The organism is Kineosporia rhizophila (genome assembly GCF_021277265.1).
GTDB classification, from domain to species: Bacteria; Actinomycetota; Actinomycetes; order Actinomycetales; family Kineosporiaceae; genus Kineosporia; species Kineosporia rhizophila.
The window spans coordinates 1-56585 of record NZ_JAJSOH010000038.1; the positions used below are offsets into that span (position 1 = coordinate 1).

Sequence of the window (56585 nt, forward strand, 5' to 3'; positions counted from 1 at the left end):
GGGGGCTTGGGCAGAGCAGGTGGAGGGCCGGGGGCGGTGCCGGGTGGGTCGTCTTCTGTCTTGGTGGGGGTAGGCGTGTCGGGGCGGGGGTTGGGCACTGCCTGGGGCTCGCCGGTTGCGTAGGCGGTGGCCAGCGAGAGCACCAGCGACACGTAGCTGTTGCTGCGGTTGTACCGGTACACCGCTGCTTCCTGGCCGGAGCGGGTGCTCAGGTCGGAACTGCCGGCGCAGAGGTAAGTGCCGGCGGCCAGAGCGGCATCGTTGATGTTCTGGGGGTTGCCCTTGCCGTAGGACTTCCAGGTGCCGGGCAGGAACTGCATCGGGCCCACCGCGCGGTCGTGCGCCGTGTCCCCGTCGTAGCGGCCGCCGTCCGAGTCCGAGATCGTCGCCGTGCCCGGGGTCGAGCCGTCCAGGCGGATTCCCAGGATCGGCGGGCTGACCAGGCCGGTCGCCGTGATCCCGGCCCCGCCGTGGCGGCCGTGATTGCTTTCCACCCGGCCGATTGCGGCGATCAGCGACCAGTGGATCCGGCAGGACGGGTCGGTGCGGGCGAGCTGGTCGGCGGCGGCCTGGTAGGCGCGCTGCGCCCCGACCGGGATGCCGGAGGAGGTCAGGGCGTCTGTGCGAGTGATCCCGTAGGCGCCGCCCGACGACGAATCGCCCGAAGCCGTTGACTTTTCCCCCGACGAGGGGATCGATGGCACGGTGGACGAGGTGGGCAGGGCGCTGGTGTCGGCCTCACTGCCGTACAACTCCAACGGGCTTTCACTGGACGAGGGCGTGCCGGTGGGTTGGGCGGGCGTGGCGCCGGCGGCCGTTCTGGGTTGTGCCGCAGTGGATCCGGACACCATGAAGACCACTGTGACAGCGAGAAGGAAGGCCGCGACGGCGGCGGCACGGCGCAGCGCCGTGGCACCGCCCGAGACCAACCGGGCCGAACCGGTCCATCGCACCCCACGACCTTAAGCAGAAATAGAAGAAATGGCAGCCCCGGTTCCTACTGGAGCCAGCATTCACTTCGAAGACCGGCTCACCGGCCTCCGTACGGAAGGGAACGGCCATGCGTGCCATCTGGAACGACACTGTGATCGCGGAGTCCGACGACATCGTGGAGGTGGAGGGGAACGCGTACTTCCCCGTCTCCTCGGTGCGGCAGGAACTGATCACGGCGACCGACACCCGCACGGTCTGCCCGTGGAAGGGCACCGCCTCGTACTACTCGATCACCGTGGACGGCGCCGAGAACACGGACGCGGCCTGGTTCTACCCCGAACCGAAAGAGGCTGCGGCGCAGATCAAGGACAGGGTGGCGTTCTGGCGAGGGGTCACCGTGACCCCCTGATCTCAGCGGGCCTCCGGAGCCGGGCTGACCAGCCCGCTCTGGTAGGCCGCGACCACCAGCTGCGCCCGGTCCCGCGCGCCGACCTTCGTCATCGCCCGGTTGACATGGGTTTTCGCGGTGAGTGGGCTGACGAAGAGACGTTCGGCGATCTCGTCGTTGGACAGGCCGAGCGCGACCAGGGTGGCCACCTCCCGCTCGCGCTCGGTCAACGCCGAGAACACCTCCGGGGTGACCGTGCCCACGCTGCTCGGCTGGGCCAGGAACTCGGTGATCAGGCCGCGCGTGGCGCGGGGCGAGAGCAGTGCGTCGCCGCTGGCCACGGTGCGGATCGCGGCCAGCAGCTCCTCCGCCTCCACCCCCTTGCCGACGAACCCGCTGGCCCCGGCCCGCAGCGCCGCCAGCACGTACTCGTCGATCTCGAAAGTGGTCACCACCAGCACCTTCACGCCGGCCAGGTCGTCGTCGGCGCAGATCATCCGGGTGGCCTCGAGACCGTCCAGGTCGGGCATCCGGATGTCCATCACGACCACGTCGGCCCGGGCGGTGCGGACCATCTCGACCGCCTGGCGCCCGGTGCCGGCCTCGCCCACCACCTCCAGGTCGGGGGCGGAGTCGATCAGCACCCGGAAGCCGGCCCGGATCAGCGCCTGGTCGTCGGCCAGCAGGACACGGGTGGTCGGTCTCGTCATCACACACTCTCTTGGGGACGGCTACGGGCTTCGCTGGTCAGCCGGGCGGACAGGCCACTCAGACCGGACAGGTCCACGCAGCCCGCCGCCCGGGCGGGCGGCTCGGTCACGACCGGCTCGGCGGCCGGGGCGGCCGGGGTCGGCGACGCGTCGGGCAGCGGGCGCACCGGCAGTTTGGCCCGCACCCGCCAGGTGCCGTCCGCCTCCGGGGCCGCCCGCAGGCTGCCGCCGACCGCCAGGGCCCTCTCGCGCATGCCGATCAGGCCGTAGCCACCCAGCAGCGCGTCCGGCTGATCGGCCCCGGGCACCGCCACTACCCCGTTCTGGTTGACGATGTCGATCAGGACGGCGTCACCGGCGAACCGCACGTCGAGGCCGGCCGAGCCGGAGCCGTGCTTGTGGGCGTTGGTCAGGCCCTCCTGCACGAGGCGGTAGGCGACCAGGTCGACCGCGGGCGGCAGGGGACGGCGCTCGCCGCGCACGGTCCAGCTCACCCGCAGCCCCGAGCTCTCGAACGAGCGGATCAGCTCGGGCAGGTCACCGACCCCGGCGGCGGGCTCGATCGGGGTCTTCGGATCACCCGGCCGGCGCAGCACGTTGAGCAGGCCGGTCAGCTCGTCGAGCACCGTGCGGCTGGAGCGCCGCACGTGGGTCAGGGCCTCCTTGGCCTCGGCCGGGTTGTCGGTGACCAGGTGCTCGGCCACCGAGGCCTGCACGTGGATCACGGCGATGTGGTGGGCGACCACGTCGTGCAGTTCCTGGGCGATCCGCAGACGCTCCTCGGCCACCCGGCGCCCGGCCTCCTCCTCCCGGGTGTGCTCGGCCCGCCGGGCCCGCTCCTCGACCTCTGCCACGTAAGCCTTCTTGCTCTGTACGGCCTCACCGGCCGAGGCGAAGAAACCGACCCACAGCAGGGTGCCGATGTGCGCACCGATCTGCAGGCCCCCATGGGCCACGGCCTGGGCCAGAATGATCACGGCGCTGGCACAGCAGGCGCAGGTCAGCGTGCGTCGGCGGTTGCCCAGGCCGGCCACGGTGACCATGGCCGCCCCGGCCGCCATCACCAGGGGTGAGGCGGCCTCGCCCCCGAGGTGCCAGATCAGGCCGGCCGTGCCCAGCGTGGTCAGGGCCAGGACCGTGACCGGCGCGGCGGTCCGGAAGACCAGCAGGGAGAACAGCGCGGCCTGCACCGCCAGGACCGTGGGCGTGCTCGCCCCGGCGTGTTGCTCGCTCGACTTGAGGGAGATCAGCGTGGCCACGCCGAGGAGCAGCAGGGCCAGAAGGCCGTCCCTCACCCACGGGTGGTGGACGGCCTTCAGCCGGATCCGCTCGGACATCCGCATCACAGCACTGTAAGCGCGGGCCTAGCGCCGGGAAACCAGTTCGGCCGGGGGCTCCTCGACCTCGGCGGTGGGCAGCGGCTCGTCGGCCGGGTCGACCGACAGGTGCGGCAGGATCCGGTCCAGCCAGCCCGGCAGCCACCAGTTGGAGTTACCCAGGCTGTGCATCACGGCCGGCACCAGCACGGTCCGGATCAGGAAGGCGTCGATCGCCACGGCGGCGGCCAGGCCGACCCCGAACTCGGCGATCACCCGCTGGCCCTCCAGGATGAAGGCGGCGAAGACGAAGATCATGATCAGCGCGGCCGCGGTGATCACCCGGCCGGTCTCGGCCTGGCCCACGGTCACCGCCCGGGCGTTGTCCCGGGTGTGGTGCCACTCCTCGTGCATCCGGCTGACCAGGAACACCTGGTAGTCCATGGAGAGGCCGAACAGGATGGCCAGCATGATCACCGGCAGGAAGGCCTCCACCGGCCCGCCCGGCCCGGCGCCGATCAGCTCCGAGCCCCAACCCCACTGGAACACCGCCACCAGCACCCCGAACGAGGCGGCCGCGGCGACCAGGTTCATCACCGCCGCGGTGAGCGGCACCACCACGCTGCGGAAGGCGATCAGCAGCAGCAGGAAGCCGAGCCCGATGATCACCCCGATGAACAGGGGCAGCTTGCCGGTGAGGACGTCGGCGAAGTCGTCGAAGATGGCGGTGGCCCCACCCACGTGCACCTGCATCGAGGTGCCGCTCTCGGCCTGCGGGATGACGTCGTCACGCAGCCGCTCGATCAGCTCGCTGGTCTCGACGTCCTGCGGCGAACTGGCCGGGATGACCTGGATCATGCCCAGCGGCGAGCCGGGCTCGACCGGTGCGGCGGAGACCGCGGCGACCCCGGGCGTCTGTTCCACCGTGGTGGCCAGGGCCTGCAGCGCCTGGGCGTCGGAGTCGGCGCCCAGCTCGGCGACCAGCAGCAGCGGGCCGTTGGAGCCCGGGCCGAAGCCCTCGGCCAGCAGGTCGTACGCCTGACGGGTGGTGCTGCTCTCCGGGTCGTTGCCGGCGTCGGACGAGCCCAGTCGCAGCGACAGGGCCGGCAGGGCCAGGAGCACGATCATCGCGGTCGCGACGAAACCGAAAAGTGCCTTGCGCCGGGCGATCAGGTGGGACCAACGGCCCCAGAAGCCTTCCTGGGCGTGGCTGGCGGACGGGCCCTGCTCGGCCAGCAGACGCCGTTCCCGGCGGCTGAGCAACCGCGTGCCGAGAACACCGAGCGCGGCGGGCAGCAGGGTGATCGCGGCCGCCACGGTGGCCAGAACCGTCACCGCAGCGCCGATCCCCATGCCGGCCAGGAAACTGACGCCCAGGACGAGCAGCCCGAGCAGAGCGATGACCACCGTGCCACCGGCGAAAAGTACTGCCCGACCGGAGGTGTTGAGCGCCCGGACGGCGGCCTCTTCGGGGGCGATGCCGGACTTCAGGTTGTTGCGGTATCGCGTGACGATGAAGAGCGCGTAGTCGATCCCGACCCCCAGGCCGATCAGCGCGGCCAGGGTGGGGGCGATGGTGGACAGCGACATCAGGTGCGAGAGCTGCCCGATCGCGGTGATGCCGACCCCGACGCCGAACAGCGCCACCAGGATGGGCATCAGGCTGGCGAACAGCGAGCCGAAGACCAGGAACAGGATCACCGCGGCGGCCGCGACGCCGATCAGCTCGGCGGTGCCGCCGATCTCGGACGAGGCCTGCTGGATGACCTGGCCACCGAGCTCGATCTGCAGACCGTCCCCGTCGATCTCCTGGGCGGTGTCGATCACCTTCTCGATGTCCGGGATCGGGACGTCCTGGGCCAGGCCGTCGAACTGGACGGTGGCGAAGGCGATCGTGCCGTCCGGGGCGATCTGCGCGGCGCCGGCCTCGTCGTAGGGACCGGTCACCGAGAGCACGTGCGGAAGCTCCGCCACCTCGGCCAGCATCGGCTTCACCCGCTGCTCGACGGCGGCGTCGGTGACCGGGCCGTTCTCGGAGTGGATGACGATCTGGCCGGTGTCACCGGCCTGGTCCGGGCTGGCCTGCTCGAGCAGTTCGAGGGCCCGGGCCGACTCGGTGCCGGAGAGGTTGAAGTCGTCGGCGTAGGCGGTACCCCGGGCCGCGGTGGCGGCCCCCAGGCCGACGAGTAACGCCAGCCAGAGTGCGATCACGACGTAACGATGCTGGTAGCACCAGCGAGCGAGTGCGGACATGACGAATCTGCCCCTCCAGATGGGTTGTCGGACACCGGTTTCGCTGGACCCGAGCGGCGAGCGCGGTGATTGCACGCGTCGTCGCCTGCATCACACATCATGGTGATCTTCGGCGCCGGTCACATCGTCCAGGCATTGACATCTGGGCCTACTACGTCTGCGGTACGACCCCCGGCCGGGCACCAGGGGTCACAAGGTGGACCTGTGACGAGCCAGGGGCGGAACCCGTTCCGGGTGAACGGGAACCGAACCACACTGGCGGTTGTGACCGTGACCCATGCCCCCACCCAGCGGCGTACCACCCCCGCTCACCCGACCCCGAGCGTCCCTCAGGGTCTGGCTCCCTCAGTGGCACCGAACTGGTTCGCGGCCGTGATGGGCACCGGCATCGTCGCAACGTCCGCAGCAGCTCTGCCTTCCGGGCTCCAGACGCGCGAATTCGCCGTCGGGGCCTGGCTCCTGGCCACCGCACTCCTGATTCTGTTCGCTGGAGCAACCGTTGCCCAGTGGGCCGGCCACCGGGAGCGGGCCCGGTCCCATCACCGCCATCCGGTGATCGCGCACTTCTACGGGGCTCCACCGATGGCCGTGCTTACCGTGGGCGCAGGCACGCTGCTGCTCGGCCCCGGCCTGATCGGCCCACAGGCGGCCGTGACCATCACCTGGGCGCTCTGGGGCCTGGGCACCGTGGCCGGTCTGATCAGCGCCTTCGCGGTTCCGTACCAGCACTTCACCGGCGCCCTGGGCGATGCCTCCCGGCAGCCGGACGCGGCTTTCGGCGGCTGGCTGATGTCGGTGGTGCCGCCCATGGTGTCGGCCTCGACCGGCGCCGCCCTGCTGCCGCACACCCCGGCCGGACAACCGCGACTCACCCTGCTGCTGGCCCTGTACGGCCTGTTCGGGATCAGCCTCATCGCCTCGTTCGTCCTGATCACCCAGCTCTGGACCCGACTCGTGCAGCACGGCCTGCCCCCGGCCCGGCTGGTGCCGACGCTGTGGATCGTGCTCGGCCCCTTGGGGCAGTCGGTCACCGCCGCCAACCTGATCGGCCGGCAGGCGGGCACCGCGATCGAAGACCCGTACGCCACCGCCCTACGCGCCTTCGGCGTGGTCTACGGGCTGCCGGTGCTGGGCTTCGCCCTGCTGTGGGCCGCGTGGGCACTGGCCCTGACCCTGCGTACCGCCCGCTCGGCCGAAGGTTTGCCGTTCGCCCCCACCTGGTGGGCCTTCACCTTCCCCCTCGGCACCTGCGTCACCGCAGCCGCCGCCCTGGGCCAGGCCACCGGCGCCGACGCGCTGGCCGGACTGGCTGTGATCCTCTTCACCGGCCTGCTCAGCGGCTGGCTGGTCGCCGCCGTCGGCAGCCTGAACTCGCTCCGCCCGAGCACCCGCCGCCCCGAGCCGCCCACCTGGGCGTACACCATCTGACCGGAGACCCCGCCCGGCCTGAACAGAAGGCAACCGCGGTGAAATCCACGGCGGAGTGCCGTAACGCGGTGTTCATCGCCGACCCTTACCGTCGGAACTTCGGCGAGAGATCCGGCGCGACGGAGGGGAAGATCAACCGCATGAACACAGCCCGCACGCGCGACGGTCAGCTGACCATCCCGACGATCGACCTGTCCGCGTTCCGCGAAGGCTCACCCACCGACCGCGCCCGGGTGGCCGCCGAACTGGACCACGCCGCGTCCACCATCGGTCTCCTGCAGGTGACCGGGCACGGCGTGAGCGAAGAGGTGCTGGCCGGGCTCACCGGCGCGATGGACGCCTTCTTCGGCCTGCCGATGTGGCAGAAGAAGGCGCTGCGCCCGGCCTCGCCGGAGTACAACCGCGGTTACACCCCGCCCCGGGCCGAGCGGCTCAGCCTGAGCCCGGGGGCGAACTCCCCGGCCGACCTGTTCGAGGCCTTCGACGTGGGCCGCAGCACGGAGGACTTCCCCGGTCTGGGGCTGGACGAGCTGCAGTACGCACCCAACCTCTGGCCCCTGCGGCCGGAGAGCTTCGAGCCCGCGGTGATGGCCTGGTTCGCCGAGGCCGCCCGGGTGGCCCGCGAGGTCACCGCGGTGATGGCGGTGGCTCTCGGCCTGGACGAGAAGTTCTTCGCCGGCTACCAGGACCACGCTCTGGAAGTGCTGCGGCTGAACAACTATCTGGTGCCGGCCGACGAGACGGTCCCCGACGAGGACCAGGTCGGGACGGGCGCCCACACCGACAACGGCATCCTCACCGTGCTCTGGGCCGACCCCCAGGTCCGGGGCCTGCAGATCCTGCCGGGAGCGGGCGAGTGGCACGACGTGATCCCCACCGAGGGAACGCTTCTGGTCAATCTGGGCGATCTGCTGGCGCGCTGGACGAACGACCGCTGGATCTCCGTGCCGCACCGCGTCCTGCCGCCCACCGATGCCGAAGGTGCTCTGGTGCGCCGACGTTCGGCCGTCTTCTTCCATGAGGGCAACGCCGACGCGGTGATCTCGGTGCTTCCGGGGTGCGCCGACGAGGACGAGCCGGTCCGCTACGAATCCGTCACCGTGGCCGACCATCTCGCCGAGAAGCAGGCCCCCGGCCGCCCGAACGAGCAGCTGCAGCCGGCCGGTCTCTGAACTAGGACGCGACCGGGGTGGGCTGGGTGTTCAGCAGCAGCACGAACATCTCGTCCCGCCACTCCCGCGCCCCGGCCGGATAGGTGCGCATCTGCTCCCAGTACTGCTCGATCGCCTCACGGGCGGACGCCGAGAGGCGGGGCCCGGCCGGTTCGTCGATCTGGTCACCGAAAGCGGCCACCCCCTCGGCGATTCCGAGGAGGCGTTCGAGCAGGGCAGCAGAGGGGGTCATGCCTCACGCATCGGCAAACGGGTGAAGCTGCTTGACTCTTCGTGAGCGACTTTCCGGTAATCCACACAGACCGACACAGAACAGTGGGTGAGCCGGCCCTACTTCACGGTGATCTTGTCCTGCACCCGCCGGCCGATCTCGGTGAGCTGCTCCAGCTGCTCGGGAGTGAGCTGGTCGATCAGCATCTCGCGCACGGCCTGCACATGACCCGGCGCACTGGCCATCAGCTTGGCCCGCCCGGCCTCGGTCAGCTCGGCGTTCATCCCGCGCCGGTCCTCCTCGCACTCCACCCGGCGCACCCAGCCGGCCTGCTCGGCCCGGGTGACCGCGCGGGTCACGCCGCTGCGGGTGGACAGGGTCAGGTCGGCCAGCTCACGCATCCGCAGCCGCCCACCCGGCGCCTCGGAGAGGCGGACCAGGATGTCGTAGTCGGTCAGCGTCAGGTCGGACTCGGAGGCGAGCTGCCGGTCCAGGGCGGCGAACAGCATGCGGGTGCTGTCCAGCAGCGCCCGCCAGGCCGCCTGCTCGCTGCTGCTCAGCCAGTTCGCGCCGTCGGGGCGGCCCTCTTCGTCACGCACCCGAGCCAGTTTAGCTTCAATAGTTGACGGCGCAATGACATTGATGGCACCATAGTGCTTGCCGGAGCAACGACTACGCGCGTTCACGTCTTCCCCCCAGGACGGAGCGCCGCGACTGCCCCGGTTCAGCAAGTACCGCTTGCCGTCCTGCCTAACCCCCCTCCGAGGCAGGACGGCAAGCGACTTTTGGCACTCAGCCGCAAAACGTCCATTCGCAAAACGACCGGTCCCCCGTGCCGGAAGACACAGGGGACCGGGACCTCGGCGAGCGAGCGGGACGTCAGCGCTTGAAGGCGTCCTTGACGTTCTCGCCGGCCTGCTTCACGTCGGCCGACGCCTGGTCGGCGCGGCCCTCGTTCTCGAGGCGCTCGTTGTCCGTGCCCTTGCCGACGGCTTCCTTCGCCTTGCCGGCCACGTTCTGGGCAGAGTTCTTGATCTTGTCGGTGGCACTCATCGACAGGCCTCCCAACCACTAGGCAACTTGCTGTTCCGGGACGCCCGAAGCGTCCCGCCGAGGTTCACTCTGCCCCCTCTGGGCCAAACCGCATCCCGACCCTGATCACGTCCGGCCCACCTCAGGGAGAACCCGTACGCCGTGAAAGTGGAAAGTCAGGGTTCCCAATCTCGGAAGTTCGGGTTTCACTATTGCCTATGAGTGACGAACTGGAAGCGATTCTCAGGAGCGTCGCCTCGGGGGAGATGAGTCCCGATGCGGCCATGAAGGCGATCGACGAGCAGAAGGCCCGTGAGGCGAGCGCCACATCCGCGCCCTCCGCGCCCGCTCCCGAACAGCCCACCCCGGCCTCCCCGGCCTTCGGCTCCCCCGGCTCCGGCAGCTCCCGCAGCTCCGGCACCCCCACCTTCCGGGCCGGTGGCACTCCGCCGGTCAACGGCACCATCACTGCGGTGCGGGTGCTCGGTTCCTACCGCTCGGTGCAGGTCACGGCCGACCCGTCGGTGGCCCAGCTGTACGTGACCGGCACGCACCGGGTCAGCCAGGAGGGCACCACGCTGATCGTGTCCGGCACCGGCCCGCTGGACGAGCCCACCGGCCCCCGTCCGGCCAACGGTGGCAACCTCTTCGGCAACTTCAGCTTCAGCGACCTGCCCCGCACGCTGACCTGGGCCAAGTCGTGGAAGGAGCACCAGCTCGAGATCCGGGTGAACCCGGAGCTGCTGCTGGAGCTGGAGACCACCGGCGCCGAGGTGAAGCTCAACGGCCTGGTCGGCGGTCTGAAGGCCCGGGTGGTGGCCAGCTCGCTGAAGGCGGACCGGCTGCGTGGGCGGCTCGACGTGGAGGCGGTCTCCTCGTCGGTGAAGATCAGCGCGGTGCCGCTGGGCGAGTCCCGGCTGACGGCCGAGTCCTCCTCGGCCCGGCTGACCCTGCTGAACGGCAGTGACCTGCGGATCTCGGGCACCAACCGGATGGGCCGGCTGCAGCTGCCCGACCGCCCGGCCAGCACCATGCCGCTGGACGACCAGGTCACCGAGAGCGTCGTGGGCTCGGGGCGGGACCTCCTGCGGGTGGAGGCGGTCATGAGCTCGGTCACGGTCGGCGCCCAGGTCTGGGACGAGGCGCCGCTTTGAGCCGCCGGCACCCGGGCGAGCACGGCTACCGGGCCCCCCAGCAGTGCCCGGTCTGCGCCGACGACCTGCACGTCACCCAGCTCGGCTGCGACTCCTGCGGCACCGGGATCAGCGGGCACTTCCAGCACTGCGACTACTGCGCCCTGGACCAGGCCGAACTGGACGTGCTGCGGGTCTTCCTGGTCTCGCGGGGAAACATGAAGGAGCTGGAACGGCACCTGGGGGTCAGCTACCCCACCGCCCGGGCCCGGTTCGACGATCTGCTGGCCAAGCTCGGTCTGCGGCCCACCGCCCCGGCGACTCCCACGGCGCCGGCTGCGGAGCCGGCGCGGAACGAGGCGGACGAGCAGACCCGGCTGAACACGCTGCAGGCGCTGGCCACGGGTGAGCTGGACGTGGAGGCGGCCCGGAAGCTCCTGGGCCAGTGATCCGCCGCTGACCAGGGGGCGGGTGGTTGCCCCAAGTGCGGGGGTACACCAGCCACCTGCCCTTTCAGGCGGCAGAATGCTCCTTCGATGTCACCGGTCCGCCCGGCAACATCTACGCGTCGGCTCCTCCGGCGCGCCGACAACCCTCGGGCGAGTACACGGCCGGTGCCTTCGGGCCACCGGAGGGGATGTCCCGCCGGCGCCAGGCCGGGTACTCGCCCGTGGGGTTCGGTCCGGAGGTCACGCCCGGTCTCACTGGGTCTGCGAGAGGTCCGTGCTGTCCTGGGTCGTGGCGCCCCCCTGGGTGGTGCCGTCCTGAGTGGTCCCGTCCTGCGTGGTCCCGTCCTGGCTCTGTCCCTGACCGAACGGCGACGTACCGGAACCGCTCTGGCCCTGACCGGTCTGACCCTGCCCGGTCTGACCGCCCGGCATCTGACCGCCGCCGGGGAACTGCCCACCGCCGGGCATCTGGCCACCCCCGAAACCGGTCTGGCCGTCGGTGGTGCCGGAGACCGAGGCGGAACCACGGTCGTGGCCGACCACGTAACCGGTCGCGAAACCCACCCCGAGCAACAGGGCACCGGCGATGACCGCGGCGGCCACCGGCGTCTTCAGTTTCTGCACGAAACCACCCTGGGAGCCGGTGGTCGGCGCGGGAGCCGGCACCGACGTCCCCAGGTGCTCCTGCGGGACCTCGAAGGTCAGGTGCGGCGGCGGCCCGGCGGGGCCGGGGTACTGCACGTTCGGGTAGGACTGCGGGTTCTGGGCGGGGGCCGGGTGGGTGTTCACCGGCGCCACGACGGTCTGCCCCTGATTTTCTGCCATGCGTCCCAGAGTTCGGCCCCCTGATGAGGAGAGGCCGGATCCGGGCTGTGAACCGGCTATGAAGACCAGAAGCCGGTGGCCACCCTCCAATGGCCACCGGCTTCCCTCAGAGAAGGTCCTGGGTCACTTCACCTCGCGGCGCAGGGTGCGCACCGTGCCGATCACCAGCGGTGCGACCACCCACAGCAGCGCCGAGGTGAAGATCCGCAGCCACTCGTCCCCGCTGGTCTCCCCTCCGCCCAGCACGCCGGTGGTGGAGTTGAAGTCCAGCCACTCGCCCACCGACTCCATCGCCGAGAACTGCGAGAGCAGCTGGAAGGCGACGGGCAGGACGAAGAAGCTGACGATCGCGACCGGGGTGTTGGCGAAGAGCAGGCCGAACCCGACCCCGCAGGCGTAGTTGAGCCACAGGAACGCCAGCAGCTCGATCACCACCATCGCGGACATGTCCCAGGGGTCGGCCGCCCCGGAGACCAGGGTGGCGATGCCGGCGATCGGCAGGATCAGCGCCAGCGTCGCCGTGGCCAGGACCATCGCGGCGAGGAACTTGGCGGCGACGATCCGGCCACGCTGCGGGACCAGGGTGAAGGTGGTCAGGGCGGTGCGCTGCGACCACTCGCTGGTCACGGTCAGCACCCCGAGCACCGGGCCGAGGATGGCGATCGGCAGGAAGGCCAGCTGCGCGTAGGTCTGCCAGGTACGGTCACCGTCGCCCCAGATCGCCATCGCCCCGATCACCAGGACGACCAGCAGGGCGACGATGCCGAGCAGCCAGCGCCCGGCCCGGGTGTCGGCCATCTTGCGCAGCTCGAGCCAGGTCAGCGTGCCCAGCCCGGGACGGCTGATCTTGGTGTCCTGGGTGGCGCCGGGGGCGGCCCAGGCAGGCAGCGTGGTCGGGGCGCTCATCGCGCGACCTCCATCGGGGGGTTGACCGCACCGGCCGGTGCGGAGGCGTTCGCAGTGGCGGTGAGCTGGAGGAACAGGGCCTCCAGGCCGGCACCGTCGGCGGTGCGCAGTTCGGTCAGGACAGCGCCGGCCGCAGCCGCGGCGCGACCGACCTGGAGCGGTTCGGCGTCGACCAGCAGGGCGCCGTCGGCGGCCGGGGTGAAGGTCAGGCCGGAGCGCTGCAGCGCGTCGGCCAGGGCGGCCGGTGCCTCGGCGCGGACCAGGGTGCCCGCCCCGGCGAGCAGTTCCTGCTTGCTGCCGTTGGCCGCGATCCGGCCGTTGCCGATCACCACCAGACGGTCGGCGACCGCCTCGACCTCGTGCAGCAGGTGCGACGAGAGCAGCACCGTGCCGCCCCGGTCGGCGTACTCGCGCAGCAGACCGCGCATCCAGAAGATGCCCTCCGGGTCCAGCCCGTTGGCCGGCTCGTCGAGCACCAGCGTGGAGGGGTTGCCGAGCAGGGCGTGGGCCAGGCCGAGGCGCTGGCGCATGCCCAGGGAGTAGTTGCCGACCCGCTTGTCGGCGGCCTTCTTGTCCAGGCCGACCAGGTCGAGCATCTGGGTGACCCGCTCGCGGGGCAGGCCCAGGACGATGGTGCCGAGGGTGAGCACCTCGCGGCCGGTGCGGCCGGCGTGCTGCGCCGAGGCGTCCAGGAGCACACCCACCGAGCGGCCCGGGTTGGGCAGGCTGCGGTAGGGCACGCCGTCGATCAGCGCGGTCCCGCTGCTCGCCGGGGTCAGACCGCACAGGATCCGCATCGTGGTGGACTTGCCGGCGCCGTTCGGGCCGAGGAACCCCGTGACAGTGCCGGTCTCGCACCGGAAGGAGACGGCATCGACGGCCGTCTGGGTGCCGTATCTCTTCGTCAGGTTCTCGATCTCGATCACGAGGACAACCATTCCGGACCGGCCACCACCCGCGCGTCCGTCCTGGGAACCATCTGGGCGCGCCCCAGGGTGATCTCGGGTTAGACGAAAGTAGGGGGCCCGCGCATCCCAGGACCGTGGTGGCCGCCCGATCGGGATGCCTACGGTGAGCAGGTGCGCACTCACCACCGCTCGGGCTGGCTGCCCGGTGACCTGGACGACCCGGTCGCGGCCCGGCCGGAACGACGCTCCGCGCGGGACTGGCTGGTGGACGTCAGCCTGTTCCTGATCTGCACCGGCCTGGGGGTCCTGCTCTGGATCGACCAGGCCGACCTGGAACGCGGCACGATGCCGGGCGCGCTGGCCGTGGCCGACCTGGTGGCCGGGGTGCCCTGCCTGGTCCTGCTCTGGTGGCGGCGGCGTTGGCCGACCCGGATCGCCGTGTTCATGGCCGCGGTCGGGTTCTTCTCGGTGGTCTCCGCCCTGCCCGCCATGGTGCTGGTCTACACCGTCGCGGTGCGCCGGCCGCCCCGGAACGTGGCCGTGGTCTTCGTCCTGCACGTGCTGGCCGGGATCGCCTTCGCCTGGGTGCGGCCCAATCCGAGCGACAGCTGGGCCGACCTCGTCGCCGGCCTGATCGCGGTGTGCGCGGTGCTGGCCTGGGGGCTGTTCGCCCGCGCCCGGCGGCAGCTGATCCTCTCGCTGCGCGACCGGGCCGAACGGGCCGAGTCCGAGCGCAACCTGCTGCTCGAGCAGGCCCGGCAGTCCGAGCGCACCCGGATCGCCCGGGAGATGCACGACGTGCTGGGCCACCGGATCTCGCTGATCAGCCTGCACGCCGGGGCCCTGGAGTTCCGCGCCGACAAGGCCGGGCCGGAGGTGGCCGAGTCGGCGGCGGTGATCCGGGCCAGCGCCCGGCAGGCCCTGCAGGACCTGCGCGAGGTGATCGGGGTGCTGCGGGCCGGCGGGGCGGAGGACTCGCCGGACCGCCCGCAGCCCACGCTGGCCGACATCCCGAGCCTGGTCGAGGAGTCCCGCCAGGCCGGCATGAAGGTGACGCTCAACTGCGAGCACGCCGAAGGGCAGGGGGTTCCCGAGGTGATCGGCCGCACCGTCTACCGGATCGTGCAGGAAGGGCTGACCAACGCCCGAAAACACGCACCAGGCACGGCAGTGCAGGTCTCGGTGAACGGAACCCCTGGGCAGGGGCTGGAAGTGACGGTGCTGAACCGGGCGCCGCTGGCTCCCCCCGATGCCATTCCTGGGGCCGGACAGGGGTTGGTGGGGTTGACCGAGCGGGTGAATTTGGCCGAGGGGAGCCTGGAACACGGGCGGACGGCGGCGGGGGACTTCCGGCTCGCGGCCCGGCTTCCCTGGCCCACCAACGACGAAGAATTGAAGACGTCGGTGAGCACCACGGTGGAGCCGTCCGCCTGAGTGGTGGGTCGGGATGGGAGGGTTGAGAACGTGGCAGATGTCGAAGCACCGGTGCGGGTGCTGATCGTGGACGACGACGCGCTGGTGCGGGCGGCGCTGCGGATGATGCTGTCCGGCAGCGAGCACGTGGACGTGGCCGGTGAGGCGGAGGACGGCTCGCAGGTGCTCGGGGCGGTGCAGCGGCTACGGCCGGACGTGGTGCTGATGGACATCCGGATGCCCCGGGTGGACGGTCTGGCGGCCACGGAACAGCTGGCCCAGCAGCCCTCGCCGCCCCAGGTGATCGTGCTGACCACGTTCGACGCCGACGAGTACGTGCTGCGGGCGCTGCGGGCCGGCGCCAGCGGGTTCCTGCTCAAGGACACGCCCCCGGCCGACCTGGTGCGGGCCATCCGTACGGTGGCGCAGGGCGAGGCCATGCTCTCGCCCGCGGTGACCCGGCGCCTGATCGACCACGTCGGGGCACCCTCGGCGGCCGGGCAGTCGCGGCGCCGGGAAGCGGCCCGTGACCGGCTGGACCTGCTCAGCCCGCGCGAACGGGAAGTGGCGGTGGCGGTAGGGCTGGGCAAGTCGAACGCGGAGATCGCCGACGACCTGTACATGAGCGTGGCCACGGTGAAGGCGCACGTGTCCCGGGTGATGACCAAGCTGGACGCGACCAACCGGGTGCAGATCGCGATCCTCGCCCACGACGCCGAACTGGCCTGAACAGCCTGACTTTCAGAGCCGGTTTCAGGGCCCGGCGAAGGTGGTGACCACGTTGCGGGTGACCAGCGCGGCGATCTCCTGCGCCTGGGCGTCGGCCTTGACCCGCTTTCCCTGGCCGTCCAGGCAGAACCCGGTGACCGTGCACCCCCAGGCCGCCGTGCCGGCGTTGAACACCGTGGCGCCGGAGGGGCGTTCGACGTAACTCGTGGCCTGGACGTCGCCGCAGGCCAGGTCGGCCGAGCCGACCACCTGGGCCGGGCCGGGGGCCTGGACCTGGTCGAGGCGGCCCGAGACCAGGCCCTTGAGCACCTGACCGGAGCTGACCTGGGCGCCGCCGAAGCCCCACCACGAGGGGTCGGTGATGGTGAGGCCGGTGCTGCCGACGGCCTCGCAGGTGGCGACCGAACCGGTGAGCTTGGCCCCCGATCCGGCGGCGACGGTGAAGCTGCGCCCGTCGGCCTGATCGGGCAGGGCGGTGACGCCGGCGGAGCCGGCCCCGAAGAAGGCGAGGTCGGTACCGTCGGCCACCGCCGCGCGTACTGAGCCGCGCAGCTTGGGTGTCCAGTAACGGCTTTGACCGGCCACCAGCACTGCCGTGGCGCCCTCGAGCAGCTTCGGCGAGGCCGTCAGGTCGGTGTCGGTGAGGTAGACGACGTCGGTGCCGGTGCGCTCGATCTGCGCGATCAGCCCGGCCTCGGTGGCCAGGGCCCCGGCGCCCGCCCCGGTGAGCAGCGGCCGGTTCAGCGTGACCTCGCGTCCCTCCCCCACCGACCCGTTGCGGTTGGTCGCCGCCCAGGTCATCGGGGAGGTCAGCACCACCACGCGATCGGACGCCGAGCCCTGGGAAGGCACCGAGGTCACCGTCAGCGGCAGGTAGCGGCTGGCCTTGCCCAGGTCGAGGCGGACGAGATAGGTGCCCTCGGGCCAGTTCGTGGTGTCGAGCGAACCGGTCGACTGCCAGCCGGCCGGCGGTCCCGACTGAGCCTGGGCCTGCAGCGTGCCCTGCCAGACCTGCCGGGCGCCGTCGCCGCCGTACCAGCCCAGCCGGAACGCCCGCACCTGCGCGGCGCCGGCACCGCGCAGGAACACCGGAACCAGTTCACCAGGAGCTACCGAGGAGGCGCCGGCGTAGGCCGCCAACCCCTTGGCCGCGGCGCGGGCCGGGGCGATGCGCCACTCCTCGGCACCGGCCTGCGCGTTCTCGCGCACGATCGGCCCGGCCTCGCTGCCCGGGTTGCTGACCAGGCCACCGCGTACGTCCGAGGCCGGCTTCCGGGCCTCGGGGGCGGCCTCGGAACCGGCACCACCAGCACTGATCAGCCCCGCCAGGCCGCCCAGGGCAACGAGGGCGGTCACGGCGAGCAGACGCGGGGACGGCACGAAAAGGATTGTGTCGGGCGAGGGGTGCCCGGTGCCAATCCGGACGGGTTTCCGGCGAGTCACTTGCTTCACTCCAGCCAGAGGCTAGCGAACCTACGGATTCGTAGGTTACGGTTACGTAGGTAAATCCGGACTGATCAGACAGGGGCACGGAATGACTGCATCGACCAGCGCCGCCGGCGCCGGCGACCTCGACCCGACCCCTGCCCAGGGGGCTGCCGAAACTCCGCGCCGGCCCCGACGTCCTCAGTTGCCGCTGACCTACGGCCGCAAGAGCAACGTCGAGATCGTGTTCCTCTGGTTCTTCGTGGTCGCGCCCCTGGTGGCGGTGGCCGCGGCCGTGCCGGTGGCCTGGACGGGCGGCTGGCTGGGCTGGACCGACGTGATCCTGTTCGCGGTGATGTACCTGTTCACCGGGCTGGGCGTGACCGTCGGCTTCCACCGCTACCTGACCCACGGCGCGTTCAAGGCCAAGCGGCCGATGCGGATCCTGCTCACCGTGGCCGGCACGATGGCGATCGAGGGCGCCCCGATCCGCTGGGTCGCCGATCACCGCCGCCACCACCAGTTCTCCGACGACGAGAACGACCCGCACTCCCCCTGGCGCTTCGGCGAGACCGTGCCGGCCCTGGCCAAGGGCATGATCTGGGCGCACATGGGCTGGCTGTTCACCCGGGAGAACTCGAACTCGCGCCGGTTCGCCCCGGACCTGGTGGCCGACCGCGACATCCGGTTCATCCAGAAGAACTTCGTCTGGTTCCTGCTGCTCAGCCTGTTCGGCCCGGCGATCGTGGGCGGCCTGGTCAGCCAGTCCTGGCACGGCTTCGTCACCGCCTACTTCTGGGCCGGCCTGGTCCGGATCGCGCTGATCCACCACGTCACCTGGGCGGTCAACTCGGTCTGCCACGTGATGGGTGAGCGGCCCTTCAAGACCTCCCAGAAGGACCGGGCCTCGAACGTCTGGTTGCTGGCGGTCCCGAGCTTCGGCGAGAGCTGGCACAACCTGCACCACGCCGACCCGACCTGTGCGCGGCACGGCGTGGACCCGGGGCAGATCGACATCTCGGCCCGGGTGATCTGGCTGTTCGAGAAGGCCGGCTGGGTCTGGAACGTGAAGTGGCCCAAGGAGAACCGGATCGACGCGAAGCGGGTCGAACAGGCCGCCTGAGGCGACCACGAACAAATGGTGGACGGGCCGGCGCGAGGTGCGTTGGCCCGTCCACCATTTGTTGTGAGGATGTCGGGATGGACATTCAGGAAGCACTCGCGTTCTGCAAGGCGAACCACCACGCCGTCCTGACCACGCTGAAGAAGGACGGCAGCCCACAGATGTCCCCGGTGACCGTCGGTGTCTCCACCGACGGCACCCAGGTGGTGATCAGCAGCCGGGAGACCGCGATCAAGGTGAAGCACCTGCGCCGCGACCCGCGGGCCTGGCTGGCGGTGTTCACCGACGGCTTCTACGGCGAGTGGGTGCAGGTCGCCGGGCCGGTCGAGATCGTCGGCCTGCCCGCCGCGATGCCCCTGCTGGTGGACTACTACAAGGACATCAGCGGCGAGCACCCCGACTGGGACGAGTACCGGGCCGTGATGGAGAAGGACCAGCGGGTGATCATCCGGATCACGCCCACCGAGGTGGGCCCGAACGTCTCCGGTTGATCAGTCGGTCTTGCCGTCGGCGTGGATCGTGCTGAACCCGGTGTACCCGGCCAGCGCCGCGGGGATCACGATCGAGCCGTCGGCCTGCTGCCCGTTCTCGAGGATCGCGGCCATGGTGCGGCCGATCGGCAGGCCCGAGCCGTTGAGGGTGGCCACCAGCTCGCGCTTGCCGTCCTCGGTGCGGGTGCGGATGTTGGCCCGCCGGGCCTGGAACTGGCCGCAGTCCGAGCAGGACGAGATCTCCCGGAAGGCGTTCTGCCCGGGCAGCCAGACCTCCACGTCGTAGGTCATCTGGGCGCCGAAACCGGTGTCGCCCGCGGCCAGCAGGATCACCCGGTGGGCCAGGCCGAGCTTCTGCAGCAGCGACTCGGCGTGGCCGACCAGCTTCTCCAGCTCGTTCTGCGACTGCTCGGGCGCGCAGATGCGCACCATCTCGACCTTCTCGAACTCGTGCAGCCGGATCAGCCCACGGGTGTCGCGGCCGTACGAGCCGGCCTCCGAGCGGAAGCACGGCGTCCACGCGGTGTAGGCCAGCGGCAGCTCACCGGGCTCGACGATCTCGTCGGCGTGCAGGTTGGTCAGCGGCACCTCGGCGGTCGGGATCAGGTACAGGTCCCGGCTGCCGGCCGAGGTGCGGAACAGGTCCTCCTCGAACTTCGGCAGCTGCCCGGTGCCCTCGAGCGCGCTCGGCGCCACCAGGTGCGGCACCGCGAACTCGGTGTAGCCGTGCTCGCGGGTGTGCGTGTCGAGGAAGAACGAGATCAGGCCGCGCTCCAGCGCCGCCCCGGCGCCGCGGGAGACCCGGAACCGCGGGCCCGACAGCTTGGTGGCCCGGGCGAAGTCGAGGATGCCGGTGCGCTCGCCCAGCTCGACGTGGTCGAGCGGGGTGAAGGCGAACTCCGGCGGGGTGCCCCAGGTGCGGACCTCGGTGGCGTCGGCGTCGCTGAAGCCGTCGGGCAGCGAGTCGAGCGGCAGGTTGGGGATGGTGAGCATCCAGGCGCGCAGGTCGGCGGCGGCCTGGTCGGCGCCCTCCTCGGCCTGCCGGATCTGCTCCTTCAGGCTGCGGGCGCGCTCTTTCAGCTCGCTCACGTCCCCACCGGCCTTGGCGGTCCGGCCCACCTCGGCGGCGACCTTCTTGGACTCGGCGCGCAGGTCGTCGGCCGCCTTGATGCCGGCGTTCCGGCTGGACAGCAACTCCTCCAGGGCTGCGGTGTCCAGGGTGTAGCCACGGCGGGCGAGCCGGCGAACCGCCTCTGTGCCCGGGTCGAGCAGGGCGCGCGGGTCGTGCATCGAAGGACCTTTCACCAGGAAGGGTTTTGCCGCGTCGATGCTATCGGGGTGTACCCGATTAGTAATCCGGGTTAACGGCGGCGCGCTGGCCGCCGGCCCGGCGCGGCGACCGGCCAGAATGCCGCCATGGCGATCGATCCCTGCTCCTCGCAGACCCTGACCGCACCGGACGGCGCCGAGCTCGTGGTGTGCGCGCACGGCGGGCACGTGACCGGCTGGACCCCGGCCGGTGGCCGGCCCCGGCTGTGGCTGAGCCCGACCGCGGAGTGCGGGCCGGGCAAGGCCATCCGCGGCGGCGTCCCGGTGATCTTCCCTCAGTTCGCCGGGCGCGGGCCGCTGCCCAAGCACGGCGTGGCCCGTAACCGGGCCTGGACGGAGGTGGAGTCCGGGCCGGGCACCTGGACCGCGAAACTCGTTGACGACACGGACACCCGGGCGATCTGGCCGCACTCGTTCGAACTGGTGCTGAGCGCCCGGGCCGAGGGCCAGACCTTGGACCTGGAGCTGACCGCCCGCAACACCGGCGACGCGCCGTGGAGCTTCACCGCCGCTCTGCACAGCTACTTCACAGTCGGTGACCCCGACACGGTGATCTCCGGGCTCGGCGGCCGGGCGGCGGCGGACAACGCCGGCGGCCCGGCCTACACCTTCGCCCCTGCGGGGGGCTCGGTGCCCGCCCTGACCTCCCGCGACGTGTCGATCGAAGGAGCCTCCGGCCCGGTGGCCCTGGAGGACCCCGAGCTGGGCCGACTGCTGGTCACCGCCAACGGCTTTCCTGACCGGGTGGTCTGGAACCCCGGAGCGGGTCACGGCCTGGGCGACGTGCCGGACGGATCCGAGACCGGCTGGGTCTGTATCGAGCCGGCTCTGCTGCAGCCGGTCGAGCTGACGCCCGGGTCTGCCTGGACGGGCAGTGTGCGGTTCGATACGGGCCGCGCGCCGACCGACGACTGATCTCGCTATACGTATCAGTCACTTCCGGACGACCTGCTCATATCCGTAGGCCGATTACGTGGAGTCATAGCACTTTGCTAAATCAGCATCGGTGTGGCAGGCTCTTCGACGCACCGGCGCCGAGAGCGCCGGTGCACCAGAATCTTCTCGTTCGCCCGGGTTCGGCTCCACGCGGCCCGGGCGGCGTCGTCCCACCGCAGTTGCTCCCCCGGCCGGCTCCCGCAGCGGCCAGTACCTTGGATCTCCCGGTTTGAGCCAGGGGTTGGAGGGACTTCCTGGCCCAGACCGTGGCAGTCACAGATCGCCCTGGCGGAAACTTCGGTTTCCGCCAGGGCGATCTGTGCTTTGGCCGGCACCGCTGATCAGGCGGCCGAGCCCAGGTACTCCTCCCAGGAGGGCTCACGCACGTCGGCCCCGCGAACCACCCAGGCCGGACCGCGCGGTGGCCGCGGCCGGACCGACAGCGTCCAGCCCATCTCCTCCGGGGTGCGGCTGCCCTTGACGTTGTTGCACCGCATGCAGCAGGCCACCAGGTTCTCCCAGGTGTCCTGACCGCCCCGGCTGCGCGGCAGCACGTGGTCGATCGTGGTGGCGTGGCTGTCGCAGTAACCGCACCGGTGCTCGTCCCGCCGCAGCACACCGCGCCGGCTGACCGGGATCACCCGGCCGTGCGGCACCTTCACGTAGCGCTGGAGCACGATCACCGACGGCCGGGGGACGGTCAGCATCTCGCTGACCACTGGGTGCGGACCGCTCTCGACCACTGCGGCTTTACCCGCGAGGACGAGCACGACGGCCCGGCGGAAGGAGACGACGGCCAACGGCTCGTAGCCGGCGTTCAGAACGAGGGTGCGCATGAGCGGCCACCTCCTGGGTCCCGGGACGACAAAAGGCGCCGTTCCGAGTGGAACGACGCCTTGGCTGGGCGGCACACGGCCGCAGGTATTTCGGGTTGTATCTCGAACGCGTGGGTGGTGCGGGCCTGGGCAGGATGCCCTGGTAACCCCGTATGGGACCGCGCCCTGGCGGCCAGGAAGTCGCGTATGTGACCAGCCACTACGACCTCCTCACCGGAATGCCAGCTTGTCGGACCCTGGATGACAGGGTAAGCGGGAACCCCTGACCAGATCACTCCCTTTCTCTCAGTGATCTGCGCCGCGTACGTCACCACCGGATGAAGGAATGGCAAACAGCGGAAGCCCCGCCACCCGGGCGGGGCTTCCGTGCAGGCTCGGGCGGGTGACCGCCCGGATCAGCCGATCCGGCCGAAGCTGACCGCGCTGGTCCAGATCGCCCGCTTGCTGAACGACGTCCCGGTGCGGCCCGCGTCGTACATCATGTTGCCGCCGGCGTAGAGACCCACGTGGTAGGCGGCCCCGCCGTTGCTGAAGAACACCAGGTCACCGGGCTGTGCCTCGGACCGCGAGATCCGGGTGGCGGCCAGCATCTGCTGGTTCGCCGTGCGCGGCAGCGCGACGCCGACCTGGTTGAAGATGTACTGCATGGCCCCCGAGCAGTCCCAGGCGATCGGCGTGGTGCCGCCGTACCGGTAGGGGACCCCGAGGTAGCGCGAGGCAACGGCCAGCACCGAGGTGCCGCGCGCACTGCCGTAAGAACTGGACACGTTCGAACCCGTCGACAACTCCCCGCTTGCGACGGGGACAACGACCTTCTTCGGAATTGCGGTGAAATCACTGCTTTCGAAGGATACCGTCGCCGCGACCGGGGCGGTGAGGGGTGCCGCCGAAGTCTGCGCGCCACCCGGGGCGGCGATCAGGCCGCCGGCGAACGCGACGGCCGGCTGGACCGCGATCGGGGCCGTGGCCGGAGCCGCGGCGACCTCGGGCGAGGTCCGGGTGGAGGCCTGGGAGGACATGCCCATCGAGGCGACCAGACCGCCGGACATGGCGATCACGGCCCCGCCTCGACCGATCACCGACATCTGACCGGTGACGGCCGTCCCGAGGGACTTCAGGGGTGTTGCAGCACGAACGGGCGCGCGATGGCGCGCCGTGGCGCGAGTGGTCACGGTTTACCTCTCCGGACGCCTACGAGGTCAGCTGTCGGGTTCGGGTGGGAGAAGTCACCCGGCCGGACTCCGTCCCTGACCTCGCGGGTCGTGGACGGCTTCGCGGCTTCACCCCAAGGAGCGCCCGGATCGGACACCCCGGAAATGGGTCCCCCGCCTCTGCCATGCGGTGTTCAGGTTGCCCCGGGGTGGTGGCAGAGCTCGGCGTCCGCCTCGGGGGCTTCTCGGAGGGAGAGAAGCGAACGCGAAGCTACCTGACGCGACGAAGCGATGTCACGTCTGGGTCACGGAGCTGGGGGAAAACTTTACGTTCGGTGACCGAGTTCACGCCTTCGGGTGAGCATCTGTCCCTCGATCGGAGCAGACCTACCCGCCATTGGGGTGACTCACAGAAGCCCCACAAGTACCTGTTACCTCTTGTTCAGCTCGACACGCTGCGGAAGGCCCGGAACCGGCCATCTGCTTTTGACCGGCGTGGGACCGGCTGGTAATGAGGGCTTCCGGGTGGAAAGCGGTGCAGTGAGAGGGCTATTTGGAAGGCTGTTCTGGTCTGCGGGTTCGTGCTGCGGCCCGGCCCGGAACGCCGACGAGCCCTCGTCCGGGCGGACGAGGGCTCGCGGAGGTGGTGTGAGCTGTGCGCAGGACCCGGTCAGACCGCCTCGACGAAGACATGACGGGCCACGTCGGCCAGCAGCGCCACGCCGACGTCGGACCCGGGCGCCGAGCGCATCTCGGGCACCTTCACCACGTTGACCAGGTAGCCGGTGGGGGTGCGCTGGGCCTGGACCCGGCAGCCGGGGACCATGCCGGCCCCCTGCAGCTGCTTCATCAGCTCGGTGTCGATCTGCAGGCGCTCGCCGAGACGACGGATCATCAGCTCGCTGCTCTGCGGGGCGGCGGAGTCGGCCGCGACCGCGTCGGGCAGGCTCACCACCCCTTCCCGGAAGGCACCCGGGGCAGCCTGCGGGCCACCGAGTTCCTCCAGGCCCGGGATCGGGTTGCCGTAGGGGCTCTCCAGCGGACCGGCCAGCATCTTGAGCAGCTTCTGCTCGACGTGGTCGCTCATCACGTGTTCCCAGCGGCAGGCCTCGTCGTGGACGAGTTCCCACTCCAGGCCGATCACGTCGAGCAGCAGCCGCTCGGCGAGGCGGTGCTTGCGCATCACCCGGGTGGCCTTGGCCCGGCCGATCTCGGTCAGCTCGAGGTGCCGGTCACCGGTGACGTGCAGAAGACCGTCACGTTCCATCCGGGCCACGGTCTGGGACACGGTCGGCCCGGAGTGGCCGAGGCGCTCTGCGATCCGGGCCCGCAGCGGGACGACGCCCTCTTCCTCGAGCTCGAAGATCGTTCTCAGATACATCTCGGTGGTGTCGATGAGGTCGCTCACGGGGCCCATTGTCCGCCACCGGGCAACCCGGCACCATCCACCGGGGGTTCGACGGCCTGCCCTTCACCGAACGTACGCCGACCGGAACGCTCCGGGGCGGTTTCGGTGTCCGGCCTGTGTTCGACCTGTGCCCGGGCAGGCAACAGCCCGCAGGCTCGCCGGATTCTCCGGCGGTGTCCGCTGGACGATACGGACCCCTGCGGGCTGCGGTGACTGCCTGGGATTTCGCCGGCCGCTGACGGCCGTGGAATCACTCTCGGGTATCGAGAGCAGTCCGTCCGGAACTGCAGCGGCTAGGCGGCCGCCACCTCACGCGTCCGATGTGAAATCACTGTTCGGACCACCTCCCTTCCCGTGTGCCTCGAAGGTACGTAGACGCCCCGGAGGAGTGCAACGGATTTTCACCTTCGGCGTACAGCACCCCTTCGATCACCCGGTCGGCCGACAGGAAGGGGTGGGAGAAGGCATGATCGGTCGGGTGAGCACGGCGTCCGAGGAGATTCACACGGCACTGGCCGCTGCCGCGACCCTTCCGGCGGGCCCGGGGCAGATCCGTGCCCTGGACGGTCTGCTGCCCTCGGTGACCCGCGCGGGCGGGGCCCACGAGGTCGGCCGGCTGGGCACCGAGATCCGCAGCACCCTGCTGACGGCCTGTCTGATCGGCGGGCGGCACTGGCGGGTGCCGGAACTGCTGGGCTGGCTGACCGCCCGCTACGACGAGGCCCCTGGCTGGATGGGCGAGGACCTGCGGCGCCGGGTGCTGGCCAACCTGGCCGAGGCAGCGGCCGGGCTGCTGCCCTACCCCGACGTCTCGCGCTCCCTGATCAACCACATCGTCACCGGCGCCGAGCAGCGCTACGCCGAGGCCGGGGAGCATCCGGGGCCGGTGCTGCGCGCCCGGTTCCTGTTCACCCAGCACGTGCAGGGTTCGCTGGCTGCCGGCGACCTGCTCGAGGCCTGGCTGGCCGCCGGGCCCGCTCCCGCCGGGGTCGGCTGCGCCGAGTGCGAGCAGGCCGAACAGGTGCGGCACCTGGTGGCGGTGGGCGCCTACCAGCGGGCGATCGAGCACGCCGCGCCGGTGCTGCGGGCGCCGATGACCGAGTGCGAGGCGCAGCCGGCCGGAGTGATCGGTGCGGTGCTGCCCGCACTGCTGCGTACCGGGGCGGTCGGCGCGGCGGCTTCCGAGCACGTTCGGGCGGTGAGGCTGATCCGGGCCCGGCTGGCCACGGCGGCCGCCACCGCCGGGATCGCCGGCGACGCGGGCGGCGACGTGCTGGCCGCAAGTGCCCTGCGCGGCATGGGGGCCGCCGACCAGATCCTGGCCTGCGCCCGGGCCGGGCGGTTGCGGCACGGGCTGGACCTGCTGCGGGAGTGGCTGCCCGCGCTGGCGGTCACCCCCGAACCGCTGGAGCAGCTGGGCACCGCCTCGGCGATCGCCCGGCTGGTCTGGGGGCTGAGCGAGGCCGGGCGGGCCAACGAGGTGGTGCTGCCAGCCGCCCGGGCGAGCACGCTGCCCCCGGCCCTGGCCCACACCGAAGACCTCACGGTCGGTGCCCTCGGCGAGCGCGTGCTGGCGGTGAGCAACCGGCTGGCAACGCTTTTCGACGGGCGCAACGAGACCTCGGCGATCGGCGACGGGCTGCGCGAGACCCTGGGTTCCGGCCCGCTGCCGGACATGCCGCTGGATGCGTTCGACCGGGCCGGGCTCCCGGAGTGGGCCCCGCCGGTGCGCGGTGGCCGCCGGGCCCAGGGCGACGGGGTGCCGGCCGACATCACCGTGCTGGCCAAGGAGTTCGAGGACGCGCTGCGGATCGACGCGATCGAGGCGATGCAGGCGGTGCTGACCGCCTGGCGGGCGACCCGGCCCACCGCCCAGACGCGGGGCCAGACCGACGCCGAGCGGGCCGCGGCCCGGCTGGACGGCTGGCTCACTCTCGAGGAAATCGCCTCGCACCCGGCGGATCTCGCCCCTGACCGGCCACTGATGACCGCCGCTCAGGAGGCCACCGAGCGGCTCCAGCGGGCCGGACTGCACCTCGAGGCGCTGCTGCACGAGCAGGCCTGTGTGCTCGCCGCGGCCGGGAATCGGCTGATCGACCCGGGCCCGGCGATGGACCGGATCGAGGAGCTGACCGCGGAGGTGGCCGGGCTGAGCCCGGGCCCCGACCTCGGCGAGGCGCTGTCCCGGCTGGTGCTGGCCCGGGAGATCGCGGCGATGGCCGGGGTGCCCGTGCCCGAGCAGATCTCCCAGCTGGTGCCGGTGCACGGCTCGGTCCCGGTCGAGGCCACCGCCCTGCTCCCGGTCTCCCCCGATCCGGAAGAACCCGAAGCTGAGCCCGACGCCGAGGAGGAAGAGGACACCGAGGTCCAGCCGATCCACGACCCGGCGGTGGCCGAGCCGTTCGGCCCGGCCTCCATGCCGACGTCGCTGATCGGCCCGTTCATGACCACCCCGATCCCGGTGACCCCCTCGAACTCCCCCGGCCAGCGGCCCTTCTCCAGCGGTGAGGACACCCAGCAGCCCCGGCGCCGGCTGGACGCGATCGAGCGGATCCGGGCGCAGATGTCACCGGAAGAGGTGCGCGAACTGGCGCAGACCCTCGACCTGGTGAACTTCGACCCGCTGGAGACGTCGGTGGCCCAGCTGCGTTCGGTGCCACCGGAACGGCTGGAGCACCGGCACCTGCGCGCCCTCACCCGGATGCTGCGCCTGCGGGCCCGCGACGAACCACGGCACAACGCGGTGAGCACGCTGATGCAGGCGGTCGCCACGCTGCCGGTGGGAGTGCGGCCGCTGGAGCGTGCGCAGGCCGGGGCCGACCTGGCCACGCTGCTGGCCGAGACCGATCCCGGTGCGGCCCTGTCGGTCTGGAACACCGCTGTCGGGGATGCCGAAAGGGCGGGCGAGGGGCCGGTTCTGGGTACCCTGCTGGCCGCTTCGGCCATGCTGCGGCACCGCACCGGAGAGACCTCCCTGGCCGCCGCCGACCTGGCCCGGGCCGTGCCCCTGCTGGACAAGTACGCGCCCCCGGCCCTGGCCGGGCAGTGCCGGGTCGACCTGTCCCGGGTGCTGCTGGCGCTCGACCGGCCGTTCGCCGCGGCCGCCGCGGCCGAGGCGGCGCTGGCCGACGTGGCCGAGGTGCTGCGGGCCGAAGGACTGGAGACGGCGCCGCTGAAGACGCCGGGGGCCGCACCGGACGACGTGGAGCCGGTGCCGGGGCAGATCCCGGCCGAGGTGGCGTCCCGGATGCACCTGGCCGGGGCCGCGGCGTTCGCTGCGGCCGAGGCGAACTCGACGGCCGGAACGCCGGTCGGCCCGGCCCGGCGCCTGGCCATCCGCAGCGCCCAGTGGCACGCCCGCAACGGCAATCCGATCGGCCAGGCCGAGGCCTGGCAACTGGCGGCCCGGCTGGCCGGCCGGCCCGGGCGGGTGGCGGCCGACCTGCTCCGGGCGGCCGAGCTGTCCGAGGCCGGGGGCGACTGGGCCCGGGCCGCGACCTGCCGCCGGGAACGGGTCACCGCGGTGCGGGCCGCCTCCGGTGACGGGGCGGCCCTGGACGCGCTCGACGAGGCCGACGAGACGCTCGACGCCTGGGCCCGGGCCCTGGCCGGGCGCCGGCTGCAGCCCGCGGAGCGGGCCGCGGGCGAGCACCAGCTGCGCTGGCACCGGGTGGCGGTGGCCGAGCAGCGGGCCCGGCTGCTGGCTCTGGCCGGGCGTTTCGAGGAGGCGATGGCGGTAGCCGACCCGCTGGTGCAGGAGTACCACGAGCTCGACGACGCCTGGTCGGCCCGCGACCTGCAGGGACTGCGCGGACAGTTGCGCGCCGAACTGGGCGATCTCGAGGGAGCGGTGGCCGACCTGCGGGAGGCGGCCGAGGGTGCGGCCGCCGCCGCCGAGCAGGAACAGACCCATGGGCTGGGCGCCCGGCTGGCCGCGGTGCTCGGCGGCGCCGGCCGGGACGACGAGGCCGAGGCGGCCTGGAACCGCTACTGCGAACCCGGGTGATGGTGAGTGGCCCACCCGGGCCGCTCACCATCGTCCTCAATGGGGTTCTTCAGGGCTCCCGGCGCACGATCTGCCAGCCCGAAGCATCGTCGAGCAGAGGCAGGCCGGCGTCGGCGGTGATCCGCACGTCCTGCGGATCGGCGGCGGCCGGCAGGAAGACCAGCCGGTCGTGCATCCGCGACGGCTGGCCCTGCCAGAACTCGACCTCCACCGGTCGCACCAGGAAACCGCCCCAGTTCGGCGGCACCGGCACGTCCTCGGCCTGACCGGTGTCCGGCCACTGTTCGCTGAAATCCCGCCAACGGTCGACGAAGTCGGCCCGGGAGGCGGCCACCCGCGACTGGTGGCTGGCCCAGGCCCCGATGCGTGAGCCCCACGGCCGGGAGCGGAAGTACTCGGCGGTGGCCCGTTCGTCCACCCGTTCCACCACCCCACGCACCGTGACCTGCCGGTGCAGCGGCATCCAGACCAGGTCGAGCGCGGCGAGCGGGTTCGCGGTCAGTTCGAGGCCCTTGCGGGAGCCGTAGTTGGTGAAGAACACGAACCCCAGGCGCTCGGCGTGCTTGAGCAGCACCGTGCGCACCGTCGGGGCTCCGTGCGGGTCGACCGTGGCCAGCGCCATCGCGTTCGGCTCGCTCACCTCCGGGTGCGCCAGCGCGTCGTCGTACCAGTGCCGGAACTGGGCCAGCGGGGTGTCGGCCAGCGCGGTCTCGGCCAGACCGGGCACTTGGTAGGACAGCCGCTGGGTGCTGAACGCCGGGTCGACGGGCTCGATGCTCATGGGCCCAGTCTGCACTGGGGCAAGGAATGTGGCGTTGGACATGCCGGACGCCCTACCCCCGCCGATCAGGCTGCGCTGCACTGGTTGTCAGGTTGTCTCCCAGCAGAAAAGGATTCCGTGATGGGCGAATTCGTTCCGGGGCTCGAGGGCGTGGTCGCTTTCGAGACCGTCATCGCCGAACCCGACCGGGACGGCGGGGCGCTGCGCTACCGCGGCGTCGATCTGGTCGACCTGGCCGGGCGGGTCGACTTCGGCCAGGTCTGGGGTCTGCTGGTGGACAACGCCTTCGCCCCCGGGCTGCCGCCGGCCGAACCGTTCCCACTGCCGGTGCGCACCGGCGACGTCCGGGTCGACCTGCAGAGCGCTCTGGCCCAGCTGGCTGCGCAATGGGGGCTGCGGCCGTTGCTCGACATCGACGTCACCCAGGCCCGCGCCGACCTGGCCCGGGTCTCGGCGACCGGTCTCTCGTTCGTGGCCCAGTCGGCGCGTGGGCAGGATCTGCCGGTGGTGCCGCCGGAGCTGGTGGACCGGGGCCGGACCAGCACCGAGCGTTTCATGATCCAGTGGCGGGGCGAGCCGGACCCGAAGCACGTGGAGGCGGTCGACGCCTACTGGGTCTCGGCCGCCGAGCACGGGATGAACGCGTCCACCTTCACCGCCCGGGTGATCGCCTCGACCGGGGCCGACGTGGCCGCAGCACTGTCCGGTGCGGTCGGCGCGATGTCCGGCCCGCTGCACGGGGGCGCGCCCTCGCGGGTGCTGCACATGCTGGAAGGGGTGGAGCAGCGCGGTGACGCCGAGGCCTACGTGAAGGACCTGCTCGACCGGGGTGAGCGACTGATGGGCTTCGGGCACCGGGTCTACCGGGCCGAGGACCCGCGGGCCCAGGTGCTGCGGGCGACCGCCGAGCGGCTCAAGGCACCCCGGTTCGAGGTGGCCCGGGCCCTGGAGCAGGCCGCCCTGGCCGAGCTGCAGGCCCGGCGCCCGGATCGGGTGCTGGCCACCAACGTGGAGTTCTGGGCGGCCGTGATGCTGGACTTCGCCGAGGTACCGGCCCGGATGTTCACGCCCCTGTTCAGTTGTGCCCGCACCGCCGGGTGGTCGGCGCACATCCTGGAACAGAAGGCCACCGGCCGGCTGGTGCGCCCCTCCGCCCGTTATGTCGGGGAGGGCTCACGGGCCCTCGAGAGCGTCACGGGGTATTGACGGGCGGGGCGGCGGCCGGGCCTGCGACACTTGCCCGCGTGAGTGAGCCGACCGCCGCCGAGTCCATCGTCATCCCGGCGAACCTGCTGCCCGCCGACGGCCGTTTCGGCTCCGGGCCCAGCAAGATCCGCCCCGAGCAGGTCGCCTACCTGGCCTCCATCGAGCGCACCGTGCTCGGCACCTCGCACCGCCAGGCCCCGGTGAAGGACCTGGTGGGCCGGGTCCGGGCCGGGCTGGGCGAACTGTTCTCGCTCCCCGAGGGCTACGAGGTGGTGCTCGGCAACGGCGGGTCCAACGCGTTCTGGGACATCGCGGCCCACAACCTGGTGCGCCACCGCGCCCAGCACGTGACCTTCGGCGAGTTCTCGGCCAAGTTCGCCTCGATCACCGCCAAGGCCCCGTTCCTGGGTGCCGGCACGGTGATCGAGGCACCGGCCGGAGACCTGGCGCAGCCGCACGCCGAGGAGGGGGTGGACGTCTACGCCTGGCCCCAGAACGAGACCTCGACCGGAGTCATGGCCCCCGTCCTGCGGGTTCCCGGCGCCGATGCGGACTCCCTGATGCTGATCGACGCCACCTCCGGCGCGGGCGGCCTCCCGGTGGACATCGCGCAGACCGACGCCTACTACTTCGCTCCCCAGAAGAGCTTCGCCTCCGACGGTGGCCTCTGGTTCGCCGTGCTGTCGCCGGCCGCCCTGGAGCGCAGTGCGCGGATCGCCGCGTCCGGCCGCTACATCCCCGACTTCCTCGACCTCGAGACCGCGATCGCCAACTCCCGTAAGAACCAGACGCTCAACACCCCGGCCGTGGCCACGGTGGCACTGATGGCCTCGCAGATCGACTGGATGCTGGCCAACGGCGGGCTCGACTGGGTGGTCGCCCGCACCGCCGACTCCAGTGAGCGGATCTACACCTGGGCCGAGAAGATGCCCTACACCAGCCCGTTCGTGGCTACCCCGGCCGCTCGCAGCCAGGTGGTCTGCACCGTCGACTTCGACGGGGTGGATGCCGCGACGGTGGCCCGGGTGCTGCGGGCGAACGGGATCGTCGACACCGAGCCCTACCGCAAGCTGGGCCGCAACCAGCTCCGCCTCGCGGTCTACCCCGCGGTCGCCCCGGACGACGTAAGTGCGCTGCTCAGCTGCATCGACTACGTGGTGGAGCAGCTGGGTTAGCCCTCTTCCTAACCCAACCACTGCTTGAGGACGTCCGTGAGCCCTACGGCTCGCGGACGTCCTTTGGTTTGTGGGGGCTTTGAGAAGGCACTGACCACTTCGGGCGCCGTCCGGTAACGGCACATCGACGAACTTCACCGAACCGTCACGGAGGTTCGTTCCACAAACCCTGTTTTTCCTCTATTCTCTAGTAGAGCGATAGAGTTAATGTATGGTTACCGCCACCGAGTCGCCCGACCGGCCCGGCGAACTGCCCCAGCACCTCCCCGTACTGCCCAGCACCGCCATTTCTCGTCCGCTTCCCGGGCCCACGGACGGCCCGTACAGACTTGGAGTCCCCTCGAGATGAACGTTCTGCGTGGACGCGGCCGCACGGTCTCCGTGCTCGCCCTGCTGGCAGCCTCCGCGGTCGGGCTGAGCGCCTGCGGTTCGAACGACGGCACGAGCTCGAGCTCCGGCGGCGGCGGAGGCGCCGAGAACGAGATCGACATCGTCGGCTTCTCGGTGATCAAGTCCGCCTACGACGACCTCGGCGAGCAGTTCTCCGCGACGCCGGACGGCGAGGGCGTCACCTTCAAGAGCTCCTACGGCGCCAGCGGGGCCCAGTCCCGGGCCGTGATCGCCGGGCAGAAGGCCGACCTGGTCGCCTTCTCGCTGGAGCCGGACATGACCAAGGTCGTCGACGCCGGCAAGGTCGGCGAGGACTGGCAGAGCGCCGGCTCGACCAAGGGCATCGCCTCCAGCTCGGTCGTGGTGATCGTGACCCGCAAGGGCAACCCCAAGGGCATCAAGGGCTGGGACGACATCGCCAAGCCGGGCGTCGAGATCGTCACCGCCGACCCGGGCACCTCGGGTGCGGCGAAGTGGAACCTGCTGGGCGCCTACTCGCAGGCCCTCGGCGACTCGAACGACGAGGCCGCGGCCGAGACCTACCTGAAGAGCTTCATCGGCAACGTGGTGAGCTGGAACGACAGCGGCCGCAACGCCACCGACGCGTTCATCAAGGGCACCGGCGACGTGCTGATCTCCTACGAGAACGAGGCCATCGCGGCGCGCGCCGCCGGCGAGGAACTCGACTACGTGGTCCCCGAGTCCACCCTGCTGATCCAGAACCCGGCCGCGGTGACCACCGAGGCGCCGGAGGCGACCTCCAAGTTCCTCGAGTACATCGAGAGCACCGAGGGTCAGACCATCCTGGCCAAGCACGGCTACCGCCCGGTCATCGACGGGGTCGAGGCCACCGGCGTCGAGGGGGCCAACGACCCGGCCGCCCCGTTCCCGGCCGTGGCCGACCTGACCACCATCGACGAGCTCGGCGGCTGGTCCGAGGTGGACAAGAAGTTCTTCGGCGACGACGGCATCGTCACCAAGCTCCGGGGCTGACCTGAGATGGCCTCCTCCTCCGTGGAAAACCCGGTCCCGGCCCCGCCCCGGCGGCGGCCGCGACCGGTCTCCTCGGGCCGGCTCACGTCGGCGTCCGGCCTCGGGCTGGGCGTCGGCGTGCTGTGGCTCTCGCTGATCGTGCTGCTGCCGATCGCCTCGATCGTGGTGGTGGCCTTCCAGAGCGGCTTCGGTGAGTTCTGGGACTCGATCACCGCACCGAACGCCCTCGACGCCATCCGGCTCAGTGTCGGCGCGGCCCTGCTGGTCACCGTGGTCAACGCGGTGATGGGGACGCTGGTGGCCTGGGTGCTGGTGCGGGACTCGTTCCCGGGCAAGCGGCTGGTCGAGGTGGTCATCGACATCCCGTTCGCCCTGCCCACGATCGTGGCCGGCCTGGTGCTGATCTCGCTCTACGGCCCGCAGAGCCCGTTCGGTGTCGACCTGGTCGGCACCCGCACCGGCATCGTCGTGGCCCTGCTGTTCGTGACGCTGCCGTTCGTGGTGCGCTCGGTGCAGCCGGTGCTGATCGAGATGGAACGCGACGTGGAGGAGGCCGCGGCCTCGCTCGGGGCCTCCGGCTTCACCGTCTTCCGCCGGATCATCCTGCCCACCATCGCCCCGGCCGTGCTGGCCGGGTCGGCCCTGGCCTTCGCCCGGGCGCTGGGTGAGTTCGGTTCGGTCATCCTGATCTCGGCCAACCTGGTCGGCAAGACCGAGGTCAGCAGTGCGTACATCCTCAAGCTGATCGAGCAGAACGACACGACCGGGGCGGCCGCGGTCGCCACCATCCTGCTGGTGGTCGCCGTGATCGTGCTGGTGCTGCTCGACTCGCTGCAGAGACTGGCGGCCCGCCGTGACTGACACTGCCTCGGTTTCCCTGAAGACGTCCTCGGACGGCGACGACGGCCGTCCGCCGGTGGTGGTCCGCTCCCCCCGGCGGCGCAGCCGCCCGGGCAACCCGGCCACCCGCTGGATCCTGCGGACCATCGCGGTGGTCTACGTGCTCGGCCTGGTCGCCCTGCCGGTCGGCACGGTGGTCGAGCACACCTTCGAGAACGGTCTCGATCCGGTGCTGGAGTCGCTGCGCAATCCCGACCTGCAGTCGGCGGCCCGCCTCGGCGTGCTGGTGGCGCTGATCAGCGTGGCGATCAACACCGTGTTCGGGGTCGGTATCGCGATCCTGCTGGTGCGTTACCGCTTCCCCGGCCGCCGCCTGCTGAACGCGATCATCGACCTGCCGGTCTCGATCTCGCCGATCGTGGTGGGTATCGCGCTGATCTTCGTCTACGGCTCGGGCGGCTGGTTCGGCCCGGCGCTGAACGACCTGGGCATCCAGATCATCTTCGCCACCCCGGCCCTGATCCTGGCCACCGTGATCGTCGCCCTGCCGCTGGTGGTGCGCGAGGTGATCCCGGTGCTCGAGGAGGCCGGGACCGAGCAGGACCAGGCCGCACAGTCGCTGGGCGCCAACGCCTTCCAGCGGTTCGTGCGGATCACCCTGCCGACCATCAAGTGGGCCCTGGCCTACGGCGTGGTGCTCAGCCTGGCCCGTTCGCTGGGTGAGTTCGGCGCGGTGCGCGTGGTCAGCGGCAGCGTGGCCGGCGAGTCGCAGACCCTCACGCTCTTCGTCAACGACGCCTACCAGGAGTTCGGGGCCCAGGCCGAGCAGGACGCGTTCACCGCGGCCTTCCTGCTGATGTGCGTGGCGGTCCTCTTCATCGTCATCATCGCCCTGCTGCGGCCGAAGGAGCAGAAGAAGTGAGCATCGCGGTTACCGGGATCAACAAGCGCTTCGGCGACTTCGTCGCCCTGTCCGACGTGGACCTGGAGGTGCCCACCGGGCGGCTGACCGCCCTGCTCGGCCCCTCCGGCGGAGGCAAGTCCACGCTGCTGCGGATCATCGCCGGCCTGGAGTTCCCCGACAGCGGCGTGGTGGAGATCGAGGGCGTGCAGGCCACCTGGCTGCCCCCGCAGAAGCGCAGCGTGGGCTTCGTGTTCCAGCACTACGCCGCGTTCAAGCACCTGTCGGTGTACCGGAACGTGGCCTTCGGCCTGGAGATCCGGCGCAAGCCCAAGGCGGAGATCCGCAAGCGGGTGATGGAACTGCTGGAGCTGGTGCACCTGGAGCAGTTCGCCGACCGGCTGCCCTCGCAGCTGTCCGGCGGGCAGCGCCAGCGGATGGCGCTGGCCCGGGCCCTGGCCGTGCAGCCCGAGGTGCTGCTGCTGGACGAGCCGTTCGGTGCCCTGGACGCCCAGGTGCGCAAGGAGCTGCGCGACTGGCTGCGTAACCTGCACGACGAGATGCACGTGACCACCATCTTCGTGACCCACGACCAGGAGGAGGCCCTGGAGGTCTCCGACGAGATCGTGGTGATCAACGGCGGGAAGATCGAGCAGACCGGATCGCCCGACGACCTGTACGACAAGCCGGCCAACGACTTCGTGATGAAGTTCCTCGGGCCGGTGACCACGCTCGACGGTCAGCTGGTGCGCCCGCACGACATCGAGGTGCTGGGCTCGGCGGCCGACGGTTCGGTCGAGGCCACGGTGACCAAGCTGACCCGGGTGGGCTTCGAGGTGCGGGCCGAGCTGCGCACCACCGGGGGCCGGTCGGGTGCGGTGAGCGAACCGTGGGTGCAGCTCACCCGCGTGCAGGCCGAGGCGCTCGCGCTGGAGCCGGGCCGCGAGGTCTGGTTGCGCACCAGCGGCGCACCCCGGACGATCGCCGTCCCCTAGAGACCAGTCGTACGCCTGTCCTGCGTCTGCCCCGCTGCGTCCCGGTCCGGCCGGCGCCGCCCGGCCCGCCCGTCTGGGCGTGTCGGGCTGGGCCGGGCGGCGCCGGGCCCGCGGTATTGGGAGAATAAGGCCGTGCAGATCTCCGCCAAGACCGACTACGCCGTCCGGGCGTTGCTGATGCTCGCCTCGAAATCACCTGAGCTCGTCAAGGTGGACGTGCTGATCGCTCAGCAGGATCTGCCCCGCAAGTTCGTCGAGGCGATCCTTTCCGAGCTGCGCCGGGCCGGGCTGGTGCGCAGCCAGCGCGGCGCCGACGGCGGCTACGCCCTGGCCCGCCCGGCCGACCAGATCACCATCGGCTCGGTGATCCGGGTGGTCGACGGGCCGCTGGCCGAGGTGCGGGGGTTGCGCCCGCACGAGACCGCGTACACCGGGGTGGCCGAGCACCTGCCCACGGTGTGGGTGGCGATGCGGCACTCGCTGCGGATGGTGCTCGACGAGACCACTCTGCAGGACGTGCTCACGGGCGAGCTGCCCACGACGGTGCGGGAGATGGCCGAGGCACCCGACGCCTGGCTCGCCCGCTGACCAGGCTGGTCGGCCAGAACAGCCCGGCACCGAAACGCCCGACGCCGCTGAACCAGCTCGGCTCAACCCGGCTCGGCTCGGCTAACTATTCGTTGGCCGGGCGGCCTCCTGACTTGGGTGTTTCCCGAGCCGCTGCGCGCTCCGTGATCTCCTCCGAGGCCTGGGTGGCGGAGGGGGCGGCGGCGACGCCCAGGCCGGCGTGGACGGTGTAGTCGATCGGGACGCGCTCGACCACGCTGGAGGGTGGCAGGGCCTGGGCGCTGAGCCGGCTGACGCCGGCCGGGACGGGGGCGGTGCGGTAGGCGGCGCCGATCTGGGCGGACAGCTCGTCTTTGCGGGCCTGGGTGGTGCCGACCTGGCGGAACTCCTCGTAGGCGCGGTGGGTCTCGCGGGTGACGCGCCAGGTGGCCGGGGTATGGAACTGGACCTCGAAGGCGATGCCGGTGGACGGGTCGGCCCAGGTGGTGTTGATGCCGCGGTACCGGCTGGACTGCCAGGCGTTGTGGACGGTGAGGTTGTGGTAGCCGCGGCTCTCGAGCAGGGCGGCGACCTGGGCCACGCCGGAGACGTAGGAGCGGTCGGCCAGGACCACGGTGTAGCGCACCGCGTCTTGCGCCCGGTCGAGCAGCACCGGGAGCGAACCTCCGGTGCTGGCCTGCTGGGTGGCCACCTTCCGCTTCAGGGACTCTCCGTCTTTCAGCCGGTGGGCGAGGCCGGCCAGCTCGACCCGAGCGGTGCGGGAGACCTCGCGCATGGCTGCGGTGAGGGTGGGTTCACCGGCTGCGGCCAGGGCGGAGAACGTGTCGACAGCCGCGCTCGCCTGTGCGTTGAGGCCCAGGCCGTCTTCTCCCCGCCAGGCCGAGGGCCGTTGCTGCGGGACGGCCGCGGTGCTGCGGTCGATCAGGTCGGAGCGGGCGGAGCGGGCTGCGGCGGCGGTGGACGCGCGACGCCCGGCCTCTTCGGCGCGGGCGATCTGGGCGGCGTGGGCTGCACGCTGGAGCTGACCGGCCCGGCCGGCCGCGACCTGCCCGGCCGAGAGCCCGCCACCGACCAGCCCCGGCACCAGGTGCCCGGCAGCCCGGGCCGGGTTGGAGCGCCAGGTCTGCCAGTCGGCCATGGCCTTGAGCGCCTCCCCCGGCTGCTGCACAACGGCTTTCAGGCTCTCGGCGCTCTGCAGGGCGGCCTGCGGGCCGGGCGGGCGGAAGCGCTGGACGAGGAGTTGCCCGGTGGCGCTGAGCGCATCTTCGGTGGCTTCTTCGATGCCCAGCACGACTTCGGCGCGGACCTCGTCGGCGCCCGCCAGCCAACGGCGCCAGCGGGCGGGCTTCTCGGGAGCGAGCGCGGCCAGCCCGGCCAGGGTGGACGCGGTGAGCCGGGCGGCCTCGGACGACTGCCGCACGGCGTCGGTGACCAGCACGTCGGCCAGATCGGCGGGGGCCGAAAGGGCGCGCTGCAGGCCGGAGATGGCCGGATGGAGCAGCTCGGCGTGGCGGCGGTAGGCGTGGGCCGCCTCACGGCAGGCCGAACCGACCTGACGCAGCTCGCCCGGCTCGACGGAGAGCAGGTGGCTGATGGCTGCCGAGGCCGGGGACGGCACCACCGCCGGGGTGGGAAAGCCCTCAGCCGCGACCTCAAGCCCGTCGGCGATGACCAGCAGGTGGCGGCTCAGCGACTCGGCCGCCCCGGCCGCGGCCCGCAGGCGCGTGAGCTCTGTCGAACCGTTCACGCGACCGCCCCCGGCTCACCGCACCGCTCGTCGAAGCCGCTCACGGCACGAAGCTCCGGGACGTGAGAGCCTCGGCGTCTTCGCACGTCCGGGCCACCAGTGCGACCTGGTCGGCGAGCCGCTCGGCGTCGGCCACCACCTCACCGAGGGCGTAGGACCAGCGCTCGAGGAAGGTGTGCGAGGCCGCGGTCAGGCCCGGGTCGCCGAGGGCGGCCATGGTGGCGCGCATGGCGCCCGGGTTGGCGTGGGTGTTGGCGGCCTCGGAGGCCGCCGAGCGGATGCGGGCGGCAAGACCGTGCAGCTCGTCGGTGTCGACGTTCAGCCGTGGGCTCATACTCAGGAACCGTAGACCGGACCACCGACAGTCTTGGAAAGTTATCCACAGCCCCCACTTTCCACCGGGGAACCGTCAGTACGTCACGTCGTGCAGGTGGTGCACCGGGTCGTGCAGGAAGTAGCGGGCGAAGCTGTCCACCGTGAACTTGGCGCCGTCGCTGCGCCGGCCCGGCCGGGCCCACTGCGCGTCGGTGACCGCGGCGAACCGGTGTGCGATGGCGTCTCCGGAGGCCAGCAGCTCACGTGAGACCAGAACGGGATCCTGTTCCCAGTACCGCTCCTGGAGCGCCGTGTCGTCCTGGTCCCAGTTGGGGAAGAGCGGGTCGTTCTCGGTCAGCATCATCTGCAGACGCTGGTCGAAGACCCGGAAGGTGTCGCGCACGTGGCAGGCGTACTCCAGCGGGGACCAGACCTCCTCCTTCGGCCGCCGCCGCACGTCCGGCTGGACCAGCACCTCCAGCCAGGAGGCGACGTTGGCCCGGATCAGCGACGGCAGGCGCCACATCTGCACCGACCCGGCCTCGTAACCACAGTCCGGGCAGGTGCGATCGAGTACCCACGTCCAGTCCTTGGTGTCCTTCTCGATCGGCATGCGGTAACGATAGTGCGCCCGTTGCGGGTGTTTCCTCCCCTCCGTGAACTCCGCATCAGATTTCCCAGCGGTGACGCGGTCCGTAGGATCGGCCGATGACCGTGACCGTGGCCCCCGCCCGCCCGGAGGATGCACCGGCGGTGTCCCGCCTGCTGGCCGAGTACCTGACGGTGACGGAGCAGGAGAAGGCCGAGCGCGGTCTGGCCCCGCACGGTCCTCTCCCCCAGCGCTACCAGGACGAGATCGATCGTCCCGACGAACTCCTGGCCGGCACCCTCCTGGCCCGGGAGGCGACTGACAGACGTCCTCTGGGTCTGGTCGTTCTGCACACCGAGGCCGACCGGGTGGAGATGAAGCGCCTGTGGGTCGATCCCCGGGCGCGGGGTACCGGCGCCGGCCGGGCGCTGGTCCGAGCGGTGATCGAGCAGGCCGCAGACCGCGAGGTCACCCTCACGGTCTGGGACTGGCGGGCCGCCCCGATCGGCCTCTACCGCTCTCTCGGGTTCGTCGACACCCCTTCCGAAGACCCTCGGGAACACCTTCTCGCCATGATGTTTCAGTCCAGCAGGTAGCTGCGCAACGCCGGGGGCACCGCAGTGATCGTCGCTCGGGAGGAGCGCAGCTCGTCGGCCTCGGCCGAGCCGAGCGACGGCACCGCGAGCAGCAGCTCCTCCAGGTGCCCGCCGGGCAGGGCGGCCAGGTAGCGCAGGGTCAGCTGGTCCAGGGCCTCCGGCTCGAGCTCACCCAGCAACCGCACCCGGGACATCCCACCGTCCGGGTACACGTCCATCCGGACCAGCGTGACCGCCTCCCGCGCAGGGCGGAACCGGTGCACCGAGTCGGGCCGCAGGGGCCGGCGGGGCAGCAGTTCCAGCCACGGGCCGTGGTCGGAGACCGGCCGCTCCGGATCGGCGTCCCGCCCGTCCAGGCCGGTCAACTGCACCTCACCCGGGGAGTTGCCGAGGAAGTGGCTGGTGTCGATCACCGCCCGGCGCACCCGGCCGAGCCCGGCCAGGGAGAAGAGCACGTAGTCGTTGCCCCCGTCGCGCCGCCGCGCGTTCTCCCACCCGCCCTGGGTGGTGGGCGGGTTGCCGGGCAGGATCAGCTTGCTGGCCGAGGAGTAGAAGTCGTCCGAAGAGTCGACCACCGCACCGCCGTTGCCCTGGGCCGCCAGGTCGATCGTGCCGGTCAGGTGCCGGGGATCGGCCACCGGCCAGCCGTGCACCCGCAGCCGGGCCACCCCGCCGTCGGGGTAGATGGACAGCCGCACGTGGGTCCAGCGGTGATCGCTGGACACCTCGAAGACGTTGGCGGTGTCTCCCTTCAGCGCGACCTTGGGCAGGATCGTGGTCCACGCGCTCTCGGGGAGCTCCTGGGCCACCGGGTAGTCCTCACCCGCGGCGGCCTCGATCGAGGCGAAAGGCGGGTAGTTGCCCTTGAAGTGGGCGGTGTCGATGACCACCGAGCGCACCACGCCGGGCATCCCGAGCCGCACGATCGCGTGGTCGTGCCCCTGGTCCCGGCGCCGCCGGGTCTCCCAGCCGTCGTAGATCTTCCCGTCCGGGCCGAAGGTGTGCGTCTGGTGGGCCGAGGGTTCCGGCCGGATCAGATTGCGCCGGTCGGCGAACAACTGGTCGTTGGCGTAGACCACCCGCCCGCCCACGTCGCTGCTCGCCAGATCCGGCAGCCACTGCTTCTCGGCCATGCAGATTCCTTCCAATTGTGGACGTGTGTGGGCACCTGAGTGGAGACGTCAGACGTCCCCGCGGCGCAGGAGCCGTCCTCGGGGCGGTGCCTGTAGGTCCAGGAGCTCACCGGCGAGCCAGGTTTCGCGGACCACCCCGGCCAGGGCCATCCCGTCGTACGGGGTGATCGGGTGCCGGTGCTCGAGGTCGCCGGCCGACACCACCGCGGCCTCGTCCGGCGCGAAGACGACCAGGTCGGCGTCGTGGCCCAGGGCGATCCGGCCCTTGCGGGTGAGCCCGGCCAGCCCGGCCGTGCGCACCGCCATCCACTCGACCACGTCGGTCAGGGTGAAACCGTGGACCCGGGCCTGGCTCCAGACCGCCCGCAGACCGAGCTGTACCGACGAGATCCCGCCCCAGGCCACCCCGAAGTCGCCGATGTCGAACCGTTTCAGCTCGGGGGTGCAGGGCGAGTGGTCGGTGACGACGCAGTCGATGACCCCTTCCCGCAGCCCTTCCCAGAGCAGCTCGCGGTTGGCCGTCTCGCGGATCGGCGGGCAGCACTTGAACTGGGTGGCGCCGTCCGGGATCGCCTCGGAGGTGAAACTCAGGTAGTGCGGGCAGGTCTCGGCGGTGATCGGCACCCCGTCGCGCTTCGCCGAGGCCAGCATGGGCAGGGCGTCGGAGCTGGACAGGTGCAGGATGTGCGTGCGGGCCCGGGTGTAGCGGGCCGCCTCGATCACCTCGGCGACGGCCATGTTCTCGGCGCCGCGCGGGCGCGAGGCCAGGAAGTGCCCGTAGCGGTCGCCCTCCGGGGCCGGGGCCCGGTCGATCGCCTGGGAGTTCTCCGCGTGCACGATCATCAGGGCACCGAAGTCGTGCAGCACCGCCAGGTACTGCTCCAGCTCGGCCGAGGAGAGCGGCTGGAACTCGTCCACCCCGGAGTGCAGCAGGAAGCACTTGAACCCGAACACCCCGGCGTCGTGCAGCGGCCGCAGGTCCTCGAGGTTGCCCGGTACGGCGCCGCCCCAGAAGCCGGTGTCCACGTACACCGCCCCCTCGGCCGCCTTCCGCTTGGCCTGCAGCCCCTCCACCGTGGTGGTGGGCGGGATCGAGTTGAGCGGCATGTCGATCAGGGTGGTGACGCCGCCGGCCGCCGCCGCCCGGGTGGCCGAGGCGAACCCCTCCCACTCGGTGCGGCCGGGCTCGTTGATGTGCACGTGCGTGTCCACCAGGCCGGGCATCAGCACCACGTCCTCGCCCAGCTCGACGGTCTGCCGGGCCTCCAGCTGGGCCTCGAGCGGTTCGATCGCCACGATCCGCCCGTCGCGGATCCCCACCGAGCGGGCCGACTCACCCACCGCCGTGATCACTCTCGGCGCCCGGAAAAGCGTGTCCAGCATGCCTTCACACCTCTCTCAACGTCGGGCCAGCACCAGCAACGCAGAACGGTCCAGCCCACAGGCCTGCTGGACCTCGGCATCGTCACAGGCTCCGCTCTCCACCGCCCGCAGCACCGCGTTGGCCAGAGCCTGGGCGGTGGCGGGCTCGTCCATCACCCCGGAGGCAGCCTTCTCGGTGTAGGCCTTCAGCCGGGCGGCGCTCGGCGCGAGCTCGGCCCGATAGAAGGCGTAGGTGGCCGCGTAACGGGTGACCAGATGACCTGGGTGCAGATCCCACCCCTGGTACAGCGCCCGCTCCAGAGCCCGCCGCACCAGCCGGGCGTGCAGACGCCACGCTGCGGAAACCCCGTCACCGACCGGAATCACATTCGTGGACCCGTCGCTGACCCGCACACCGGTCTGGGCCGCGGCCAGCTGCATCACCGCCTTGGCGTGGTCGGCCAGCGGATGCTCGAGCGACTGATACCCCGCGACCACCCCGGCGGCCGCACTGAAGTCGTAGGTGCCGTAGTGCAGCCCCTCGCAACGCCCTTCGGCTGCGTGCACCAGCCGGGCCACCGCGGCAGAACCGTCCGGCCCGTAGACCGCCTGCGGAACCTCGATCTGGAGCTCCAGCCGTAGCGCCCCCTCCGCCAGCCCGAGAGCCGACTCCAGATGCGCCAGCACGCGGACACCGGCCTGCACCTCGGCGATGTGGGCCACCTTCGGCAGCGTGACCACGAACCGCGCGGGCAGCCCGCCGTGCGCAACCGCCGCCGAGACCAGCAACTCCAAGGTCTTCAGACCCCGCCACCGAGTGGACGATTGAAGCCCCTTGATCCGGATGCCCGCCAGCAAGGGGGCGTTCGGGCGAGAAGCCATTTCGGCCAGCGCAGTTCCGGCGGCAGTGGCGGCCGCGTCCTCCTCGTCGTCGGGCCGCAGCCCGTAGCCGTCCTCGAAGTCGACCCGTACGTCCTCGATCGGCTGGGAGGCGAGTTTCGCCGTCAGCCGCGGATACACGTCCTCAATTGAATCGGCCGACAGACCGGCCACTTCGGCCAGCGCCGACGGGCCGGGCGCATGCTCGGCCAGCAGCGCGAGCGCCTGTTCCCCCCACTGTGTGCAGGTGTCGGCCGAGAACTGGTCGGCCGGCACGTACACCGTGTGCACGGGTTGCCGGGCGCTTGCCTCGCCCGGGAACAGCCGGGCGTGAGCGTCGGCGGGGCCCAGCAGCGCATCGATCTCGGCCCGGAAGTCGTTGTCGAACAAGGCCAACCCCTCTCAGATGAAACCAGGCACGAACTCCCAGGCGAGCCCCGCGTCCGGGGCCTCCTCGCGCAGCACCTGCCCCTCGATCAGCCCGTACGGCCGGTCTCCGGCGATGAACACCTGGTTGGGGTTGTCCAGGCCGAAAGGTGTCAGATCAGCGAGGTAGTGGTGCTTGTTGGGCATGGACAGGCGCACCTCGGCCACCTCGCCGAACTTCTCCAGGACGGCCCGGCCCATCGCGTACAGCGTCTGCTGGAGCGCGAGACTGTGTGTGGTGGCGAAGGTCTCGAGCAGGAGCAGCCGGATCTGCGGGTAGATCTCCTCGAAATCCAGCTCGGCCGAGGCGTACCGCCAGCGGGCCGTGACCGAGGTGGCCAGGATGCGGTCGGTGGTCTCGGGCAGGGTGGTGTACTCGTCGCGCGGAAAACCGTGGAACTCCGAGCCGGTCGACTTCAGCACCACCAGGTCGGTGAGGCCGGAGACCACCCAGACCCGGTCGCCGTCGCGGGTGACGCTGGTGGTGCGCCGTTCACCGCCGGGCCGGGCGAAGGCGTGGTCGTGGCCCTGCCCGCCCACCTCGATCCGCGACCAGGGCAGCTGGTCGATCTCGATCTGGGCGCCCTCGACCGGCGCCTGCGACTCGACGAAGTGCGCGGCCAGGCGTAGGGCGAACGCCTCCGGGGAGCCCACGCCGTGCTTGCGGGCGAAGGCGTAGACCGTGTTCTTCTGCGTGTCGGTGGCCAGCACCGAGGAGTTGTCGCCGGTGAGGTAGGTGTCGGCGAACCGGCCGCGCAGGTGCGTGCTGACGTTCAGGTCGGTGAGCACGTGCTGCGGCGTGGAGCGGTCGACGTGCACCAGCCGGACCTCGGCCTTGCCGTACTGATTGGCCCCCAGAACGATGCCCATGCGGTGCGTCAGCTCCCTCGGTAGGTCGAGTAGGCGTAGGCCGAGAGCAGGATGGGCACGTGGAAGTGCGCCTCTGCGTCGGTGATTCGGAACGTGACGGTCACCTCCGGGTAGAAGCACTCCCGGCCGCGCTGCTCGAACCATTCTCCGGTTCCGAACGTCAGGCGGAAGATCCCGGGCATGACGATCACGTCACTCCCCCAGTCGCGGACGCGGCCGTCGGGGTCGGTCAGCGCCCGGGCCAGCACCGTCCAGTCGCCCGCCGATCGTTCCAGCACCACGGTGACTCCCTCGGCCGGACGGCCGGTGCCGGAGTCGAGCACGTGCGTGGACAGGGTCGCCATCAGGACGTCCTTTCCCGGCCGAGCTGATCCAGCAGGGCGTTCAGCCGCAACTGGGCGATCTGGGCGAGCTGGTCGCGCACCTCGGCCGCCTCGGTCTGCTCGTCACTGGCCAAACGCTTCTCGAGCGCGGCGAGGATCTCCGGCCCGCTGCGCCCGGCCGCCCGGATCAGGAAGACCCGGTCGAACTTCTTCTCGTAGGCCAGGTTTCCGGCATGTAACGCCGCGGCCAGTTCCTGGTCGGCCTGGTCCACCCCGGACTGTTCCGAACGTGAGTGCGCGGCCTCGGCCCCGGTGCCGCCCGGGCGTTCACCGATGCGCGGATGCCGGCTCAGGGCCAGGCCGAGGTCGTCCTCGCTGAGCACCAGCCCGAACCGGAAGGCGGTGGCCAGCAGGCTCTCGGCGTCGGGATAGGGCCGGCCGGCCAGCACCGCAGTGGCCCAGCCGGGAGCGTTCAGGCAAGTCAGCAGGTGCTGCAGGGCAGGCTCGGCGGGAAGGTGGTTGAACTCGGCGACACCGTCGGCTGAGGGCACCTGACTCCTCGGTTCGGTCGGCTGGTGCCCACACCCTACTCAACGACGTGCGCGACGTCTGCGGCGAGAACGACTCGGGCGCAACATGATCGCTGCGGCAATCAGGACAGCCAGGGCGACCACGCCGGCCCCGGCCCCCACAATGAGCTGCAGCCGGGTGTCACCCCCGGCCAGATCCCGCAGTTGTTCGGCGGTTTCCCCGGCCGTCTCGGGGGCCGAGGGGGTGGGTTCCGGCTCCACCTCTTCGGCGGCCACCCGGGGAAGACGGATGCGCAGGATCGGCGAGTTCTCACCTTCCGACCCGACCAGGACGTATTCACCGTCGTCGACCACGGCCAGCGACTCGCCCTGTTCCTGGTCGGGCAGGCCCTTGGTAGCCAGGGTCTCCAGGCGGCCGTCGGCGACCGTGGCGGGCGCCGCGATGACGGCCAGGTTGCCGTAGCCACGCACGGCCATCCGGCCATCCGGCAGGAAGGCGCCGTCGGTGACCAGCGCGGCGCTCAACTGGGCCACCTTGGTCATCTTGGTCACCTCGGACTCGCCGGTCGCCTGATTGCCGGGCCAGACCTTTTTGGGGACGGCGAACAACTCGGCCCCGAACAGCGTCTTGGAGATCACGTACAGCTGGCCCGACCGGGGGTCGGCCAGGAGCGCCTCGGCATCACGCGGGCCCCCGGGGTAGGTCAGGTTGAGCACGCGGACCGGGCTGACCGCGGTGTCGCTCAGGTTCTGCGGCTCTTTCAGGATCACGATCCGGACCGACGGGTGCTTCCCGTCATTGTCACCGATGTCGCCTACGGCGATCAGCGACTCCCCTGCGGCCGGGCTGTTCTCCGGACCACGCAGACTGGTGATCGCCTCCCAGTCCCGGGCCTCCTCACCAGAGACGACGACGGTTGCCGCCGTCGACCCGTCCTTTGTTACCCCGTAGATCTGCGCGGAGTGCCCGGAATCGTTGTGGGTCCAGAGCACGTTCTTGTGCAGCAGGCTGGGCGCCAGCCCGGAGCTCTCGCTGATCCGGTCGTCCTTGATCACCCGGTCGGTCTTGGTCTTGGCGTTGGCCGGGACCGCCGTCGCGACGATGAGGAACAACGCCAGCAGAACGGCCCCCAGCCTCACTCGGGTGCCCCGGCGGCCAGCACCGCATCGACCTCAGGAGCCAGACGGGCCGCCAGCGCCGGATCCACCTGCCAGGAGGCCACCAGATCGGTGTATTCGCGGACCCGGCGCGGGGTAGGAGCGCTACCGGTGTGCACGGCCCGGATCAGGGCGTTGCGCGGCGTGTGCTTGGAATCGATGAACTCGACCACCTCGACCCGATAGCCGAGCAGCCGCAGCAGGTCGGCGCGGATGGTGTCGGTGAGCACGTCGGCGAAGCGCTCGCGCAGGATGGCGTGCCGGGTGAGCCCGGCGAACGGGATGCCCTCGGCGCTCTGCAGCTGGCGCTGGACATCGTTGTGACAGCAAGGGGCGGCCAGCACCCCCCGGGCCTGCCAGCGCACGGCCAGGGCGAGCGCGTCGTCGGTGGCGGTGTCGCAGGCGTGCAGGGCGAGCACGATGTCCACCCCGGTGAACTCCGGGTCGACAGCGGCCTCTTCGATCGATGCCGCCCGGAACGCGATGCCCTCGAGCCCGGCCTCGCTCGCCACCCGGGCGTTGCGCTCGGCCATCTCCGGCCGGATGTCAACGCCCAGGGTCTGCACGTCGGCATCGACCTCGGCGGCCAGGTACCGGTGCGCGGCCATGGTGAGGTAGGCGTTGCCGCAGCCCAGGTCGACCACCCGCAGCGGCCGGCCCTCGGGCTTGACCCGACGCGCGATCGGGGCGAGCTGACGCAGGAACGCATCCACCTGCCGGCGCTTGGCCCCATCGGCCCCGAGCACGGTGAACAGCCGGTCGGCCGGGTCGATCAGGTGATTACGGGCCCGGTCGTGCGCCGCCTCACCGCCTTCGACGCTCTGCGCAGAGGTGTGCACCTGCGCCTCGCCGCGCTTGGTCACCCGCAGCTGCACCACCTGGTCGCGGGTCTCGACGTGCCAGTTGCCGAACGGCTGGGCCAGCAGCTCGTCGACCGCCGCCCCGGCCTCCTGCGGCGAGTGGTTACGGGTGACCGGGATCCGGCCGTCGGTGCCGGTGATCTGCAACTGCCGCCCGGCCCTCAGCTCCACCGGCCGCAGTTCGGCCCGCACCGGATCCGGGTGCTCCCTGCGGCGCCGCCCCGAGGCCACCGCCCGCACCAGCCCTTCGGTGTCGAGCAGCAGGGGGCGCAGGCGGTCGAGGGCAGGAGCGAGCGGTTCGGGCACCCACCGATTGTCTCAGGGCATCGAAACCTCACTCTTCACCTAGGCGGTCGGTTCGCGAGTCTGATTCTGATAAAGCCGAGCGGTAACGTGTTCTCCGATATCGATCCGCGATGATTCGGGGCCAATTGTCGATGCGTATCGGCTGGGGGGATGAGTCCGGTTCGGACAGCGCGCGCGATCCGAACACCTACATCCTGGCGGCCGTTGTCACCGGGGAGAACCAGGCGGATCAGGTTCGCGACACCATGCGGCTCCTGCTGTTGCGCGGCCAGCGCAAGCTGCATTGGCACGACGAACAGGACAAGCGCCGCCGACTGATCAGCGAGACCGTGGCCACGCTGCCGGTGACGGCGGTGGTCGTGGTGCGCAGCACCGGCCCCGGCGAAGCGATGGAACGCCGCAGACGCAAATGCATGGAACGGATGCTCAGCGAACTCTCCGAATGCGGGCAGACGGAGATCATCGAAATCGGGTGAACCAAACGGCGCAAGCTCCAGGCCCTGTCGTCCGGCAGGAAATCCTGGAGCTCACTTCCGGATCTCACCGCGATGGATCCGGCCTTGCCTCCACAGTAGCGCAGGGCACCGACCACAGCGAGGTTGTCTAGGGTGAGGCGGGTGTCTGAGAACCAGGCCGGTGCCGCTTGGTGGTTGCGCGGCCCGGTGCACAAGCGCGACGTGTCCGAAGAGCCCCCGCACACCGAGCCCGCGGCCCGTCGCCGGCTCGGGCTGGAGATCTGGATCGTGCTCGGGCTCTCGCTCGGGATGTCGGCGATCTACTCGGTGGTCAGCATCATCGCCAAGCTCACCCGGGAGGGCGGGCTGGCGGCGCAGACCTCCACGCTGAACGCCTCCCGCAGTGTGCGGCCGTACCTCGACCTCACCTACCAACTGCTCGACATCTTCTCCACGCTGATCCCGGTGCTGCTGGTGCTGTGGCTGCTGGCCGGCGACACCACCCGCTGGGCCGCCCGGCTGGGGCTGGACCGGGCCGGGCGGTGGCGTGACCTGGCCCACGGGGCCGGGCTGGCGGCGCTGATCGGGATCCCCGGCCTGGTGCTCTACGCGGTGGGGCGGCAGCTCGACATCACCACCACGATCGTCGCCTCCGGGCTGGACGAGTACTGGTGGACGGTGCCGGTGCTGGTGCTGCAGGCGGTGAAGAACGCGGTGCTCGAAGAGGTCATCGTGGTCGGCTACCTGATGAACCGGTTGCGCCGGCTGGACTGGCCCTGGGCCCGGGTGATCGCCGCCAGCGCCCTGCTGCGCGGCTCTTACCACCTCTACCAGGGGTTCGGGCCGTTCATCGGCAACGCGATCATGGGCGTGGTGTTCGCCGAGTGGTACCGGCGCGGCGGCCGGGTCTGGGCGCTGATCGTGGCCCACACGATCCTCGACATCGTGAGTTTCGTGGGCTACCAGTACCTCGACCACCTACCGGGGTGGCTCGGGCTCTCCTGATCTGAGGACGTCTGTGGGCACCGATGCGCTCAGGCGGCCGAGTTCTCGGTGGTTTCGTTCACGGTGTTCGCCCGGTCGGCCGTCTTCCGGGCCACTGCCGTCGCCTCCGGCGTAGCGGTGGTGGCGGCCCGGCCCGCGGTGGCGGTCACGGTGCCGACCGGACGCTCGGCCGCCCGCTGCACCGCCTCGCGTACCTTGGCCGAGCGGCTCAACCAGATCATTCCCACCAGGGCCGCGAGCAGGGTGCCCACGCCGCCGATCAGGATCGTCCAGCGGGCGCCGAACTCCTCACCGATCCAGCCGATGATCGGCGACCCGATCGGCGTGCCGCCCATCAGGATGGCCATGTAGAGGGCCATCACCCGGCCCCGCATCGACGGGTCGGTGGCCAGCTGCACGGTCGCGTTGGCCGCGGTGAGCATGGTCAGGGCGGCCAGGCCGACCGGGATCAGCATGAGCGCGAAGGTCTCGTAGGTCGGCATCACCGCCGAGAGGATCGAGGTGATCCCGAAGGCCGCGGCGGCCCCCAGCACCAGCTGAACGGTGGGCCGTTCCCGCCGGGCCGCCAGCAGCGCCCCGCCCAGCGAGCCGATCGCCATCACCGAACCGAGCAGGCCGAACTCCCCGGCGCCCTTGTCGAAGGTGAGCCGGGCCATCAGCGCGATGGTGATCTGCGAGTTCAGGCCGATCATGGCCACCGCGCCGACCACGGTCATCACCAGCGCGATCTCCGGGTGGCTGCGCACGTAGGCCAGTCCGGCCCGGGCCGAGCGGTTGCCGCGGGCCGGACGTTGCTGGGTGCCCAGCTCGGCGCGGTTCATCCGGGTCAGCGAGAACACCACGGCGATGAAGCTCAGGCCGTTGATCACGAACACCGGGCCGGTGCCGAACCAGTGGATCAGCAGGCCGGCCAGGCCCGGGCCGATCAGCCGCCCGGCGTTGAACGAGGCCGAGTTCAGGCCGACCGCGTTGGGCAGGTAGCCGACCGGCACCAGTTCGGAGACGAAGGCCTGACGGGCCGGGCCGTCGACCGCGGCGACGACGCCCAGACCGGCGGCCAGGGCGTAGACCATCCAGAGCTCGACCAGGCCGCTGATGATCAGGAACCCGAGGGTGAGCCCGAGGACGGCGGAGGTCACCTGGGTGGTGATCAGCACCTTGCGGCGGTCGAACCGGTCGGTGACGGCGCCGGCCCAGGGGGCCAGCAGCAGGACGGGGGCGAACTGCAGGGCGGTCGTGATGCCCACCGCCACGCCGGAGTTGTTGGTCAGCTGGGTGAGGACCAGCCAGTCCTGGGCCACCCGCTGCATCCAGGTGCCGGTGTTGGACACGATGGCACCGGAGGCCCAGAGTCGGTAGTTGCGGATGGTGAGGGCCCTGAACATCGGACTCACGATTCGGCGATCCTCCTCAGGATCTGGGACGCACGGGCGAGGACGGCGCGGTCGTCCGGGTCGAGTTCGGCCAGCCGGCCGGCCAGCCAGGCGTCGCGCTGACGGCGGGTGGCGGTGACCGCGGCGACCCCGGCCTCGGTGATCCGGACCAGGACCTGCCGGCCGTCGGCCGGGTCGGGTGCGCGGTCGACCAGGCCGCGCTCGGCCAGGGCGGCCACGGTGCGGGTCATCGACGGTGGCTGCACCCGTTCGAAATCGGCCAGCGCCCGCGGGGTCAGCGCACCGGCGCGGTCCAGCACGGCGAGCACCGACATCTGGCTGTCGGTGAGCTCGGAGTCGGACTTCTGCTGACGCAGCCGGCGCGCCACCTTCATCAGCGACACGCGCAGCTCGGTCTCCTGGAGTGCGGGCACAGACCGGTCAACTGCTTAGTCCGGCTAACTATTCCCCGGCACTGTCCTGAGGCAACGGTCGATCTGCGTTCGCCCGTTCGGGCGAACCAACGCAAGATCATCCAGGCGAACCGCGGGTAATCCCCGCAGGTCCGGCCCGGCCGTTAGGTAACCTCGAGAGAGTGGAGCAGAGGGAAGTGCCCTACCAGGTCACCCAGGGAGGTCCGGGGGAGCGCCTGCCCGTTGCCGTCGGCACCGGAATCTGGGCGTTGCTCTTCGTCCTCGGACTGATCATCCGGCCGGAACTGGAGTCCACCGGCCGCGAGTGGTGGATCTGGACCGCCCTGACCGGAGTCGTGCTGGGGTTCGTGGGCTACACCTACCTGATGCTCCGCCGGCCGAAACCCAAGCCGGGCCAGACCATCCCGCCCCGCACCCACACCGGCGACGTGGACGACGTGACCCGCCAGAGCGGGGAACCGACCGGGCTGCCCAAACTGCGGCGCAAGAGCCCGACCACGGACGCCGGTCACCAGATTCCGAGAGCGATTCCAGAACCCGATTCGGTCGGGTTCGCCGAGAACCGGCCCGGGGTTCAGCCGAAGATCTGATCCACCAGGGCCTCCGGCCCGAGTTCGGGATCGGCGATCACCGCGGCCAGCAGGTCACGCAGTTCCCAGCGACCGGCCGTCCAGGCCAGGGCGCGGGCCAGACCGTCCACCGTACTGGCGTGCACCTCGGCCTCGGCGCCGGAGCCGGTCGCCCACCAGTCCACCTCGACGCCGTCCACCACCAGGGCCTCGTGCTCGTGCCAGGTGGCCGGGGCGCCAGTGGGCTCCAGCAGGGCTCGCACCGCATCGCTGACCGGCTGCTCCACGCCGTCGGCACTGTCGATCCGGCTGTGCGCCAGCTCAGCGGCGAGCCCGACACCGAGCAGGTCGGCGAAGGCCGCGGCGTGCGCGCCGGCCACCGGTAGCTGCACCCCCAGATCGGGGCGCTGCCGGTACATCGGGGAGTCGATCACCACTGCCTCCGAGACCGGCACCACCACAGTGCCGTTCAGGTCGGCAGGAACCAGACCGCGAACCGCACGAGGCCTTTCGACGTCCTTGGCCGCCGGTTCGCCCGCCAGTTCGCTGATCCGCTCGAGCAGCGGCAGCAGCATCACCGAGCTCAGCTCGACGTCCGGGTCGGCCAGCCGGTCGAGGAGGTCGGGCAGGGCGTCCACGTCGATGTCGTCGACCGCGTGGACCATCCCGACCGCCCGGGCCGCGCCCGGGTCGAGATCGGTGAGCCAGTCCGGAGCCGGCGCCAGCAGCGCCCGCAGCACCGGCTCGGAGTCCGGCGCGGCCAGCATCTCGCCCTCGGCCAGCTCCTCGCGCAGCCACCACGACGTGTAAGAGCGCACCCGGAAGCTGCGACCACCGGACGTCACCCGGACCGGCTGCAGCAGGGCCGGGCGCAGCTCTGGGTCGGCAGCGACGGCGGCCACCACCTCGGGAAGCGCCTCCGGCCGCACCAGATCCAGGTCGCGCACGGCAATCAGCTCAGGAATGGTTCCGCCGGGCGGCATCTCGGGATGCAGAGACTGCACCCAGGCGGCGTAGTCCTCCCAGCCGTCCAGCTCCGACGAGGGCGTGCCCTCTTCCTCGTCCAGGCCGAGCAGATCCGGTTCCAGCGAGACCTCGGTGCCCAGGAAGGCACCCGGGCCCCGCAGCACGCCGATCGCCATGACCGTGCTCTCGCCCCAGCGCTCGGCCCACCACTGCGGCAGGATGCCGACGTCGTCCGGATGGAACCAGTCCGCGGCCGGGCTGCCCTCGATGGCCAGGGCCGAGGCCGGAGTGGGCTCGCCGTCCTCGTCGCTCAGCTCCAGATCGCCCAGCCAGGGCAACTCCCCCGGTTTGAGCTCGCCCGCCGCCACAGCCACCGCCACCAGCGCCAGCACGGCGTCGCGCAGCTCGTCCGGCGAACGGTCCAGGTCGGCGAAGGCCCCCGGCTCGTCACCGATTTCACGAACGGCCGCGCGCACGACCGGAAGTTCGATCAGCGCGCGGGGTCCCGCCACTGTGACGCCGAGACGTTCCAGCAGAGGATGAACGGCCTCGGGATGCACCACCTTGGCACCCAGCACACTCAGCGCCTCCGGCACCGAGATCGGCGCCCCCGCATCGACATCCGTCTCGGGCGAGGCCAGGAGCAGGCCTCGGGCACCACGCGCGACCGATCCGTCGGCCAACGGGACGGGCAGGAAAGCCAGCGCTTCGCGGACGGTTTCGTCGATCGTGAGCCCAGCCAGGGCCTCGTAGGCTTCGCGCCAGCGCTGCGGATCGGCCAGCGCCGGCAGCGCCTCCACCGCGTCGGACAACCACATCCGCCGCACGCCAAGGGTTTCCAGCGCAGCCCAGGACGGCCGCGGGGCGTGCACCAGACCGACCAGCCACGAGGCGAAGACGTTCACCACCGCCCGGTCGGCCCCCACCGGGCCGGCCAGAGCCAGGGCCTCGGTCGGGCGCAGCAACGTCTGCGAGTCCTCGGCCGAGCGCAGCACCGGCTGGTTCGGCAGCAGGGCCAGCACGGCCTCACGCAGCGCCGAGTCGACCGGGCCGGCGGGAAGACCGGTGACCACCAACGGCCAGGCCTCACCCCCGTCGGCGACGACCTCGGTGAGCAGATCGGCATAGGCACGGGCCGCGTTCTGCACGATCAGGTCGGTGACCTCGCCCAGCACCACGTGCCGGCGGGTCACGTCCATCGGCACGGTCGCGATCAGCACCGCCGGCCAGGGCAGGGCCTCGTCGCTGGGCGTGGGCGCGTTCAGCACCGGCGACTGCGGCAGCTCGGCCTCACCGGAAGGCAGGGCCCAGGTGAGCGACCAACGGTTGAGCGCCTGCTCCTCGATCGGCCGCCCGGAGAGCAGTTCGGCCGGGATCTCGCCCTCTCGCCGCAGGATCCGCCAGCGCCGGTCGACCTCGGCCAGCACCCGAGGGCTTTCGCCGGGCAGTTCGAGGACGATCTGTTCCAGGCCGGGCAGAGCCAGCAGAAGCACGTCGGAGACGTCGTTGAGCAGTTGCCGGACCCGGGCGACGGCGTCCGGACCGTTCAGGGGCAGCAGAACCGCGGTGTCGTAGCCCTCCGGCGGCTCGCCCTCCACCTCGAAGGGCAGACGCAGCACGGGTACCCCGCCGTCGCGGCGCTGCAGCTCGTCGGCCAGCCCGTCGACGCCGGTGGCGCGGATCAGTTCCCGGGTGTCGGCGGCCGAGAACCGCACGCCACCGGAGCGACTGAGCACCATCGGCTCGTCGGTGACGGCCAGCACCGCGGCGAAGCCGACGCCGAAGCGACCGACCGTGCCGCCCTCACGCTTGGCCGAGGCGCGCAGGGTGCACAACGCCTGCACGCCGTCGGCGTCCAGCACCGCGCCGGTGTTGGCAGCGACCAGAACCGGCCCGCCCTCGGCGGATTCGCTCAGCCGCAGCAGCAACCGGCCCGGCACCCCGGCGCGAGAGGCGGCGTCGGCCGCGTTCTGCGCCAGCTCGACCACCAGGCGGTCGCGGTACCCGCCGAGGACGAGTTCTTCCTCGGCGTTGGCATCTTCACGGAAGCGGGTCGGGGACTCCGACCACGCCGCCAGAACCCGGCGCCGGATGTCTGCCGCGCCGAACCGGTCCTCCGTCACGACTGCGGCTTCTCGCCCTCCGGACGCTGCTCCTCACGGCCGCCGACCGACTCGACGTCAGCCTGCTCGGCATTAGCCGGACCAGCATCAGTCCGCCGGGCCTGGGCCCGCTCACCGTCAGCCTGCTCAACCTCGGCCTGGCCAGTCTCAGCCTGCCCGCCATCGGTCGGCGCAGCGTCGGCCTGCCCGGCCTGAGCCTGCTCACCGCCAGCCTCAGCCTGCCCGGCATTAGCCGGACCAGCATCGGCCTGCCCGGCCTGGGCCCGCTCGCCGTCAGCCTGCTCAGCGCCAGCCTGCCCGGCGTCAGCGTGCTCACCGGCAGCCTGCTCAGTACCAGATTGCCCAGCATCGGCCGGCCCAGCGTCGGTCTGCCCGGCCTGAGCCAGCTCGCCGTCAGCCTGCCCCGCCTCAGCCAACCCAGCGTCGGCCTGCTCACCGTCAGACTGCCCAGCCTCGACCTGGCCAGCCTCGGCCTGCTCAGCGCCAGCCTGCCCGGCGTCAGCGTGCTCACCGGCAGCCTGCTCAGTGCCAGCTTGCCGAGCATCGGCCGGGCCAGCGTCGCGCTGCCCGGCCTGAGCCTGCCCGCCGTCAGCCGGACCAGCCTCAGCCTGCCCGGCGCGCGCCCGCTCGGCAGCCTCGATCACCGGCCGGGCCACCGGCTCCGGCTCGGCCGCAGCCACGGCCGAGTCGATCGCCAGATCGATGTGCCGGCGCTGTTCCTCCGGGACATCCGCCCCGGTGCCTACTCCAGACTCGCCGACCCGCTCCTCGACCTCGGCGGCAACAGCCTCGGCCGCTCCCGGCTCACCGTCGGAGGGCGTCTCGCCGGACCCGATCTGCACCTTGGCCGCGTCGACGACATCGGCCCCCTCGGGCTCGCCCGGGTCGCCTTCCGGCTCGTCACCCAGAGCACCGTCGGACTCCAGCACCGAGGCCCCGGGCACGGCCGCACCCACGCTCAGCTCGGCCGAGTCTTCGCTGTGCTGCGCGTACTCGCTGGCCGCCTCGACCGCCTGACCCTGGGCCGCCTCGGTGGACTCCCCCGGCTCGATCTCGGACTCACCCTGTGCGGCAACGGCTTCCGCGCTCAGCGCGGGCGGCGGGGCCGGGTCTTCCTCGGGCTGCGACTGCACGAACTGGCCGCCCTGGTCGGCCTGGGCCACCTCGATCTGCACCGCCTCGGCCGGAGGGGTGCCCGGCGCGACCTCGGCCGGGGAGACCTCGCGGGTCCCGATCTCGCCGACCTGCACGCCTTCGACGGCCTCGGGCGAGGTGCCCGCTCCGGCCGTCTCGGCGGGCTCGGCCGGTTCCTGGGCCGTGTTCTCGGCGGGCGCCGCACCGAGCGGACGCACGCTGATCACGTCTTCCGGGGACTGGACCGGCTCCGGGTCGACGCTCGGCACGACCTCGATCGCCACCGGCTCGCTGGGCTCGACCGACACCACGTCGGAGCTGATGCCACCCGCCGTGGTGCTCGCCCGCGCCGACTCCGAAGAGTCGGTAGCCGGCTTCCCGACCGGACCCGACGCCTCGGCGCCACTATCCGCAGACCCGACGCCGTCGTCCTCTGTTCCGACCCGACCCGACGCCTGGGCGTCGCCGCCCGCAGAGCCAGTCCCGTCGTCCTCTGTTCCAACCGGACCCGACGCCTCGGTACCGCTACCCGCAGACCCGGCACCGACGTCCTCGGTTCCGACCGCGACCTCGCTCGACCCGGTCTCGATCCCCGGCGCCGGCTCGGCGGCGGCCAGATCGATCCGGTCCACCACCGTCTCGTCGAGGATGTGCTCGCCCAGCGGCTCCGGGGTGGGCATCTCCAGGTCGGTCTCGCTGTGCGCACCGCAGCCGAAGTCGGTCGTGACCACCGAACCGTCGGCCGGGGACCACTCGTTGGCGCAGGCGCCGAAGTGCTGACGCATCCGCCCCGACAGCGGGACGAAGTAGGCGCAGCTCACGCACGAGGCCGAGGCCTGGATGGCGATCTCGGAGGTGGGACCGTGCGCACCGCGCTGCCAGCGCCCGGCCGCACCGGCCAGGCCCTCCGGGCCCAGCACCCGCTCGCGCCCCAGCCCGAGCTCCCAGAAGAGCTGCTGGTCGGCGTCGTCCTCGTCGGTGACCGTGTAGCCGGGCACCAGGTTCGGGTCGTCCAGCTTGTAGGGCAGTTCGTCGCCAGCGCCCAGGTCGCCCGGGGCCAGCCGGTCCGACCA

53 protein-coding genes and 1 riboswitch (1 of these 54 running past the window's edge) are annotated in these 56585 nt (G+C 71.4%); of the genes, 22 read left to right on the forward strand and 31 right to left on the reverse strand.

Annotation, left to right across the window (positions count from 1 at the left end; genetic code table 11):
- Positions 1-953: lysozyme family protein (locus LWF15_RS32050; RefSeq protein ID WP_232814732.1), on the reverse strand; the 953-nt coding region annotated here is incomplete at its 3' end.
- A gap of 107 nt (positions 954-1060) precedes the next feature.
- Here LWF15_RS32050 and LWF15_RS32055 point away from each other — a divergent pair.
- Positions 1061-1342 carry a DUF427 domain-containing protein gene (locus LWF15_RS32055; protein ID WP_232814733.1) on the forward strand — a complete coding sequence of 94 codons (282 nt, stop codon included), beginning with the start codon at positions 1061-1063 and terminating at the stop codon, positions 1340-1342.
- 2 nt (positions 1343-1344) lie between these two features.
- On the opposite strand, the gene LWF15_RS32060 is transcribed toward LWF15_RS32055, so the two are convergent.
- Genes LWF15_RS32060 through LWF15_RS32070 form a run of 3 tightly spaced genes read right to left on the reverse strand, consistent with a single transcriptional unit; the run spans position 1345 to position 5600 of the window.
- Positions 1345-2031: a response regulator transcription factor gene (locus tag LWF15_RS32060; RefSeq protein WP_232814734.1), complete on the reverse strand. Its 687-nt coding sequence runs from the start codon at positions 2029-2031 to the stop codon at positions 1345-1347.
- Positions 2031-3374: a sensor histidine kinase gene (locus LWF15_RS32065; protein WP_232814735.1), complete on the reverse strand. Its 1344-nt coding sequence runs from the start codon at positions 3372-3374 to the stop codon at positions 2031-2033. The genes LWF15_RS32060 and LWF15_RS32065 overlap by 1 nt, the downstream gene beginning before the upstream one ends.
- A gap of 21 nt (positions 3375-3395) precedes the next feature.
- On the reverse strand, positions 3396-5600 hold the full coding sequence (locus LWF15_RS32070; RefSeq protein WP_232814736.1) for an MMPL family transporter: 2205 nt from the start codon (positions 5598-5600) through the stop codon (positions 3396-3398).
- 264 nt (positions 5601-5864) lie between these two features.
- Here LWF15_RS32070 and LWF15_RS32075 point away from each other — a divergent pair, with 264 nt between their 5' ends.
- Together LWF15_RS32075 and LWF15_RS32080 are read left to right on the forward strand one after the other, a co-directional pair.
- Positions 5865-7028 carry a TDT family transporter gene (locus tag LWF15_RS32075; protein WP_232814737.1) on the forward strand — a complete coding sequence of 388 codons (1164 nt, stop codon included), beginning with the start codon at positions 5865-5867 and terminating at the stop codon, positions 7026-7028.
- Positions 7029-7168: 140 nt separating this feature from the next.
- Entirely contained in the window at positions 7169-8200 is a 1032-nt protein-coding gene (locus LWF15_RS32080; protein ID WP_232814738.1) for an isopenicillin N synthase family dioxygenase, read from the forward strand.
- Between the two features lies 1 nt (position 8201).
- Here the strand turns inward: LWF15_RS32080 and LWF15_RS32085 are convergent, their stop codons facing one another.
- From LWF15_RS32085 to LWF15_RS32095, 3 genes are all read right to left on the reverse strand, one after another.
- On the reverse strand, positions 8202-8432 hold the full coding sequence (locus LWF15_RS32085; protein ID WP_232814739.1) for a hypothetical protein: 231 nt from the start codon (positions 8430-8432) through the stop codon (positions 8202-8204).
- A gap of 98 nt (positions 8433-8530) precedes the next feature.
- On the reverse strand, positions 8531-9010 hold the full coding sequence (locus tag LWF15_RS32090) for a MarR family winged helix-turn-helix transcriptional regulator (RefSeq protein ID WP_232814740.1): 480 nt from the start codon (positions 9008-9010) through the stop codon (positions 8531-8533).
- 280 nt (positions 9011-9290) lie between these two features.
- A complete protein-coding gene (locus LWF15_RS32095) occupies positions 9291-9464 on the reverse strand; it encodes a CsbD family protein (RefSeq protein ID WP_232814741.1) in 174 nt (57 codons plus the stop codon).
- A 197-nt stretch (positions 9465-9661) separates the two neighbouring features.
- On the opposite strand from LWF15_RS32095, the gene LWF15_RS32100 reads away from it, so the two are divergent.
- Both LWF15_RS32100 and LWF15_RS32105 read left to right on the forward strand, forming a co-directional pair.
- Positions 9662-10597 carry a DUF4097 family beta strand repeat-containing protein gene (locus LWF15_RS32100; protein ID WP_232814742.1) on the forward strand — a complete coding sequence of 312 codons (936 nt, stop codon included), beginning with the start codon at positions 9662-9664 and terminating at the stop codon, positions 10595-10597.
- Entirely contained in the window at positions 10594-11025 is a 432-nt protein-coding gene (locus LWF15_RS32105; protein WP_232814743.1) for a DUF2089 domain-containing protein, read from the forward strand. The genes LWF15_RS32100 and LWF15_RS32105 overlap by 4 nt, the downstream gene beginning before the upstream one ends.
- A gap of 252 nt (positions 11026-11277) precedes the next feature.
- Here LWF15_RS32105 and LWF15_RS32110 read toward each other — a convergent pair whose 3' ends face one another.
- The 3 genes from LWF15_RS32110 to LWF15_RS32120 all read right to left on the reverse strand — a co-directional run bounded on the left by LWF15_RS32110 (position 11278) and on the right by LWF15_RS32120 (position 13682).
- Positions 11278-11850, reverse strand: coding sequence for a hypothetical protein (locus LWF15_RS32110; RefSeq protein ID WP_232814744.1), 573 nt, complete (start codon positions 11848-11850; stop codon positions 11278-11280).
- Between the two features lie 123 nt (positions 11851-11973).
- A complete protein-coding gene (locus LWF15_RS32115) occupies positions 11974-12756 on the reverse strand; it encodes an ABC transporter permease (RefSeq protein ID WP_232814745.1) in 783 nt (260 codons plus the stop codon).
- Positions 12753-13682, reverse strand: a complete 930-nt coding sequence (locus tag LWF15_RS32120; RefSeq protein WP_232814746.1) for an ABC transporter ATP-binding protein — start codon at positions 13680-13682, stop codon at positions 12753-12755. The genes LWF15_RS32115 and LWF15_RS32120 overlap by 4 nt, the downstream gene beginning before the upstream one ends.
- Positions 13683-13835: 153 nt before the next feature.
- On the opposite strand from LWF15_RS32120, the gene LWF15_RS32125 reads away from it, so the two are divergent.
- Both LWF15_RS32125 and LWF15_RS32130 read left to right on the forward strand, forming a co-directional pair.
- Complete coding sequence (locus LWF15_RS32125; RefSeq protein ID WP_232814747.1) at positions 13836-15098, forward strand: sensor histidine kinase; 1263 nt, start codon at positions 13836-13838, stop codon at positions 15096-15098.
- Positions 15099-15128: 30 nt separating this feature from the next.
- Positions 15129-15806, forward strand: coding sequence for a response regulator transcription factor (locus LWF15_RS32130; protein WP_232814748.1), 678 nt, complete (start codon positions 15129-15131; stop codon positions 15804-15806).
- A gap of 24 nt (positions 15807-15830) precedes the next feature.
- On the opposite strand, the gene LWF15_RS32135 is transcribed toward LWF15_RS32130, so the two are convergent.
- Entirely contained in the window at positions 15831-17186 is a 1356-nt protein-coding gene (locus tag LWF15_RS32135; RefSeq protein ID WP_232814749.1) for a N,N-dimethylformamidase beta subunit family domain-containing protein, read from the reverse strand.
- A gap of 154 nt (positions 17187-17340) precedes the next feature.
- Between LWF15_RS32135 and LWF15_RS32140 the strand changes: the two genes are divergently transcribed.
- The gene (locus LWF15_RS32140) at positions 17341-18354 is read left to right on the forward strand and encodes an acyl-CoA desaturase (protein ID WP_232814750.1); all 1014 of its coding nucleotides are present in this window, start codon (positions 17341-17343) and stop codon (positions 18352-18354) included.
- A gap of 77 nt (positions 18355-18431) precedes the next feature.
- Positions 18432-18845 carry a PPOX class F420-dependent oxidoreductase gene (locus LWF15_RS32145; protein ID WP_232814751.1) on the forward strand — a complete coding sequence of 138 codons (414 nt, stop codon included), beginning with the start codon at positions 18432-18434 and terminating at the stop codon, positions 18843-18845.
- On the opposite strand, the gene serS is transcribed toward LWF15_RS32145, so the two are convergent.
- Positions 18846-20135, reverse strand: a complete 1290-nt coding sequence (gene serS / locus LWF15_RS32150; RefSeq protein ID WP_232814752.1) for a serine--tRNA ligase — start codon at positions 20133-20135, stop codon at positions 18846-18848.
- A 126-nt stretch (positions 20136-20261) separates the two neighbouring features.
- Between serS and LWF15_RS32155 the strand changes: the two genes are divergently transcribed.
- Positions 20262-21089 carry a D-hexose-6-phosphate mutarotase gene (locus LWF15_RS32155; protein ID WP_232814753.1) on the forward strand — a complete coding sequence of 276 codons (828 nt, stop codon included), beginning with the start codon at positions 20262-20264 and terminating at the stop codon, positions 21087-21089.
- A gap of 362 nt (positions 21090-21451) precedes the next feature.
- Here the strand turns inward: LWF15_RS32155 and LWF15_RS32160 are convergent, their stop codons facing one another.
- From LWF15_RS32160 to LWF15_RS32170, 3 genes are all read right to left on the reverse strand, one after another.
- On the reverse strand, positions 21452-21946 hold the full coding sequence (locus LWF15_RS32160; RefSeq protein ID WP_232814754.1) for an HNH endonuclease: 495 nt from the start codon (positions 21944-21946) through the stop codon (positions 21452-21454).
- A gap of 395 nt (positions 21947-22341) precedes the next feature.
- The gene (locus tag LWF15_RS32165; RefSeq protein WP_232814788.1) at positions 22342-22995 is read right to left on the reverse strand and encodes a C40 family peptidase; all 654 of its coding nucleotides are present in this window, start codon (positions 22993-22995) and stop codon (positions 22342-22344) included.
- A 125-nt stretch (positions 22996-23120) separates the two neighbouring features.
- A riboswitch (cyclic di-AMP (ydaO/yuaA leader) is annotated at positions 23121-23300 on the reverse strand.
- Positions 23301-23767: 467 nt separating this feature from the next.
- Positions 23768-24505: a metal-dependent transcriptional regulator gene (locus tag LWF15_RS32170; RefSeq protein ID WP_232814755.1), complete on the reverse strand. Its 738-nt coding sequence runs from the start codon at positions 24503-24505 to the stop codon at positions 23768-23770.
- 478 nt (positions 24506-24983) lie between these two features.
- On the opposite strand from LWF15_RS32170, the gene LWF15_RS32175 reads away from it, so the two are divergent.
- Positions 24984-28511: a hypothetical protein gene (locus LWF15_RS32175; protein ID WP_232814756.1), complete on the forward strand. Its 3528-nt coding sequence runs from the start codon at positions 24984-24986 to the stop codon at positions 28509-28511.
- A 49-nt stretch (positions 28512-28560) separates the two neighbouring features.
- On the opposite strand, the gene pdxH is transcribed toward LWF15_RS32175, so the two are convergent.
- Positions 28561-29292, reverse strand: a complete 732-nt coding sequence (pdxH, locus tag LWF15_RS32180) for a pyridoxamine 5'-phosphate oxidase (RefSeq protein WP_232814757.1) — start codon at positions 29290-29292, stop codon at positions 28561-28563.
- A gap of 120 nt (positions 29293-29412) precedes the next feature.
- Here pdxH and LWF15_RS32185 point away from each other — a divergent pair, with 120 nt between their 5' ends.
- The 7 genes from LWF15_RS32185 to LWF15_RS32215 all read left to right on the forward strand — a co-directional run bounded on the left by LWF15_RS32185 (position 29413) and on the right by LWF15_RS32215 (position 36380).
- Positions 29413-30498 carry a citrate synthase 2 gene (locus LWF15_RS32185; protein ID WP_232814758.1) on the forward strand — a complete coding sequence of 362 codons (1086 nt, stop codon included), beginning with the start codon at positions 29413-29415 and terminating at the stop codon, positions 30496-30498.
- 38 nt (positions 30499-30536) lie between these two features.
- Positions 30537-31673 carry a phosphoserine transaminase gene (gene serC, locus LWF15_RS32190; RefSeq protein ID WP_232814759.1) on the forward strand — a complete coding sequence of 379 codons (1137 nt, stop codon included), beginning with the start codon at positions 30537-30539 and terminating at the stop codon, positions 31671-31673.
- A gap of 345 nt (positions 31674-32018) precedes the next feature.
- Positions 32019-33056: a sulfate ABC transporter substrate-binding protein gene (locus tag LWF15_RS32195; protein WP_232814760.1), complete on the forward strand. Its 1038-nt coding sequence runs from the start codon at positions 32019-32021 to the stop codon at positions 33054-33056.
- 6 nt (positions 33057-33062) lie between these two features.
- The gene (gene cysT, locus LWF15_RS32200) at positions 33063-33917 is read left to right on the forward strand and encodes a sulfate ABC transporter permease subunit CysT (RefSeq protein ID WP_269811221.1); all 855 of its coding nucleotides are present in this window, start codon (positions 33063-33065) and stop codon (positions 33915-33917) included.
- Positions 33910-34818, forward strand: a complete 909-nt coding sequence (locus tag LWF15_RS32205; RefSeq protein ID WP_232814762.1) for a sulfate ABC transporter permease — start codon at positions 33910-33912, stop codon at positions 34816-34818. The genes cysT and LWF15_RS32205 overlap by 8 nt, the downstream gene beginning before the upstream one ends.
- Positions 34815-35792: a sulfate/molybdate ABC transporter ATP-binding protein gene (locus LWF15_RS32210; RefSeq protein ID WP_232814763.1), complete on the forward strand. Its 978-nt coding sequence runs from the start codon at positions 34815-34817 to the stop codon at positions 35790-35792. Before LWF15_RS32205 ends, LWF15_RS32210 begins: the two co-directional genes overlap by 4 nt.
- 132 nt (positions 35793-35924) lie before the next feature.
- Positions 35925-36380, forward strand: coding sequence for an RrF2 family transcriptional regulator (locus tag LWF15_RS32215; RefSeq protein ID WP_232814764.1), 456 nt, complete (start codon positions 35925-35927; stop codon positions 36378-36380).
- A gap of 85 nt (positions 36381-36465) precedes the next feature.
- On the opposite strand, the gene LWF15_RS32220 is transcribed toward LWF15_RS32215, so the two are convergent.
- From LWF15_RS32220 to LWF15_RS32230, 3 genes are all read right to left on the reverse strand, one after another.
- Entirely contained in the window at positions 36466-38106 is a 1641-nt protein-coding gene (locus LWF15_RS32220) for a hypothetical protein (RefSeq protein ID WP_232814765.1), read from the reverse strand.
- 40 nt (positions 38107-38146) lie between these two features.
- Positions 38147-38440, reverse strand: a complete 294-nt coding sequence (locus tag LWF15_RS32225; RefSeq protein WP_232814766.1) for a hypothetical protein — start codon at positions 38438-38440, stop codon at positions 38147-38149.
- A gap of 75 nt (positions 38441-38515) precedes the next feature.
- A complete protein-coding gene (locus tag LWF15_RS32230; RefSeq protein ID WP_232814767.1) occupies positions 38516-39034 on the reverse strand; it encodes a DinB family protein in 519 nt (172 codons plus the stop codon).
- A 95-nt stretch (positions 39035-39129) separates the two neighbouring features.
- Here LWF15_RS32230 and LWF15_RS32235 point away from each other — a divergent pair, with 95 nt between their 5' ends.
- Positions 39130-39606, forward strand: a complete 477-nt coding sequence (locus LWF15_RS32235) for a GNAT family N-acetyltransferase (protein WP_232814768.1) — start codon at positions 39130-39132, stop codon at positions 39604-39606.
- On the opposite strand, the gene alc is transcribed toward LWF15_RS32235, so the two are convergent.
- The 8 genes from alc to LWF15_RS32275 are packed head-to-tail and all read right to left on the reverse strand — an operon-like array spanning position 39591 to position 47453.
- Positions 39591-40739 carry an allantoicase gene (alc, locus tag LWF15_RS32240; protein ID WP_232814769.1) on the reverse strand — a complete coding sequence of 383 codons (1149 nt, stop codon included), beginning with the start codon at positions 40737-40739 and terminating at the stop codon, positions 39591-39593. The two genes, LWF15_RS32235 and alc, sit on opposite strands and share 16 nt — an antisense overlap.
- A gap of 48 nt (positions 40740-40787) precedes the next feature.
- On the reverse strand, positions 40788-42122 hold the full coding sequence (allB, locus tag LWF15_RS32245) for an allantoinase AllB (protein ID WP_232814770.1): 1335 nt from the start codon (positions 42120-42122) through the stop codon (positions 40788-40790).
- Positions 42123-42137: 15 nt separating this feature from the next.
- Positions 42138-43370, reverse strand: coding sequence for a DUF6986 family protein (locus LWF15_RS32250; RefSeq protein ID WP_232814771.1), 1233 nt, complete (start codon positions 43368-43370; stop codon positions 42138-42140).
- Positions 43371-43382: 12 nt separating this feature from the next.
- Entirely contained in the window at positions 43383-44276 is an 894-nt protein-coding gene (pucL, locus tag LWF15_RS32255) for a factor-independent urate hydroxylase (protein WP_232814772.1), read from the reverse strand.
- Between the two features lie 8 nt (positions 44277-44284).
- Complete coding sequence (gene uraH / locus LWF15_RS32260; RefSeq protein WP_232814773.1) at positions 44285-44620, reverse strand: hydroxyisourate hydrolase; 336 nt, start codon at positions 44618-44620, stop codon at positions 44285-44287.
- Positions 44620-45150 carry a 2-oxo-4-hydroxy-4-carboxy-5-ureidoimidazoline decarboxylase gene (uraD, locus tag LWF15_RS32265; protein ID WP_232814774.1) on the reverse strand — a complete coding sequence of 177 codons (531 nt, stop codon included), beginning with the start codon at positions 45148-45150 and terminating at the stop codon, positions 44620-44622. Before uraD ends, uraH begins: the two co-directional genes overlap by 1 nt.
- A gap of 39 nt (positions 45151-45189) precedes the next feature.
- Complete coding sequence (locus tag LWF15_RS32270) at positions 45190-46269, reverse strand: hypothetical protein (protein ID WP_232814775.1); 1080 nt, start codon at positions 46267-46269, stop codon at positions 45190-45192.
- On the reverse strand, positions 46266-47453 hold the full coding sequence (locus LWF15_RS32275) for a class I SAM-dependent methyltransferase (RefSeq protein ID WP_232814776.1): 1188 nt from the start codon (positions 47451-47453) through the stop codon (positions 46266-46268). The genes LWF15_RS32270 and LWF15_RS32275 overlap by 4 nt, the downstream gene beginning before the upstream one ends.
- Positions 47454-47578: 125 nt before the next feature.
- Here LWF15_RS32275 and LWF15_RS32280 point away from each other — a divergent pair, with 125 nt between their 5' ends.
- Together LWF15_RS32280 and LWF15_RS32285 are read left to right on the forward strand one after the other, a co-directional pair.
- Positions 47579-47929, forward strand: a complete 351-nt coding sequence (locus LWF15_RS32280) for a hypothetical protein (protein ID WP_232814777.1) — start codon at positions 47579-47581, stop codon at positions 47927-47929.
- 201 nt (positions 47930-48130) lie between these two features.
- Positions 48131-48913, forward strand: coding sequence for a CPBP family intramembrane glutamic endopeptidase (locus LWF15_RS32285; protein ID WP_408624470.1), 783 nt, complete (start codon positions 48131-48133; stop codon positions 48911-48913).
- A gap of 29 nt (positions 48914-48942) precedes the next feature.
- Here the strand turns inward: LWF15_RS32285 and LWF15_RS32290 are convergent, their stop codons facing one another.
- Both LWF15_RS32290 and LWF15_RS32295 read right to left on the reverse strand, forming a co-directional pair.
- On the reverse strand, positions 48943-50298 hold the full coding sequence (locus LWF15_RS32290; protein WP_232814779.1) for an MFS transporter: 1356 nt from the start codon (positions 50296-50298) through the stop codon (positions 48943-48945).
- Positions 50299-50303: 5 nt separating this feature from the next.
- Positions 50304-50720, reverse strand: coding sequence for a MarR family winged helix-turn-helix transcriptional regulator (locus LWF15_RS32295; RefSeq protein WP_232814780.1), 417 nt, complete (start codon positions 50718-50720; stop codon positions 50304-50306).
- Between the two features lie 161 nt (positions 50721-50881).
- On the opposite strand from LWF15_RS32295, the gene LWF15_RS32300 reads away from it, so the two are divergent.
- On the forward strand, positions 50882-51310 hold the full coding sequence (locus tag LWF15_RS32300) for a DUF2530 domain-containing protein (RefSeq protein WP_232814781.1): 429 nt from the start codon (positions 50882-50884) through the stop codon (positions 51308-51310).
- Here LWF15_RS32300 and LWF15_RS32305 read toward each other — a convergent pair.
- Both LWF15_RS32305 and LWF15_RS32310 read right to left on the reverse strand, forming a co-directional pair.
- Complete coding sequence (locus LWF15_RS32305; RefSeq protein WP_232814782.1) at positions 51295-54378, reverse strand: sacsin N-terminal ATP-binding-like domain-containing protein; 3084 nt, start codon at positions 54376-54378, stop codon at positions 51295-51297. The genes LWF15_RS32300 and LWF15_RS32305 overlap by 16 nt on opposite strands.
- Positions 54375-56585: the 3' portion of a DUF3027 domain-containing protein gene (locus LWF15_RS32310; RefSeq protein WP_232814783.1), read on the reverse strand. 375 nt of this gene lie beyond the right edge of the window; the window shows 2211 of its 2586 coding nt (coding positions 376-2586); its start codon lies off the right edge, out of view; the stop codon is at positions 54375-54377. The genes LWF15_RS32305 and LWF15_RS32310 overlap by 4 nt, the downstream gene beginning before the upstream one ends.

Bases quoted from the DNA above. Each gene is read 5' to 3' on its own strand.
- LWF15_RS32230 (WP_232814767.1), bottom strand. From the start codon at position 39,034: ATGCCGATCGAGAAGGACACCAAGGACTGGACGTGGGTACTCGATCGC.
- LWF15_RS32080 (WP_232814738.1), top strand. From the start codon at position 7,169: ATGAACACAGCCCGCACGCGCGACGGTCAGCTGACCATCCCGACGATC.
- LWF15_RS32145 (WP_232814751.1), top strand. From the start codon at position 18,432: ATGGACATTCAGGAAGCACTCGCGTTCTGCAAGGCGAACCACCACGCC.
- uraH (WP_232814773.1), bottom strand. From the start codon at position 44,620: ATGGCGACCCTGTCCACGCACGTGCTCGACTCCGGCACCGGCCGTCCG.
- pucL (WP_232814772.1), bottom strand. From the start codon at position 44,276: ATGGGCATCGTTCTGGGGGCCAATCAGTACGGCAAGGCCGAGGTCCGG.
- LWF15_RS32110 (WP_232814744.1), bottom strand. From the start codon at position 11,850: ATGGCAGAAAATCAGGGGCAGACCGTCGTGGCGCCGGTGAACACCCAC.
- serS (WP_232814752.1), bottom strand. From the start codon at position 20,135: ATGCACGACCCGCGCGCCCTGCTCGACCCGGGCACAGAGGCGGTTCGC.
- LWF15_RS32225 (WP_232814766.1), bottom strand. From the start codon at position 38,440: ATGAGCCCACGGCTGAACGTCGACACCGACGAGCTGCACGGTCTTGCC.
- alc (WP_232814769.1), bottom strand. From the start codon at position 40,739: ATGGCCGAGAAGCAGTGGCTGCCGGATCTGGCGAGCAGCGACGTGGGC.
- LWF15_RS32195 (WP_232814760.1), top strand. From the start codon at position 32,019: ATGAACGTTCTGCGTGGACGCGGCCGCACGGTCTCCGTGCTCGCCCTG.
- LWF15_RS32160 (WP_232814754.1), bottom strand. From the start codon at position 21,946: ATGCGCACCCTCGTTCTGAACGCCGGCTACGAGCCGTTGGCCGTCGTC.
- LWF15_RS32185 (WP_232814758.1), top strand. From the start codon at position 29,413: ATGGGCGAATTCGTTCCGGGGCTCGAGGGCGTGGTCGCTTTCGAGACC.
- LWF15_RS32055 (WP_232814733.1), top strand. From the start codon at position 1,061: ATGCGTGCCATCTGGAACGACACTGTGATCGCGGAGTCCGACGACATC.
- LWF15_RS32115 (WP_232814745.1), bottom strand. From the start codon at position 12,756: ATGAGCGCCCCGACCACGCTGCCTGCCTGGGCCGCCCCCGGCGCCACC.
- LWF15_RS32290 (WP_232814779.1), bottom strand. From the start codon at position 50,298: ATGTTCAGGGCCCTCACCATCCGCAACTACCGACTCTGGGCCTCCGGT.
- LWF15_RS32155 (WP_232814753.1), top strand. From the start codon at position 20,262: ATGGCGATCGATCCCTGCTCCTCGCAGACCCTGACCGCACCGGACGGC.
- LWF15_RS32165 (WP_232814788.1), bottom strand. From the start codon at position 22,995: ATGTCCGGCGGTCTGGTCGCCTCGATGGGCATGTCCTCCCAGGCCTCC.
- pdxH (WP_232814757.1), bottom strand. From the start codon at position 29,292: ATGAGCATCGAGCCCGTCGACCCGGCGTTCAGCACCCAGCGGCTGTCC.
- LWF15_RS32095 (WP_232814741.1), bottom strand. From the start codon at position 9,464: ATGAGTGCCACCGACAAGATCAAGAACTCTGCCCAGAACGTGGCCGGC.
- LWF15_RS32140 (WP_232814750.1), top strand. From the start codon at position 17,341: ATGACTGCATCGACCAGCGCCGCCGGCGCCGGCGACCTCGACCCGACC.
- LWF15_RS32235 (WP_232814768.1), top strand. From the start codon at position 39,130: ATGACCGTGACCGTGGCCCCCGCCCGCCCGGAGGATGCACCGGCGGTG.
- LWF15_RS32085 (WP_232814739.1), bottom strand. From the start codon at position 8,432: ATGACCCCCTCTGCTGCCCTGCTCGAACGCCTCCTCGGAATCGCCGAG.
- LWF15_RS32065 (WP_232814735.1), bottom strand. From the start codon at position 3,374: ATGCGGATGTCCGAGCGGATCCGGCTGAAGGCCGTCCACCACCCGTGG.
- allB (WP_232814770.1), bottom strand. From the start codon at position 42,122: ATGCTGGACACGCTTTTCCGGGCGCCGAGAGTGATCACGGCGGTGGGT.
- LWF15_RS32100 (WP_232814742.1), top strand. From the start codon at position 9,662: ATGAGTGACGAACTGGAAGCGATTCTCAGGAGCGTCGCCTCGGGGGAG.
- cysT (WP_269811221.1), top strand. From the start codon at position 33,063: ATGGCCTCCTCCTCCGTGGAAAACCCGGTCCCGGCCCCGCCCCGGCGG.
- LWF15_RS32070 (WP_232814736.1), bottom strand. From the start codon at position 5,600: ATGTCCGCACTCGCTCGCTGGTGCTACCAGCATCGTTACGTCGTGATC.
- LWF15_RS32060 (WP_232814734.1), bottom strand. From the start codon at position 2,031: ATGACGAGACCGACCACCCGTGTCCTGCTGGCCGACGACCAGGCGCTG.